This is a genomic window from Plectonema cf. radiosum LEGE 06105, assembly GCF_015207665.1.
In the GTDB taxonomy this organism is placed as follows: Bacteria; Cyanobacteriota; Cyanobacteriia; order Cyanobacteriales; family Nostocaceae; genus Rivularia; species Rivularia radiosa_A.
The window spans coordinates 1-57671 of the sequence record NZ_JADEWL010000012.1; the positions used below are offsets into that span (position 1 = coordinate 1).

Annotated in this window: 62 protein-coding genes and 1 tRNA gene; 43 read left to right on the plus strand and 20 right to left on the minus strand. The window is 38.1% G+C overall.

Annotation, left to right across the window (positions count from 1 at the left end; all coding sequences use genetic code 11):
- Together IQ247_RS05740 and IQ247_RS05745 are read left to right on the plus strand one after the other, a co-directional pair.
- A partial coding sequence (locus tag IQ247_RS05740; protein WP_375341216.1) for a phosphate-starvation-inducible PsiE family protein occupies positions 1–519 on the plus strand: 519 nt, incomplete at its 5' end.
- Positions 520–616: 97 nt separating this feature from the next.
- Positions 617–2353: a diflavin flavoprotein gene (locus IQ247_RS05745; RefSeq protein ID WP_193917948.1), complete on the plus strand. Its 1737-nt coding sequence runs from the start codon at positions 617–619 to the stop codon at positions 2351–2353.
- Between the two features lie 429 nt (positions 2354–2782).
- On the opposite strand, the gene IQ247_RS05750 is transcribed toward IQ247_RS05745, so the two are convergent.
- The 4 genes from IQ247_RS05750 to IQ247_RS05765 form a co-directional block, all read right to left on the minus strand.
- Positions 2783–3160: a clan AA aspartic protease gene (locus IQ247_RS05750; RefSeq protein WP_193917949.1), complete on the minus strand. Its 378-nt coding sequence runs from the start codon at positions 3158–3160 to the stop codon at positions 2783–2785.
- Entirely contained in the window at positions 3157–3429 is a 273-nt protein-coding gene (locus tag IQ247_RS05755) for a hypothetical protein (RefSeq protein ID WP_193917950.1), read from the minus strand. The genes IQ247_RS05750 and IQ247_RS05755 overlap by 4 nt, the downstream gene beginning before the upstream one ends.
- 32 nt (positions 3430–3461) lie before the next feature.
- A complete protein-coding gene (locus IQ247_RS05760) occupies positions 3462–3602 on the minus strand; it encodes a hypothetical protein (protein ID WP_193918102.1) in 141 nt (46 codons plus the stop codon).
- A 299-nt stretch (positions 3603–3901) separates the two neighbouring features.
- Complete coding sequence (locus tag IQ247_RS05765; protein ID WP_228059504.1) at positions 3902–4948, minus strand: alpha/beta fold hydrolase; 1047 nt, start codon at positions 4946–4948, stop codon at positions 3902–3904.
- Between the two features lie 356 nt (positions 4949–5304).
- On the opposite strand from IQ247_RS05765, the gene IQ247_RS05770 reads away from it, so the two are divergent.
- Positions 5305–5448, plus strand: a complete 144-nt coding sequence (locus IQ247_RS05770) for a hypothetical protein (protein ID WP_193917951.1) — start codon at positions 5305–5307, stop codon at positions 5446–5448.
- Positions 5449–5626: 178 nt separating this feature from the next.
- Here IQ247_RS05770 and IQ247_RS05775 read toward each other — a convergent pair whose 3' ends face one another.
- Complete coding sequence (locus tag IQ247_RS05775) at positions 5627–6298, minus strand: DUF7003 family protein (protein WP_193917952.1); 672 nt, start codon at positions 6296–6298, stop codon at positions 5627–5629.
- Positions 6299–6413: 115 nt separating this feature from the next.
- On the opposite strand from IQ247_RS05775, the gene IQ247_RS05780 reads away from it, so the two are divergent.
- The 3 genes from IQ247_RS05780 (at position 6414) to IQ247_RS05790 (ending at position 8282) form a co-directional block, all read left to right on the plus strand.
- Positions 6414–7163: a DUF364 domain-containing protein gene (locus tag IQ247_RS05780; protein ID WP_193917954.1), complete on the plus strand. Its 750-nt coding sequence runs from the start codon at positions 6414–6416 to the stop codon at positions 7161–7163.
- Positions 7164–7207: 44 nt separating this feature from the next.
- On the plus strand, positions 7208–7516 hold the full coding sequence (locus tag IQ247_RS05785) for a DUF2887 domain-containing protein (protein WP_228059505.1): 309 nt from the start codon (positions 7208–7210) through the stop codon (positions 7514–7516).
- 271 nt (positions 7517–7787) lie between these two features.
- Positions 7788–8282: a DUF2887 domain-containing protein gene (locus IQ247_RS05790; protein ID WP_322745445.1), complete on the plus strand. Its 495-nt coding sequence runs from the start codon at positions 7788–7790 to the stop codon at positions 8280–8282.
- 105 nt (positions 8283–8387) lie between these two features.
- Here IQ247_RS05790 and IQ247_RS05795 read toward each other — a convergent pair whose 3' ends face one another.
- Complete coding sequence (locus tag IQ247_RS05795) at positions 8388–8831, minus strand: nucleoside deaminase (RefSeq protein ID WP_193917955.1); 444 nt, start codon at positions 8829–8831, stop codon at positions 8388–8390.
- A gap of 166 nt (positions 8832–8997) precedes the next feature.
- Between IQ247_RS05795 and IQ247_RS05800 the strand changes: the two genes are divergently transcribed.
- Positions 8998–10392, plus strand: coding sequence for a DUF2157 domain-containing protein (locus IQ247_RS05800; RefSeq protein WP_193917957.1), 1395 nt, complete (start codon positions 8998–9000; stop codon positions 10390–10392).
- Positions 10393–10605: 213 nt separating this feature from the next.
- Positions 10606–11262 carry a GDYXXLXY domain-containing protein gene (locus IQ247_RS05805; protein ID WP_193917960.1) on the plus strand — a complete coding sequence of 219 codons (657 nt, stop codon included), beginning with the start codon at positions 10606–10608 and terminating at the stop codon, positions 11260–11262.
- On the opposite strand, the gene IQ247_RS05810 is transcribed toward IQ247_RS05805, so the two are convergent.
- The 3 genes from IQ247_RS05810 to fni all read right to left on the minus strand — a co-directional run bounded on the left by IQ247_RS05810 (position 11259) and on the right by fni (position 14982).
- Entirely contained in the window at positions 11259–11498 is a 240-nt protein-coding gene (locus IQ247_RS05810) for a hypothetical protein (RefSeq protein ID WP_193917962.1), read from the minus strand. The two genes, IQ247_RS05805 and IQ247_RS05810, sit on opposite strands and share 4 nt — an antisense overlap.
- A gap of 363 nt (positions 11499–11861) precedes the next feature.
- On the minus strand, positions 11862–13712 hold the full coding sequence (gene sppA, locus IQ247_RS05815) for a signal peptide peptidase SppA (RefSeq protein WP_193917964.1): 1851 nt from the start codon (positions 13710–13712) through the stop codon (positions 11862–11864).
- Positions 13713–13932: 220 nt separating this feature from the next.
- Positions 13933–14982 (minus strand): type 2 isopentenyl-diphosphate Delta-isomerase, encoded by a 1050-nt coding sequence (gene fni / locus IQ247_RS05820; protein ID WP_193917966.1) that lies wholly within the window; start codon positions 14980–14982, stop codon positions 13933–13935.
- 80 nt (positions 14983–15062) lie between these two features.
- Between fni and IQ247_RS05825 the strand changes: the two genes are divergently transcribed.
- Positions 15063–15359, plus strand: coding sequence for a hypothetical protein (locus tag IQ247_RS05825; RefSeq protein WP_193917969.1), 297 nt, complete (start codon positions 15063–15065; stop codon positions 15357–15359).
- Here the strand turns inward: IQ247_RS05825 and IQ247_RS05830 are convergent.
- Both IQ247_RS05830 and IQ247_RS05835 read right to left on the minus strand, forming a co-directional pair.
- Positions 15356–16216: a class I SAM-dependent methyltransferase gene (locus IQ247_RS05830; protein WP_193917971.1), complete on the minus strand. Its 861-nt coding sequence runs from the start codon at positions 16214–16216 to the stop codon at positions 15356–15358. The genes IQ247_RS05825 and IQ247_RS05830 overlap by 4 nt on opposite strands.
- A gap of 599 nt (positions 16217–16815) precedes the next feature.
- A tRNA-Arg gene (locus tag IQ247_RS05835) sits at positions 16816–16889 on the minus strand.
- 264 nt (positions 16890–17153) lie between these two features.
- Here IQ247_RS05835 and IQ247_RS05840 point away from each other — a divergent pair.
- The 8 genes from IQ247_RS05840 (at position 17154) to IQ247_RS05875 (ending at position 24481) form a co-directional block, all read left to right on the plus strand.
- Positions 17154–17813, plus strand: coding sequence for an Npun_F0813 family protein (locus tag IQ247_RS05840; protein ID WP_193917973.1), 660 nt, complete (start codon positions 17154–17156; stop codon positions 17811–17813).
- Positions 17814–17949: 136 nt separating this feature from the next.
- Positions 17950–18837, plus strand: a complete 888-nt coding sequence (locus IQ247_RS05845) for a hypothetical protein (RefSeq protein WP_193917975.1) — start codon at positions 17950–17952, stop codon at positions 18835–18837.
- Positions 18838–18863: 26 nt separating this feature from the next.
- The gene (locus IQ247_RS05850) at positions 18864–19910 is read left to right on the plus strand and encodes a helix-turn-helix domain-containing protein (protein ID WP_193917977.1); all 1047 of its coding nucleotides are present in this window, start codon (positions 18864–18866) and stop codon (positions 19908–19910) included.
- 155 nt (positions 19911–20065) lie between these two features.
- The gene (cutA, locus tag IQ247_RS05855; RefSeq protein ID WP_193917979.1) at positions 20066–20389 is read left to right on the plus strand and encodes a divalent-cation tolerance protein CutA; all 324 of its coding nucleotides are present in this window, start codon (positions 20066–20068) and stop codon (positions 20387–20389) included.
- 326 nt (positions 20390–20715) lie between these two features.
- Positions 20716–22074, plus strand: a complete 1359-nt coding sequence (locus IQ247_RS05860; protein ID WP_193917981.1) for an O-antigen ligase family protein — start codon at positions 20716–20718, stop codon at positions 22072–22074.
- Between the two features lie 213 nt (positions 22075–22287).
- On the plus strand, positions 22288–22683 hold the full coding sequence (locus IQ247_RS05865; protein ID WP_193917983.1) for a hypothetical protein: 396 nt from the start codon (positions 22288–22290) through the stop codon (positions 22681–22683).
- A 301-nt stretch (positions 22684–22984) separates the two neighbouring features.
- Positions 22985–23497: a hypothetical protein gene (locus IQ247_RS05870; protein ID WP_193917985.1), complete on the plus strand. Its 513-nt coding sequence runs from the start codon at positions 22985–22987 to the stop codon at positions 23495–23497.
- Between the two features lie 531 nt (positions 23498–24028).
- Complete coding sequence (locus IQ247_RS05875) at positions 24029–24481, plus strand: rhodanese-like domain-containing protein (protein WP_193917987.1); 453 nt, start codon at positions 24029–24031, stop codon at positions 24479–24481.
- 249 nt (positions 24482–24730) lie between these two features.
- On the opposite strand, the gene IQ247_RS05880 is transcribed toward IQ247_RS05875, so the two are convergent.
- A complete protein-coding gene (locus tag IQ247_RS05880) occupies positions 24731–25363 on the minus strand; it encodes a ribonuclease H-like domain-containing protein (RefSeq protein WP_193917989.1) in 633 nt (210 codons plus the stop codon).
- Between the two features lie 82 nt (positions 25364–25445).
- Positions 25446–25991, minus strand: a complete 546-nt coding sequence (locus IQ247_RS05885; RefSeq protein WP_193917991.1) for a CAP domain-containing protein — start codon at positions 25989–25991, stop codon at positions 25446–25448.
- Positions 25992–26601: 610 nt separating this feature from the next.
- On the opposite strand from IQ247_RS05885, the gene IQ247_RS05890 reads away from it, so the two are divergent.
- The 9 genes from IQ247_RS05890 to IQ247_RS05930 all read left to right on the plus strand — a co-directional run bounded on the left by IQ247_RS05890 (position 26602) and on the right by IQ247_RS05930 (position 35372).
- The gene (locus tag IQ247_RS05890; RefSeq protein WP_193917992.1) at positions 26602–27360 is read left to right on the plus strand and encodes a hypothetical protein; all 759 of its coding nucleotides are present in this window, start codon (positions 26602–26604) and stop codon (positions 27358–27360) included.
- A gap of 350 nt (positions 27361–27710) precedes the next feature.
- Positions 27711–28340 (plus strand): hypothetical protein, encoded by a 630-nt coding sequence (locus tag IQ247_RS05895; RefSeq protein WP_193917994.1) that lies wholly within the window; start codon positions 27711–27713, stop codon positions 28338–28340.
- Positions 28341–28387: 47 nt separating this feature from the next.
- The gene (locus tag IQ247_RS05900; RefSeq protein WP_228059506.1) at positions 28388–29230 is read left to right on the plus strand and encodes a hypothetical protein; all 843 of its coding nucleotides are present in this window, start codon (positions 28388–28390) and stop codon (positions 29228–29230) included.
- Positions 29231–29382: 152 nt separating this feature from the next.
- Positions 29383–29685, plus strand: a complete 303-nt coding sequence (locus IQ247_RS05905; protein WP_193917996.1) for a hypothetical protein — start codon at positions 29383–29385, stop codon at positions 29683–29685.
- 48 nt (positions 29686–29733) lie between these two features.
- Complete coding sequence (locus IQ247_RS05910) at positions 29734–32184, plus strand: glycoside hydrolase family 31 protein (RefSeq protein WP_193917998.1); 2451 nt, start codon at positions 29734–29736, stop codon at positions 32182–32184.
- Between the two features lie 765 nt (positions 32185–32949).
- Positions 32950–33282 (plus strand): hypothetical protein, encoded by a 333-nt coding sequence (locus tag IQ247_RS05915; RefSeq protein ID WP_193918000.1) that lies wholly within the window; start codon positions 32950–32952, stop codon positions 33280–33282.
- Between the two features lie 231 nt (positions 33283–33513).
- Positions 33514–34083: a general stress protein gene (locus IQ247_RS05920; protein ID WP_193918003.1), complete on the plus strand. Its 570-nt coding sequence runs from the start codon at positions 33514–33516 to the stop codon at positions 34081–34083.
- An 84-nt stretch (positions 34084–34167) separates the two neighbouring features.
- A complete protein-coding gene (locus IQ247_RS05925; protein ID WP_193918005.1) occupies positions 34168–34998 on the plus strand; it encodes a bacteriorhodopsin in 831 nt (276 codons plus the stop codon).
- Complete coding sequence (locus IQ247_RS05930; RefSeq protein WP_193918007.1) at positions 34998–35372, plus strand: sensory rhodopsin transducer; 375 nt, start codon at positions 34998–35000, stop codon at positions 35370–35372. Before IQ247_RS05925 ends, IQ247_RS05930 begins: the two co-directional genes overlap by 1 nt.
- A 382-nt stretch (positions 35373–35754) precedes the next feature.
- Here IQ247_RS05930 and IQ247_RS05935 read toward each other — a convergent pair whose 3' ends face one another.
- The 3 genes from IQ247_RS05935 to IQ247_RS05945 form a co-directional block, all read right to left on the minus strand.
- Positions 35755–35979 carry a KGG domain-containing protein gene (locus IQ247_RS05935; protein ID WP_193918010.1) on the minus strand — a complete coding sequence of 75 codons (225 nt, stop codon included), beginning with the start codon at positions 35977–35979 and terminating at the stop codon, positions 35755–35757.
- 524 nt (positions 35980–36503) lie between these two features.
- The gene (locus IQ247_RS05940; RefSeq protein WP_193918012.1) at positions 36504–37370 is read right to left on the minus strand and encodes an MBL fold metallo-hydrolase; all 867 of its coding nucleotides are present in this window, start codon (positions 37368–37370) and stop codon (positions 36504–36506) included.
- Positions 37367–38392: an SDR family oxidoreductase gene (locus IQ247_RS05945; protein WP_193918014.1), complete on the minus strand. Its 1026-nt coding sequence runs from the start codon at positions 38390–38392 to the stop codon at positions 37367–37369. The genes IQ247_RS05940 and IQ247_RS05945 overlap by 4 nt, the downstream gene beginning before the upstream one ends.
- Before the next feature lie 363 nt (positions 38393–38755).
- Between IQ247_RS05945 and IQ247_RS05950 the strand changes: the two genes are divergently transcribed.
- From IQ247_RS05950 to IQ247_RS05995, 10 genes are all read left to right on the plus strand, one after another.
- The gene (locus IQ247_RS05950; RefSeq protein ID WP_193918016.1) at positions 38756–40039 is read left to right on the plus strand and encodes a cation:proton antiporter domain-containing protein; all 1284 of its coding nucleotides are present in this window, start codon (positions 38756–38758) and stop codon (positions 40037–40039) included.
- 278 nt (positions 40040–40317) lie between these two features.
- Positions 40318–40743, plus strand: coding sequence for a DUF4383 domain-containing protein (locus tag IQ247_RS05955; RefSeq protein ID WP_193918018.1), 426 nt, complete (start codon positions 40318–40320; stop codon positions 40741–40743).
- Positions 40744–40815: 72 nt separating this feature from the next.
- Entirely contained in the window at positions 40816–42039 is a 1224-nt protein-coding gene (locus IQ247_RS05960) for a zinc-dependent alcohol dehydrogenase (RefSeq protein WP_193918021.1), read from the plus strand.
- A 435-nt stretch (positions 42040–42474) separates the two neighbouring features.
- Positions 42475–43065 (plus strand): peroxiredoxin-like family protein, encoded by a 591-nt coding sequence (locus tag IQ247_RS05965; protein ID WP_228059507.1) that lies wholly within the window; start codon positions 42475–42477, stop codon positions 43063–43065.
- Between the two features lie 6 nt (positions 43066–43071).
- On the plus strand, positions 43072–43917 hold the full coding sequence (locus tag IQ247_RS05970; protein ID WP_228059508.1) for an SDR family NAD(P)-dependent oxidoreductase: 846 nt from the start codon (positions 43072–43074) through the stop codon (positions 43915–43917).
- Between the two features lie 4 nt (positions 43918–43921).
- Entirely contained in the window at positions 43922–44953 is a 1032-nt protein-coding gene (locus IQ247_RS05975) for a dihydrodipicolinate synthase family protein (protein ID WP_193918023.1), read from the plus strand.
- Between the two features lie 104 nt (positions 44954–45057).
- Entirely contained in the window at positions 45058–45594 is a 537-nt protein-coding gene (locus IQ247_RS05980; protein WP_228059509.1) for an LLM class flavin-dependent oxidoreductase, read from the plus strand.
- Positions 45595–45719: 125 nt separating this feature from the next.
- On the plus strand, positions 45720–46286 hold the full coding sequence (locus IQ247_RS05985) for an LLM class flavin-dependent oxidoreductase (protein WP_228059510.1): 567 nt from the start codon (positions 45720–45722) through the stop codon (positions 46284–46286).
- Positions 46287–46402: 116 nt separating this feature from the next.
- Positions 46403–47209 (plus strand): sterol desaturase family protein, encoded by an 807-nt coding sequence (locus tag IQ247_RS05990; RefSeq protein ID WP_228059511.1) that lies wholly within the window; start codon positions 46403–46405, stop codon positions 47207–47209.
- A gap of 100 nt (positions 47210–47309) precedes the next feature.
- Positions 47310–47837 carry a vitamin K epoxide reductase family protein gene (locus IQ247_RS05995; RefSeq protein ID WP_193918026.1) on the plus strand — a complete coding sequence of 176 codons (528 nt, stop codon included), beginning with the start codon at positions 47310–47312 and terminating at the stop codon, positions 47835–47837.
- An 86-nt stretch (positions 47838–47923) separates the two neighbouring features.
- Here IQ247_RS05995 and IQ247_RS06000 read toward each other — a convergent pair whose 3' ends face one another.
- Positions 47924–48109 (minus strand): hypothetical protein, encoded by a 186-nt coding sequence (locus IQ247_RS06000; RefSeq protein ID WP_228059512.1) that lies wholly within the window; start codon positions 48107–48109, stop codon positions 47924–47926.
- Positions 48110–48883: 774 nt separating this feature from the next.
- On the opposite strand from IQ247_RS06000, the gene IQ247_RS06005 reads away from it, so the two are divergent.
- The 5 genes from IQ247_RS06005 to IQ247_RS06025 all read left to right on the plus strand — a co-directional run bounded on the left by IQ247_RS06005 (position 48884) and on the right by IQ247_RS06025 (position 53270).
- Entirely contained in the window at positions 48884–49840 is a 957-nt protein-coding gene (locus IQ247_RS06005) for a CHAD domain-containing protein (protein ID WP_193918030.1), read from the plus strand.
- A gap of 95 nt (positions 49841–49935) precedes the next feature.
- Positions 49936–51936: a hypothetical protein gene (locus IQ247_RS06010; protein ID WP_193918033.1), complete on the plus strand. Its 2001-nt coding sequence runs from the start codon at positions 49936–49938 to the stop codon at positions 51934–51936.
- A 23-nt stretch (positions 51937–51959) separates the two neighbouring features.
- Entirely contained in the window at positions 51960–52193 is a 234-nt protein-coding gene (locus IQ247_RS06015) for a L,D-transpeptidase (RefSeq protein WP_375341217.1), read from the plus strand.
- 233 nt (positions 52194–52426) lie between these two features.
- Entirely contained in the window at positions 52427–52882 is a 456-nt protein-coding gene (locus IQ247_RS06020; protein WP_228059513.1) for an MgtC/SapB family protein, read from the plus strand.
- A gap of 172 nt (positions 52883–53054) precedes the next feature.
- Positions 53055–53270, plus strand: a complete 216-nt coding sequence (locus tag IQ247_RS06025) for a hypothetical protein (RefSeq protein WP_193918037.1) — start codon at positions 53055–53057, stop codon at positions 53268–53270.
- Positions 53271–53345: 75 nt separating this feature from the next.
- Here the strand turns inward: IQ247_RS06025 and IQ247_RS06030 are convergent, their stop codons facing one another.
- Both IQ247_RS06030 and IQ247_RS06035 read right to left on the minus strand, forming a co-directional pair.
- Positions 53346–54380, minus strand: a complete 1035-nt coding sequence (locus tag IQ247_RS06030; protein ID WP_193918039.1) for an AI-2E family transporter — start codon at positions 54378–54380, stop codon at positions 53346–53348.
- Positions 54381–54448: 68 nt separating this feature from the next.
- Positions 54449–54964: a hypothetical protein gene (locus IQ247_RS06035; RefSeq protein ID WP_193918040.1), complete on the minus strand. Its 516-nt coding sequence runs from the start codon at positions 54962–54964 to the stop codon at positions 54449–54451.
- A gap of 703 nt (positions 54965–55667) precedes the next feature.
- On the opposite strand from IQ247_RS06035, the gene IQ247_RS06040 reads away from it, so the two are divergent.
- Together IQ247_RS06040 and IQ247_RS06045 are read left to right on the plus strand one after the other, a co-directional pair.
- Positions 55668–56048 carry a hypothetical protein gene (locus IQ247_RS06040; protein WP_193918041.1) on the plus strand — a complete coding sequence of 127 codons (381 nt, stop codon included), beginning with the start codon at positions 55668–55670 and terminating at the stop codon, positions 56046–56048.
- Positions 56026–56406 (plus strand): Uma2 family endonuclease, encoded by a 381-nt coding sequence (locus tag IQ247_RS06045; RefSeq protein ID WP_228059514.1) that lies wholly within the window; start codon positions 56026–56028, stop codon positions 56404–56406. The genes IQ247_RS06040 and IQ247_RS06045 overlap by 23 nt, the downstream gene beginning before the upstream one ends.
- Positions 56407–56449: 43 nt before the next feature.
- On the opposite strand, the gene metK is transcribed toward IQ247_RS06045, so the two are convergent.
- Positions 56450–57661, minus strand: a complete 1212-nt coding sequence (gene metK / locus IQ247_RS06050) for a methionine adenosyltransferase (RefSeq protein ID WP_193918043.1) — start codon at positions 57659–57661, stop codon at positions 56450–56452.
- Between the last annotated feature and the right edge of the window lie 10 nt (positions 57662–57671).

The window sequence follows — 57671 nt, forward strand, 5'->3', positions numbered from 1 at the left end:
CCCATGTATAAACCTGCTGAAAATACCTCGAATTCCATGTATTACATCAATAGGGAGCGCGTTGTCCGAAGTTTGGAATTTATCCAAGACGCGATTGTAATTTGTTTGTGTATCGGTTTATTTAGCTTTATGGTGCTGCAAGTGAGAGATATGTTTCTCTCTTTGCTTCCACCTCTACAGTTTCATGCCGTTACCGCCGATATTCTGTTTTTGCTGATTTTAGTTGAGCTATTCCGGCTGCTAATTATTTATCTCCAGGAACATCGTGTATCTATCGGAGTAGCCGTTGAAGTTTCCATAGTTTCTGCTTTGCGAGAAGTTATCGTTCAGGGTGTTCTAGAAACCAATTGGATTCAAATTCTAGCAACTTGTGTCTTCTTATTAGTTCTAGGAGTATTACTTGTCCTCCGAGTTTGGCTACCTCCCACTTTTGAAGGTATCGATCCAGAGCAAGCAGTATCTAAACGCTACCGAAATCGAGTTAAACCTGAATTTGTAGAAACCAATGGACATTATTAGAAATTAAAGTAATGGATAATAGGGAATTGATTGAAAATTTTACTTTGTTGCCAATTACCAATTACCAATCACCAATTAGCAATTACCAAAATTAATTATGTCTATTACCTTAACCCCCAATCGAAAAAGAGATGTCCAGGTTGTTGAAATTGGTCAAGATACAATAATTTTGCGATCGCGAACTTGGGAACGACTCAAGTTTGAGGTTGAGTATTCTCGTCAAAAGGGAACTACGGCAAATTCTTATCTGATTCAAGCTGATAAAAAAGCTTTAATTGACCCTCCTGGTGAGTCTTTTACGGAAATTTACCTTCAGGAATTAAGACAACATCTAGATTTAACTAGTCTAAATTATATTATTCTGGGTCATGTCAACCCGAACCGCAGAGCGACTTTAGAAGTATTAATTTCTCAAGCTCCTCAAGCTATTATAATTTGTTCTCGTCCGGCTGCAAATGCGCTTAAAACGGCTGTTCCTGAATGGGAATCGCGCCTGCAAGTGGTGCGTTCGGAAGATACTCTAGATTTAGGAAGAGGACATCAATTAAAATTTGCTACCGTACCAACTGTTCGTTGGGCTGATGGACTTTGTACTTATGATGCTGCGACAAAGATTCTTTATACAGATAAGTTTTTTGGCGCTCATATTTGCGAAGATACCTTATTTGATCGAGATTGGAAAAGTTTAGATGCGGAACGTCGTTATTATTTTGACTGTCTCCACGCACCCCAAACGAAACAAGTTGAAGCTGCTTTAGAAAAATTTGCGCTGTTCCCGGCTAAGTCTTATGCTCCCGCTCATGGACCAGTTGTTAGTTACAGTCTCAGTAGATTTACTTACGATTACCGTCAATGGTGTCAAGAACAAAATCAAGAGCTAAGTGTTGCTTTGCTTTATGCTTCCGCTTATGGAAATACAGCAGTTTTAGCAAGTGCGATCGCTAATGGTTTAATTGAAAATGAAGTCAAGGTAGAATCGATTAACTGCGAACTTGCAGACACTGAGGAAATTACCAGCGTTGTCGAAGCTTGCGATGGCTTGATTATCGGTTCTCCTACATTAGGAGGTCATGCACCTACTCAAATTCAAACTGCTTTAGGAATAATTCTCTCAACAGCAGCTAAAACCAAATTAGCAGGGGTGTTTGGTTCCTATGGATGGAGCGGAGAAGCGATCGATTTACTAGAAAGCAAGCTCAAAGATGCTAATTACCGTTTGGGGTTTGAATCAATTCGAGTCCGTTTTGCTCCTACACCCTCGATTCTTCAAGAATGCCAAGAGAAAGGTGCATTATTTGCCCAAAATTTAAAGAAAGCCAAGAAACTGCGGACTCCCCGACAAGTTGTAACCGAAGCTCATGTAGATCGAACCGAACAAGCAGTAGGAAGGATTGTAGGTTCGTTGTGTGTCGTCACAACTCGCGATCGCGAAGCAGATACTCACAAAGGGGTTTTAACTTCTTGGGTATCTCAAGCAACATTTAGTCCACCAGGAATTATGATTGCTATTGCTGAAGAACAGAATGCCGATTTGATGCGTCATTCCGGCGATAAATTTGTGCTAAATATTCTCAAAGAAGGTAGAAATGTCCGTCGCTATTTTTCCCGTCATAGCACTTTAGGAGATAATCCATTTATCAATCTTTCCAGTAAAAATGCTGAAAATGGCTGTCTGATTCTTGACGAAGCATTATCTTATTTAGAATGCACTGTACAAAATCAAACTAAATGCGGTGACAGGTGGTTAATTTATGCCGTAGTAGATAACGGTGAAGTCTTAGAAAATGAAGGATTAACGGCTATCGAACATCGTAAATCTGGTAGTCATTGTTAACTAATATAATTAATAGTGCTTCCCCGATTGCATCGCTCTGAGCAATTCTATATGAGGTTGCGCTATGTTTACCCATGTCCTTCTTGGACGGGAAATAGACGGAATTTTCCGGACTATCATCCTAATTTTGTACGTAATTACAAGCTTTTCAGTAGATTTATCGCGGATATTCAGAAATTTCCTGCATAACATCCGAAGCGCGGATATTTACGCAGAATTTTCAAGATGCTTTTACCGCGATCGCCTAATTTTTTTTGCGATATGGCAGTAAGCCAGGAGATTTACGTTGCGTGTATCGCAATTTTAGTGTCGGGAAATTGGTGTGCGATCAGTTTTCTAGTAATATTGTTAACGACCCCGTTCACCCGCCGCTAATCACCTCTTGAACTCAATAAAGAAACTCTGTGTGGTCGGTGTGCAACGGGATTGTTAGTCCGTAGTGACTTTGCGAATTTCGACACAACCGCCCTCAAATATCTGCATTTTTAGTTCATAACCTTCCATCAAGGACATCCCAACAAGGGGTTCTGCATCCGCTTCATCTACTGGAATGGTTAGCAAGGTATCATCCCAAACGACAACCGCTTCGTGAATGTTGAAGACACACTCACTGCCATCTCCAAGAACCGCACGACCTCGCCTTTTCCATTTCAGGTTTAACTCAGCAATTAAGTCAGGAGGCAAGGAAAGCCAGCCATTGAATCCTGTATCGACGATCGCATCTTGCTTAAAGACCTTGCCATCAGCGCGACGAATTGACAGTGGAATAATCGGCTCAAACTCAACGTTAACAAATCCAGTGATCATGCAGTTCTCCGTCTGCGTCCGCCAAATCGACGAACGTGACGAGAGCCAATGCGAACAATCCAAATTTGAGTATCTGGGTGACGGGCTTCGAGGCGATCGCAAGCTGCTATTTCACTCCTATCAACCTCAAAGTCTCCGGTCTCAATGTCGATTGCCACAATTTTGCCATGATTGCCTTGCTCAACGTGGGAGCGTACTTGAGTCTCATAAATCTCATCGCCACGTCGAGCAAACTCTTCCTTGCTGTAGCGGGGTTGTCGAACTGCCATCGGCTTGATCTCCTTTCAATGACTCATTAATTCTAACTTGCCTGATGATGCGTCTGAATCATCAATTTTTCTGATGGTTTGACTTCTCCATAATCTTTGAGCAATTCTTCCCTGCGGGACGCTACGCGAACGAGGTAGTCTTTGGCAAATTGGTCATGTATAAATCGAGTCATTTACTGCTGGTTGTGTAGATGCAAATGCTATTATCCTATGATTTTATGGAGTAATTTAAGAGGAATTTTTAAGGATTTGATGGGGAGCGTAAATGTAGGGCTTGTTAGAGCTGATTGCACTTGATAAAAATAAAAAATCAAGGCTGTATTTTGATATTCTTTCGTGACAATCGCAATTTTAGTGTCGGGAAATTGGTGTGCGATCGGTTTTCTAGTAATATTGTTAATGGTGGCGCTCGCCGGACGCAGAAACCCATAACTCAACCAATCACTTGATACGTTCCGGTGCAGCGCGGTTGTTAGGCTGTTTCTTGTTGTGATCCAGTATGCTTTTCTATCGCGTCAAGAATAACAGCCCAGTCGTCGCGATGCAGTTCGTGTCCTGTTCTGGGCAATGGTAGTAATACAGCATCCGGTATCTCTGCTTGTAATGCCAAGCTATGGGCATAGGGTAAAACACGATCTTCTGTGCCATGAATAACCAGAGTTGGTACAGCGATTTCGTGGAGGCGGTTACACCATTTTTCTCCACCTTGAAGCAAGGCATGATTGAAGCTCGTCATGAGATTGGGAGTGCGATCGAAGTCAACCCCAGCTAATTCGCGAATAGCTGATTCATCAAACGGATGGGCTGAACCGGACATCAATCGCCACGCACCAACTTGATATTCAATCACTGCCTCACGGTTTGCCCAATCCAGTTCACTGGCTTTCGCATGATATTCAAGAACAGATGGATCGATACTTGGTATAGTCGGATCGGTGTCAGCCAAGGGTTCCGAGGCGATTAAGGTCAGACTTTTGACCCGTTGAGAATGCTTGAGTGCCATGAGTTGAGCTAGAAATCCTCCGAGCGATATCCCCACTAAATGAGCGCTCTCAATTCCATAGCCATCGAGAACACAAAAAGCATCATCTGCTAGGTCTTCAACGGAATAGCGAATGTGACCAGGCTCATAACTTGTTGAGCGCCCTGTGTCCCGGTGATCGTAGCGAATCACATAGCGTCCCAGAGCAGCCAATTGGTAGCAGAAACCTTCTGTCCAGCACACACCTGAAGCCATCGCTCCCATGATTAATAAAATGGGCAGATTGTCTGGAACACCGAAAGATTCGGAGAAAAGGCGAACTCCGTTATGGCTAATCCATTTACTTTCCATATATCGGTTTTCTGATTGTATCCCCTCTGCTGTAGAAATATCTGCTTGAATCCACGCTCCTGCGATTGGCTGATTTCTTGAAACAGAGAGTACATTCTCACCTTTTAAAGCAAAATGTTGAGCAACAGCCGCACCAATACCTCGACTAGCTCCTACAACAAGAATTTGTTTTTTCTCTGATCGCATTTCGATCTTTCGTGATGATGTTTTTATTGAAATCTAACTATTTATTAACCCGAAAGTTTCCGCATATCATCCCAAACATTCCAGTCAAATAAAGTATTACAGGTAATTTAGTCATAATATCGAGAATTGTTCTGGATAATCACACTACCGTGTCACGCTTCGCTAACGTCAATATCTACATATTATACCGAATTTTTCTAGATATACTAAAAACGCTTTAAAACTGTCATTCTGAGCGAAGCGTTCACGTAGTATGCCCGAAGGGCTTAGAATCTCCGAGATACTTCGCTGCACTACGTTACGCTCAGTATGACATAAGTTCATATTTTACCCGTTTGCAGTATAACTACCTAAATATGGGTGAATATCCAGAACTTTCCCGCATAACATCCGAAGCGTGGATATTTACGCAGAATTTTCAAGATGCTTTTACCGCGATCGCCAAAATTTCCGGTAGTTTGTCAGTTATTATTGGTAACAAATACCTACCCAAAATCTGATTCTTACTGAAGCATTATCTTATTTAGAATGCACTGTACAAAATCAAACTAAATGCGGTGACAGGTGGTTAATTTATGCCGTAGTAGATAACGGTGAAGTCTTAGAAAATGAAGGATTAACGGCTATCGAACATCGTAAATCTGGTAGTCACTAACTAATTGCATCGCTTTGAGTATTTTACTTAATAATCCATTTTTCCCAATCAACATTATCATCTTCAGATGATTTATATAATTCTGAGTTCCCAGATGCAAGTACTTGAGCAATCATTTGCATCGATTTAGTTCGACTCGGCACAGAAAACTCAGAATTAGGATTATAAACATCGGGATGGTGCCAATTATCTAATTGAATAATTTGCGATAATTCAGCCGGTACTATTTCTCTAAATTCTGTTTCAGTTGCTAAAAGATTGCCACGATATTTGTTTACAAGATGAAGCATTAAATCAAAATCAATATAATCTGATAAATGAAGATTTCTCGGAACTTGATTTGAGTTAACAATAAATTTTGCTTCACGAATCATTACCGATATAAATTCTGAGATTTCTTCATCATCAATTTTTAATTCATCTAATGGATATTTGACCGGAAAATAAGTAACAAAAGGTTCGTTTATTAAAATATGGCTGCCAAATGCATGAATCATTAGCACTGGTTCAACGCCATTAAAACTATACCAACTAACTATTTGTTCTATCGTCAAAGCCCAATCTTCATCGTTTCTAAATCCGGTGAGACGAGCCGTCACCATATCATAATTTATATGATCAAAACCTGGAAAATCCAAGTTATTTGCTGCTTTGTCTAGGCAATTGAGGATATCTTCTGTAGTAAAACTTGTCATATAAGATTAAGTATTTCTTCCTAAGATAGCATTTTGCTCCAATAACTACATTAATGTTTTATTAAAAGTGTTATTCAAGAAAATAAATTACCATTTACTCCGACTATTTATAACTATGATTAACCCGCGTAAAATATACGATTTATTGTTAGATAATGGCACTAATCATACTCAAATAAAAGAACTAATCATCGGTTTAACTTGGACTTTATGTACAGCAGAAGGTACTGGTTTATGTATGAGTCCAGGAACAGTTACTCGGACGTTACCTTGGTCAGGAACCTTGGTAAATAAATCAATTTCTGAGTTAGCACCTTGGTTACTTTCTTGGGATAATTATCAAGCAACTGTAGCGATGGCTGCGATTAATTCTGTAGTCAATTCATCTTCTTCTTTACCCGAAAATGGTACCGTTTTATCTCCTAGTGGTTCCGCAAACTTAGCTGTATTTGAACATTTTCTACCTCAAATTCGTAACAAAAATGTTTGTATAATTGGACGATATCCAGGATTAAATAAATATTCTACACAAATGCAAATGAAAGTAATAGAACTTCAACCCGGAGCGGAAGATTTTCCTGCACCAGCTTCAGAATATTTATTACCAGAAGCCGAATGGGTATTCCTAACAGCAACTTCTATTGTGAATAAAACCTTTCCTCGTTTAGTTGAATTAGCGAAGAATTCTAAATTAGTTTTAATGGGACCAACTGTTCCTTGGTTGCCAGATTTAAAACATATGGGAATCGATTATTTAGCGGGAATTAAAGTTACTAATTTACCAAGTTTAAGACAAACAGTTGCAGAAGGTGGTGGAATTAGAATCTTTGAAACTGGTATTGAATATTGTGTAGTTGAATTGTGAATCAAAACGTTTATACTTAGTCATATAATGCATCTACTTAAAACATGAAAACAGATAATATTTTTTACAAACTGTTTGGTGAATTCCCGGAAATATTTTTTGAATTGATTGGAAAACCACCTACCACATCAAATTTATATGAATTCAAAAGTCAAGAAATTAAAGAAACCAGTTTTCGGCTTGACGGTATATTCATCACATTAAATTCATTAAATACAACTACCAATGAACCGATTTACTTTGTAGAAGTTCAATGTTACAAAGACAAACTCTTTTACGATAGATTCTTAACCAGCATTCTTCTTTATTTTTACCAGTATCAACCATCAAATCCACATTGGTATGCTATATAGCAATCCGAATTGAGATGTGAGAAAATACGTAGATTAAAAGTGAGGAATAGAGGTTACATTTAAATCACTCCTGGCGACTATAAGTCGCACGGCAGTCGCTCATGGGGGAGACCCCCCCTTCTGCGCGCTGCCTTGGCTACACAGGCAAAACCCGGATGGTGCGAGGGTTATTCATAGAGTCCACGCAGGTGGACTTACGAAGGTGTAGTAGCGGTTTTAACCGCCAAATTATACATAAATTTCTCACAAGTCATTTAGGATTGCTATAGTTATTTTCGATACTCGTAAAAACGATGTAGATTATCCCCAGCGTCTAGATTCACTGAAAAAACCCCATTTGCGCTGCTTTTATCTGGATGAGATGGAAAGCGTATCATCTAATTCATTAGGATTAGGAATTATCAAATTAATTGTTGAAGAAAACCAAAAAGCTAAAATATCAGTACAACAGCTAGTTGATAAAGCAAAACTTGAAGTCGAAGATGCAGCTATCCAGAGAAAAGTTTTAGAATTGATAGAGGCTATTCTAGTTAATAAATTTCCTAATTTAAATCGGGAGGAGATAAAAGAAATGTTAAGTTTGGAATTAATCAAAGGTACGAGATATTATGAGGAGTTAAAAGAGGAAGTCAGGGGAGAAGTTAAGGAAGAAGTCAAAGTAGGAATGATAACAAAACTTCTACAACGTGGAATGACTGTGGAAGAAATAGCCGATATTTTAGAGTTAGATGTAGAATTTGTGAGAAAAGTAGTAGAAGATAATTAAATAGTTTCAGAAGTCGGGTTTTTAAGATAATTGTCTTGTAAGAGAGATATTTAAGATAAAAACCCGACTTCTCTACCCTTATTTATTACTTTGTTAAATTCAAGTTTACAACGGATAGGTACTATGAAGTTGCTTGCATTCTGCTTTTAATATCCCCGATTTTATTTTGATAGAAGTCGGAGATTTCGCAATAATTTCTTCACATCCCAGGTTAATCATATTGGGGTTGTAATCATCTTCAAAATCCGCAACACCGGCACCATAAACGATTTCGGAAATACCAGCCCAAAAGCAAGTAGCTGCACACATTGCACAAGGTTCGCAGGTAGTATATAATATATAACCCGATTCTAAAGAAGCAGTTTTGAGACGAGTAGTTAATTTACGCAAAACATTAACTTCAGCATGACAAGTTGGGTCTGCATCAGATTCTACTGTATTTCCGGCTCGTTCAACAATTTCGTTATCCTTAACAATTACCGCACCAAAAGGAGTTTTGCTCTTCTCGGCTTCGATAATAGCCATTTGCATTATTTCTTCAGGAGTCATAATCAATTAACAATTAATTTAATCATCAATAAAAATCAATAAAGGTTTAGAATTTTTATTGCTTTTTCACAAATATACGGGATAAAAATTCAGTAAACTACGACTATATTATTGTAGGGCTAACTAACAATTACGGCTCGCGACAAGCGAGAGCAGATTAAATACTATGATAATAGACAATTTTCGCGTAAAATTACGCAACGAAGCCAAAATTTGGCGAGATGAAGGGCTGATACAGGATTCTCAATACGAACAATTATCCCAAAAATATCAATTTGATAGTTTGGACAATGTTGCACAAGACCGTTTTATTTTTATTTTAATCGGAGTTGGTTGTATACTCGTAGGTTTAGGTGCAATTACTTTCGTTGCAGCTAATTGGCAAGCTTGGTCTCGTGAAGTAAAATTAATCTTATTACTAAGTTTATTTTTCGCTACAAATATTGTCGGTTTTTTCCTTTGGAGGGAACCAGTATTCGATAATGCAGGAAAGAAACGACGACAACGGAAGCGAATTTTCGGACACGGATTACTACTTTTAGGTGCTTTACTCTTAGGCGCAAATATGGCTTTTATGGCGCAGACATTCCATATTAGCGGTGCCGATTATGAGTTATTTTTATACTGGGGAATTGGTGTTTTAGTAATGGCTTATGGCTTACGCTTGGCTTCTTTGGGAGTATTTGCGTTTGTTTTATTTAATATTGGATATTTCATGGGTTTAGGAGAATTATGGACTGTTAATAATGAATTTTCTTTGACACGATTGATGATAGAACATATGCCAATTCTGTGGTTGGTATTATTTGTACCCTTAGCTTATATTTGTAAATCACGATGGATTTTTGCATTATCTACAATTGCTTTTGCTATTTCATTACAATTCAATCTAAATCGATACTATAGATATTCACAATCTTGGGTTAATCATTTTACTTTTGCACTTCCACCAGCGTTATTGTGGAGTTATGATGATTTACTATTTCCTAAAGTTAATCAAAGATGGTTTCAACCTGTTGCGCGTAATTTAGCACTGTTATTTTTCAGCATTCTATTTTATATCCTTTCCTTCCGGGAATATTGGCGATTGTCTGACTATCCTCCTAATTTTAACGAATTCAAACCCGACTTATTTTTATTAATAGATTTGGGAATTCTCACTGCTTTAGCTATTTATCAATGGTTTAATTTACTGTTTGCAAATCGCAACCGTCAGCGTCAAGGAATAGATATTACTAATATTAGTATTGGTATTTTAGTTGTAATGGCAGCTTTTGCACCAATAGCTCGTCAAAATATTGGTGGAATGGCATTTATAGCAATTTTTGTCTTCAATTTACTCTTAGCATTATTAGCTTGTGGAATGATTCGTCAAGGATTGCAATCAAATCAAAGACGTGCATTTTGGGGAGGAATGATTTTGTTAACGCTGCAAATTATTACCCGGATGCTTGAATACAACACAGATTTATTATTTAAGTCTTTGGTTTTCATATTGTGCGGAGTCGCTGTTATCACCGCAGGATTATGGTTTGAACGTCATTTATCAGTTAACAGTTAACAGTTATCAGTTAACAGTTAACAGTTAACAGTTAACAGTTATCTATTTAACAACTAACCACTATCAACCATCAACCATCAACTAACCACCATCAACCATCAACCATCAACCATCAACTAACCACCATCAACCATCAACTAACCACCATCAACCATCAACCATCAACCATCAACCATCAACTAACCACTATCAACTATCAACCATCAACTAATTATGAAATCTCAACCTTTCCCCGATGAATCCTCTGAAAAACAACTTATTCCTGAATTTGAAATAAATTCACCATTAAATAATAAGCCAATACCAATTCTAAGATTTTTAATTCCATTAATAATCCAAGCTGGGTTTCTTTTAGCGATACCAGCCCAATCGGTTCAAACTTACCTTACGGGAAAAACAGTCATTTTACAAACCGTACCCGTAGACCCTTACAATATATTGACAGGTTACTATCAAATCCTCAGCTATGATATTTCTGTAAAAAGTACTTTAGAAAAACTTCCCGGTAGTAAAGATGCATTAAAAGATGGAAACAGTTTTTATGTAATTCTCCAGGAAGAAAAAACTACTGACGAGAAAATTCCTAAGCCTTGGAAACCAATACGATTAAGTGAAAAACTTCCCGATTCCCTAGCCGATAATCAAGTAGCCTTAAAAGGTAAATATCAATATGGTTCGATTAAATACGGCTTAGAAAAATATAATATCCCCGAAGACCAACGTAACCAAATTAATGATAATATATCTCAAGCAACACAAAGTGCCACCCAAAATCAGCCACAACCCATTGTAGTAGAAGTCAAAATTGACAGACAAGGTAAAGCCGTGCCTATAAGTATGTGGGTAAAACAGCGTAATTATCGCTTTTAGTCTTCATGACGTAATTGCCAAGCTGCACCAAAAGCCGCACCCGCACCAGCAAGCAATCCGGTACTCATTCCCTGGATAGTTTTACTAACAGGGTTTTGAGTCAAACACTCATTTGTCACCTGAGCAGCTTTGATACACATAGTACTTTCAGCCCAACTCGAAGTACCTCCCAACACCACACCAGTAATGCTACAGGAAACGACTAACAGTAAAAGACGTTTATTTTTTCTATCCATAGATAGGTTTTTGAATATCTGAGGGATGATTTTCTTTTAACTAATGTACATAAAAATTGGTGCATTGTCAGCACGATTTGTATAAAACAACAGATAAACTAGAAAATTTATTACTCACCTGGGACTATTCGTTTAGAATTAACTACTGATAGTGCTAAGAAAATTGTCGCAGACTCTCAAGGTTCTTGGCGAAAAGCAGCTAATTACCTGCATATTTAGGCTGCTGAGACAGCAAATAATGTTAATAGTTGACAGTTGACAGTTGACAGTTGATATTTTTTATCTACTAACCACCAACCAGCAACTACTAACCACCAATTACTAACCACTATCTACTAACCACTATCTACTAACCACTAACCACTACTCAATGATTAAATTAAAAGGCAAACGAGCATACACACCTAATGGATCATTCATATTTTGTAAAAGTGCTATTTCTGCTTGTAATTTCTCAAATTCAACGGTTAAAGGATGATTTGCTTTGAGTGGGTTATTACTAGTTTTAAAATTAGTTTTAAAATTAGCTTGAAAAATAGTTTGGGTATCTTCAGCTACTTTACCAAAAAAGCGTTCGCTAAAAGTACTGCGTCTAGGATACTCTTGCAATTCCCATTTATCTCCTAACTTTGCTTGTGTTGCAGCATATTCAATCGCTGCATCTAAACCGCCGATTTCATCAACTAAACCAATATCTCTTGCTGCTTTACCAGACCAAACTCTTCCTTGAGCAATTTCTGCTACTTTTGCTTGGGGTAAATTTCTACCTTTGGCTACTTTATCTAAGAATACATTATAAACACGGTTGACACTACGTTGAAAAATCGCTAATTCTTCGGGAGATTGGGGACGAGTTACTGTTCCGATATCGGCATAACGTCCGGTTTTCACACTATCCCAGGTAATACCGTTGTCATTGGCTAACTTTTGAAAATTAGGTATGCTGCCAAATACACCGATAGAACCCGTAATTGTATTAGGTTCGGCAAAAATACGGTTAGAATCCACAGCAATCCAATAACCACCGGATGCTGCAATATCCCCCATTGATACTACAACTGGTTTAACATCGCGAGTCAAGCGAATTTCTCGCTGAATTATCTCGGATGCAGTAGCGCTACCACCCGGAGAATTTATCCGTAAAACCACCGCTTTCACATCTTTATCTTGACGAAGACGATGGAAAATATTCGCAAAACGTGTTCCTCCTACTTCTTGAGTCTCCCCATCACCATCAACAATACCGCCTTCAGCATAAACTACAGCAATTTTATTTTCGGAGTTGTTATTTTCACCTACATTAGCAATTTGAGCGTATTCCCTTAAATCAATTTGTGTAAAAGATTTTTCTTTACTATCAGTCTTGGTAAACTCTTTAAGTTCGGTAACTACTTGGTCATAATACGCAACCTGATCTACTAAACGGTTGGCTTTTGCTTCCGAGGGTTCTAAAAGACCTTTAGTATCAGCAATTACTTGCAACTGTTGTGGAGTCATTTTACGACTTTTACCTACAGTACCGCGCCATTCACCCCATAAATCATCAAGTAACTTCTGAATTTGTTCGCGGTTTTCCGGACTCAATTGTTTTAAAATTAGTGGTTCAACAGCACCTTTAAACTTCCCAACCCGAACAATTTGCACTCCCACACCAAACTTTTCCAAAGCTCCAGCCAGAAACATCGGTTGGGAACTCAAACCGTTAATTTCCATTCCTCCAAAAGGATTTACCACAACAGTATCCGCTACCGAACTGAGATAATATTCTTTTTCACCCCATCCGACACCGTAAGCGACAACTTTTTTACCCGTATCGCGAAATTGTGTTAATGCTTGACGAATTTCTTTGAGAGTTGCAAAACCAGTACTTCCACTTCCTGAAGTATCTCTAGCATCTAAATAAACACCAACAATTCTTTCATCGGTACGGGCTTTTTCCAAAGCATCCAAAACTGAACGGAGCGTCATTTGTTTTTGCAAATTACCTGATAGTGCTTGCTGCAAAATTAAACTCGAATCTGGCTCCGCATCGGTAATTTGGGTTGATAAATCAAACACCAACATCGAAGAATCTTTGACTTTCGGCCCCGAATCCGTGGAAGCAGCAGCAAAAATTAGCAAAATCAATCCCGTGCCACTTAAACCAACAAAAACAAATAGTCCTAACAAACTTCCAATTAAACTTGCAAAAGTTTGCTTGATAAAATTACCCATATTATTCCCTATTATCCTCAGTTTTATTCATATATTCATAATATTTACGCTTATTCTAGTTATTTTAGTTAGTAGTTGCCCTTTAGCGCTAAAGCACAACTACCAATCAAAATCGATCTATCCTTCGGGTTTCATTTCAGTTTTCATCTATTTCTAATTTCTCCTAAAAACATTGTTACTAACACCGAAAAAAAATGCTCAATAATTAAGAAATAAAATTTTATTGTGCTTTTTGTAAACTGCCAGAATGTTTTAGCTGTTCTAGTGTAGCGTTACCAGTACAGAATAGTACGGTGCTAATTTCGGCAATTAACACTTTTGCTAAATCGTAAAGGGTAGCTTCCGATGATGTCGCAGCTTGTAAAAACGGCATTGCTAACCCTGCGATATCCGCCCCCAAAGCAATCGCCTTTGCAACATCTACACCATCACGCAAACCTCCCGAAGCAATCAAAGGTACATCAGGTACAACTTGACGAATCCCTGTAATGCATTCTGCTGTCGGTACCCCCCAATCGGCAAAAGTCCTACCCAAACGTCGCTGTAGAACATTATCAGCACGTTCACTTTCTACTAAAGCCCAAGAAGTTCCCCCCGCACCAGCCACGTCAATCGCTGTAACTCCAGCACTAATCAACTTTTCAGCCATTTTAGCCGAGATTCCATTCCCGACTTCTTTAACGATTACCGGCACTGGCAACTTTGAACATAAATTTGATATTTTGTCAAGGATTCCCCGAAAATTAGTATCTCCCTTGGGCTGAATGCATTCTTGTAAAGGATTGAGATGCAAAATCAATGCATCGGCTTCCAGAATATCAACAACTCGCAGACATTCATCCAAACCGTAATTGTAATTGAGTTGAATTGCACCCAAATTAGCAAGCAATAAAATATCGGGAGCATACTTGCGAACCGCAAAAGTATCGGAAACCTGGGGATTCTCTACCGCTACTCGTTGAGAACCGACACCCATAGCTAATCGGTAATGTTGAGCAACTTTTGCTAAACGACAATTGATAGTCTTCGCTTCTGGGGTTCCCCCAGTCATGGAAGAAATCAACAACGGTGCGTTCATCACTTTGCCTAAAAATGTAGTACTAATATCAATTTCATCCCGGTCAATTTCCGGTAGACAACAATGGTCAAAATGATATCGTTCTAATCCAGATGTGGTTTGACGACATTGAACATCTTCCTCTAGACAGATGCGGATGTGGTCAGCTTTACGAGATTCAGTTGCTGTTGAGTAATTTGTAGAAATCTTCACGGTGGAGACTGGAATTAATATTGACTGCTATTTTCTCAGTCTCTGGTATTTTGGGATTTTTTGGAGTGATACAATAACTTTTGATTACTTTATTAACATTTCCCATTTTAAAGGTTGAAGGTCAAAGCTTAGAGAATGTTTTAAAAATATCCGGCGCTTTATTAGCCCACGCCAGTTGCTACAACGGAGGGAGCCGACTTAATTTAAAACCCGCGTTCAGCGAAGCTGCGGCTCAGACGGGTTTTGTTTGTGTCGCAGCGGTAAAAAAGCGCCAGATAAAGTATCACTTAATGAATTTAAAACCCGCGTTCAGCGAAGCTGCGGCTCAGACGGGTTTTGTTTGTGTCGCAGCGGTAACAAAACGCCGGATAAATTAAACTCCTGTTGATAGCTGCCATAATTGAATTTCGTAGCACAGATGACTTTCAAAAATTTTTCTGGCTGCTAATCCTTCTATTATTGGTTTATCTAACCAGCGCTTAAATGCCCAATTCAACAGTGCGTATAATGGTGGAACTGCGATTTTTATAACATCAGCAATATATTTACCTGTAGTTATCCCAAAAGTACGAAAATTACTCACACATAAATCAAGTGTCGGTACAATCGATTGAGAAATATCTTCAGCTTTAATTAACGTAAACCCTACTTTTTCTAAACCTATTTTGAGTTCTTCTCGGATGTGACAATTAGAAAAAATACCTTCTTGATATTTAGCATCAAAACGCATCATATCCGCTATTAACAGATAACCTCCGTTACTTAGTAAACGAGCCGCACCTTGCGCTAAATCATCAACTGCAATATATTGACTGCTTTCGCTAAATAGAATTAAATCATACAATTTATCTTGTTGAAAATCTTCAAATCTAGTTAAGTGAAAAGGTACTTTACCTTGGGTATTCTTAATAAATCTTTCTTCTTGGAGTGCATCTGGTGCTAGTCCCTCAATCGCAAAACCGCGATCGCGCAAATATTTAGTATTCCCACCGATACCGCAACCAACATCCAGTAAAGTTTTTGTTCCTTCTGGAATAAAACTAAATAGCTTCACAGCATAAGCTTCTTGAGCTAAACGTAACTTAGTTAGAGTCAATTCTTCTTCTGGTGCGGGTGGTTCTTCCCAATACCCATAATGTAAGTAGGAAGATTTTGTCAGCCCCATGTAATAATCGATTGCTGCATTCTGGTAGCGAGTCGCTTTAGGAATCCGAATTGACTTTGATTTTTGCATTTCAGTTAACCTAAATATAGAGAGTTTAGCATCATTAATAAATACGTTTTAATTAATTGGACGATAATGATTTTCATCCAATTGATTGAATTAATCATACTTAGCACATTTTGGGCTTTTCGACAATTCAACAATGATATATTTTTCTAGACAAAATATCATCGGAAACTCAACAAGATTGCCGACACAGTTATTGATGGCATGATTAACTTTTGATTAATAAAATTATCCCTTTAAGAAAACTTTAGCTATCAATTATTTACACAATATTAGAAATAGTCTGCAATCAATCAAATAATTTATGGCTGTAAATAAGCTTAAATATCTTTTTCTCAGCAAAAATTATTCGTCGTGACGATTAAATTAGCAGATTGATATTTTTTACGAATACTTTCGCCGTTTGGGTACTGAAAAGACGGTTTTTCCTTTAAGATCAATAAACTAAAACTATTAGACATCTGGTGGAAATTAATTATGCGTCATCCAGAAACCTTGTAGAGACGCGAAATTTCGCGTCTCTACATTCTTTTTCGGAGATATCTATTGGAGACCGGGGAAGCATTTTTAAAAGGCTCCGATCAAGATATTCATCATTAAAACGGGCGCGACAGGACTCGAACCTGTGACCGACTGCTTAGAAGGCAGTTGCTCTATCCATCTGAGCTACGCGCCCAAACAAAACAATATACTTTTATTGTAAAGCTTATACATTATATCAGTAGTTTAAACAAAAAGCAATGAAAAGAGTGATTTTTTAAATAAATAAAGATAAAATATAGCTTGATGAACTATAAAGTTAGATAAAAATTCGGACATATAGGGTATTCAAAAGGTATATTGTGTTGAAAAAAGGTAAAAGCGTCAAATATTACCAAGACGTTATTATATCTCCCATATATTAAATAAATGCCTCGGTGAGGAGTTATCTGAAAAATTCATGTTTATTTTGAAACGGCAGGACGTTGAAATATCAAGCATTGTACATCCGTCTCGCGACCAACAGGTACCTGTCCTTAATTATCAAGGACAAACTTTTCGGTTGATTAGTTTATTTAAAGCGAGTCAAGAAGAAGAAGCTAGGGCTTTGTGGCGAGAATTGACAGATAACCGGGGTAAAGCCTGCGTGTTATTGGAAGAAGAAGATCGCTTCAGTGTTTGGGGAAAAATTCGTTTAGACAAGCTTGACAGTGAAGCAAGCGAACAAGGTAATAATAAAATTTTAACAGTTGCGAGTATTTTGCTATTGCAAGCCGTATATATGGATATTGAAGAGTTTCTAGGTGCAAAACAAGGGAATTTATTTAAAAAAGAAATTTCACATATCTTGAATCGATGGCAATTCCCCGCAGCATCTTCACCCCAGGCAATTGATTACTTACTGAGTATAAACCCTCTAGAACCGATTAAAATTCCTTTTTGGGAGGAAGATTACGTAGTAGTATTTCTTGAAGAATTGCATAGACTGGGTAAAGCATATTTTGGTAATTCCGATTTTGCTCATCAAACATTGGATACTTTACAAGATATGCCAATCCCGGAACGAAGGCTATTTATGACTTGGCTAAATAATTCAACTCTGAGTAAACTGTGGCATTAACATATAGTGATTTTTATGCAGTTAAGATTGTGTAGGTTTGTCAAGTTCAATAGGCTCTGGTTCAAGGAGAATTTATCTTGCGTACACAATCTATAAGCAAAATCTCTGTGAAGTGCATAAACATGGTGAAGTAGAAATGAGTAGCATTTATAACAAGTCCTCCGCTTTCAAGTCATTGTTTACCACTCAAAACATTATCCTGGCTAATATTTGTTGGGGTGTTTTGGCATTGCTATACTTTTTACTTTTTAGTGCTAAGGTTCCGGATGCAAATGGTTTAGTGAGTCGTGCCGAATGGTATGTAATTGGAACAAATCTTTTTGAAGCGCTAGCTTACCTGATGGCAGGGATTTTATGCTTGAGAAATTGGCGCAGTCGTCAAATTGTCAGCGGTAGAAACGTTTGGCTGCTATTTGGTATAGGTATGCTTTCTTATTTCTTAGGAGGGATATTCTTTGGTTATACCGAAATAGTCTTAAATGAGGAACCATTTCCTTCAGTTGGCGATATATTTTTTGTGGTGACTTATTTGTTGGTTGGTATCGGCATGATTTTAGCGGTAGCTTCAAGACGAATTAATTTGGAGGTCTGGCAGTGGATAATTGTATTGGCGATCGCGGCTTTTGGTAGTGCTTTGGCATGGCTAATTAGTCAGCAAGATGCGGCTACCGTTGCTATAGCAACAGAAGTTGGTTCTGGATGGAAGGAGCAAGCTGGGACATTTTTAAATTGGTTTTATGTAGTCAGCGATGTATTACTATTAATTATTGCTACCAGTCTGCTATTAGCTTTTTGGGGTGGAAGAGCTTCTTTGCCTTGGCGAATGATTGCAGTGGCAACTTTTTCGCTTTACATTGCAGATATATGGTTTAAATGGGCTACTAGAGACCCCAATTATCAAAGTGGAGATGTATTAGAAGTGTGTTGGGTATTAAGTGGAGTTTTATTCAGTATGGCTGCTGCGCTGGAGTTTGAGGCTTCATCAAATCGTCCGCGTTCTCTTCGCGGACGCAAACGAATTTAGGAAAACAACGTTTGGGGTCTACTACCATGAGAAAACTAACGGAATCCGATAAAAAAGAAATTCTCAAGCTGTATCGAGAAAGTGCCGAAACTACTTCTACTTTGGCAGAACGCTATGGAGTAAGTAATTCAACTATTAGTCGCTTACTCAAAAGTACTTTGCCAGAAGATGAGTACGAGTATTTAGTCTCTTTAAAGCGTGCTGCTAGAACCCCTGAAGGTAGAGCGCAAGTCAGCTATGATGATATTCCTTCTTTTAGCAATATTGAGGTTCAAAGCCAAGAGAAGGAGATTTCTCAGCCCAAAATTGCACAAACAATTATCCAGTTGGAGCAAGAGGAGGAAGAAGATCAACCAGTTGAAGAAGTTGTCATCAAAAAACAGCCCATACTGAGGAAGGTTAATAAGACAACTGAAGCACCTAGAAGAGTAAAACGCCGTTCTTCGGCACCATTATCTCCAGAAGTTTCCCCGGTTGCGGAACAATTGGAGCTATTGCAAGAAAACCAAACAGAAGTTTCAAAGCTTCCCAGTCGTCCCCAACTCAAGAACATCCCCAGTCCGCTATTAGATAACGAGCTTACAGAAGCCAAAGTCATCGCGGAAATGTTTGGTGAGGAACTTGATGATACCGATGATTTGGAAGATTTAGACGATTTACTCGAAGACGACGATGATTTTGATGATGAAGACGACGATGATGATTTGGACGAGGAACCCACACGTTTTGTTCCCAGAAGAAGGTTAAACGAGCCTTTGGTTCGAGTTTTACCACTAACTGAGGCTCATTTGCCTAGAACCTGCTATCTAGTCATAGACAGAGCCGCAGAACTGATTACTCGTCCGCTCAGGGATTTTAGCGACTTAGGAGAAATCCCCAGTCCCGAAACCCAGGAAACAACTTTACCCATCTTCGATAACCATCGAGTCGCTAAACGTTTTTCTTCAAAGCGCGATCGCGTGATTAAGGTACCCGATAGCAAAGTACTGCACAAGGCTCGTTATCAATTGCAAGCCAAGGGTATTACTCGATTGTTAATTGATGGGCAGGTATACTCCCTATCGACCGTTTAATTAACTGTCACTAATTATCGGGACAAAACCTAGATTGTGTGTTATTTATTTTCCCTTGCCGGGGCAATAAGATAATTTGTAATTAGTCAGCGCCAAATTAGTGCTACCGACTACTAATTATTTTCACTAGTGTCCATCTACTTTTTTGGTTAATTATGGATAACTTTACCAACTACGGTATAGTATTGGTCACAACTGGTTCTCAACAAGAAGCAGAGAAAATTGCCAATGCTTTAGTAGAAGCAAAACTTGCTGCTTGCGTTAGTTTTACCTCCATTAATTCAATTTACACTTGGCAAGGGAAAGTCAATAAAGACCAAGAATGGCAACTTTTGATTAAAACCGATTTAACCCGATTTTCCACGGTAGAAGCCAAAATACTCGAACTTCACTCCTACGAAGTACCCGAAATTATTGCTTTACCCATTCTTAAAGGTCATCAACCTTATTTACAATGGATTGCACAACAAGTTGATTGATTTTATTAAGTATTTCCAATGTAAACGATAAAAATATCAAATTATTATTTTATTAATATTGTTTATTTTTAGTATTTTTAGTTGCATTTTAAGGTACAAAGATAGGTTTTAGATTAATTTTTATGCAAATTATTAATCATAAATTTAATGGATATTTAAATAATTTTGATTGTAATAAATAAATAAAAATTATTTAATTAAAAAATAATCATTTAATCAATTAATTGTCAAAAAATCGCTTGATTCAATCATCTTTGATCGGTTTTCATATATCGAAATGATGACTTGATGATTTCCGTAGCTTATGACTACTGAAGGAGCGATAAATGACAAAAAATCAATTTTTCTGGCAGCCGCATCCCAACCCAAAGTTACAACTTCCTTGGTATTTGACTCAATTAGGGCTATTAATTTTTCCCTTAATTCCGGCTTTAGGGGCTATAAGCTTTATTATTGCGTCAGTAGGAACTTGGCGGCTACAGTACCGTACAATCAATAATCGTCCATTAAACTGGGGATTTGCTGTTTTAAGTGTATTGCTTATCGCTACCACTGGTTTAGCTGATGATAAATTAGCAGCATTTCTTGGTTTATTTAATTTTTTACCTTTTTTTTTATTGTTTGCTGCTTTGAGCGCTTTAATTCAAACAATAACGCAACTGCGGCAATTATCTTGGATTTTAGTGATCGGTTCAATCCCAGTGGTATTTATTGGTGTAGGACATATGTTCTGGGGATGGAGTCTGTCGCCGTTTTGGGAAATCATATTTGGTTGGAAATTGCCACAAGGAATAAATCCAACAACTCGTATGGCTTCAGTGATGATGAATTCCAATATTTTAGCTGCTTATTTACTAACAGTTTTTATTGTCGGATTGGGTTTATGGATAGAAAACTGGCAACAAATTAACACAATTAAGAAACAAGTAAATAATACCAATACAAAATTTAGGATTTCCTCTTTTTGTAATCCCTTCGTATTTTTAACTCTTACACTAATAGGTGATTTTGTTGCATTGATTTTGACTCATTCACGAAACGGATGGGGTAGTGTAATTTTTGCCTGTATTGCTTATGCTTTTTATCAAAGTTGGTATTGGATGATAGCTGGAATAACTGCTGTCGTTGTTAGTGTGATGGCAGCTGCACGCGCTCCTTTACCAATCGCTGAATTATTCCGCAAAGTTATTCCCCAATTCTTCTGGATACGTCTTCATAACGAAGTCTATTCAAATGCACCATTACCAATACACCGTAAAAGTCTATGGGAATTTGCTTGGTCTTTAATGGTACAGCGTCCTTGGAGTGGTTGGGGTTTACGCAACTTTAGTTTACTTTATCAAGCTCAAACGCAATATTGGTTAGGTCATCCTCATAATTTATTTTTAATGTTATCTGCCGAAACTGGACTACCCACAACGATATTCTTTTTTGGTTTATTGACTTGGCTATTCATTATGGGTATTCGATTACTGCAAAATGCAAAATCTCTACCAAATCAAGATAAATTGATATTTTTTAGCTATCTTTTAGCTTTTGTAGTCTGGATGATATTCAATACTGTAGATGTAACCATTTTTGATTTTCGTCTAAATACATTATTGTGGTTAACACTAGCTGCAATTTGTGGTGTGATATATAACTACAGTCACAACTTAAAAAGCAACAAAGTTGATAATTTCTAAGTGCATATTCTGATGCCTATACTTTAAAAAGTTAATAATATAACAATACACGCCTGTGACTGCGAATGTGGTTTGTCCCGCATTTGTCACTGTTGCTGATTGTTGGGAAGATGTAAACACCTCGGAAGGGGTGTTTTTTTTATCATTCTTTTTGAATGTTTATTTAAGAAAATTTCAAAATTTCTATCCTTGTAAAAATAAGAATTTTAACAAATGAAATATTTCAATCGTAAGTTAACAAAAGTTGCTTCTTTTCTCAGTTTTTCTGCGCTAAACTTAGTTTTTTCTCAACCTGCGATTTCAGCAGTTTCATGTGAAGCAGGTACTATTAGTCGGCATTCTAACGGTTCCTTAGCATATTGCGTGCTAGCGAGAGATACTAAAGTTACCGTCAGCAATTCTCAAATAGGCACTTCTATTTTTCCATGTAAAGCTAAAAATTACATAATTTTTGCAGAAAAATCAGAGTTTCAAAGATGTACACTTTCTGAGGACATCAAAATCATCAACATTAATTCCGTGCAAACTTGTGCGGAAGATTTTATTGTGTCGATTTCAACTTCAAGTGATAATAAGAACCTATCTATAAACTGCGAGCGTTATGAATAAAATTATTTAAAAATTATTTAAAAATTATTTGTATATTTGGAAACTATTTATCTAATTTTGGCACGTCTAAGGTGATTTGAAATCAGTTAGTTTCTAAATAATTGTATAACAGCTGTCTTTTTGCTGTGGTACAAATAGGGAACAGTTAAATAAATAGCGGTATTTACTGATAAAAATCAACTTATCTTAATCAAAATTTTACCTCTATTACTTATGAAATATATAAGAAAAACCAATTAGTAAATAATAAGTCTCTCTTAGTGATAGGATGTTACCTCGATGTTTATTCCTTGAGTAAATCATGGCTAATAATACTCTGCGTAATGTGCTAATTGGTGCAGGAGTCGCTGCTGTTGGTGCAATTGGAACTAAGAAAGCTGTAGATTATTTCCGCAACCGTGGAAAAGAGGAAGCACCACCTGAAACTGAACCTGATGCTGAAGCACCCGCAGCAGATGAAGTTGCTTATGCTGCTGTAGAAGAAAGTTCTGTTCAAGGCTTTTTAGATTCAAGCTTTGGTGAAGCTGGACGTTATGTTCCCAATCGTCCACCGAAGATTTTTGAATATCAAGGTGAACAGTATATGGTGATTTGGGCTCACGACAACAAGCAAAACAAAAATCAGATGTTGGCTTTCAAGTATACTGATGCAGGTCGTAAGATGGTTGCGAGTGTTGGATATACGAATGAAAAAACTGATTACAATCTCAGTTTAGATTCAACACCTTTTGCTGTTGAAGTTAATGGTAGCAAGTTACAATCTGGTAAGTCGGAAACTGCTGGTACGAATGATGTAGATTTTGTTCTAGCTTAAGTCAATTGGTCAAAAGTTAGATTTTTTGAGAATATTTTTTTGAGAATAAAGGGTTGCAGTGATTGCGCCCTTTTTATTTGATTAAAAATTAAGGGATTATCGGTTAGGAAATAGGGAGTAACTTATTTAATTGGAGTAATATCAAATCTGTTGGCATCGAAATGATATTTCTTTAACGCAAAGGTACGCAAAGTTACACGCTAAGGGACGCTGAGTTTTATAATGATTTTTATAATTTATTTTCTCATCCTCTCGTTAGAGAAATATTTTAAATATTCATTCTAGAGAAGGAGCAATTTTTATTGTTTCTAAAGTTATATTTTAATAAGTGAATAAAATTCTTGTAAAAGTGTCAAAGGCTGACGGTATCAAGGCTTAATTGATACTAGTTAATTGATTGCCGTCTTTGAGTTAAATAAAAGATAGACTTTGGTTCGTTAATAACACAATTTAAAAGTGTTTGAGTGCTTATGTGTTATTAAGCCTTAACGCTTTTACCGTTCATGTAAATTTAGAAAGAGAGGAAAACACATGGCTAACAATCCGTTGGAAAATATCATCCCATCACAACCTCCTGTAGACCAAAGAAAATCCGATGTTCACACATTGAAGTCTCGTTTGGAATGGGGAGAACCGGCATTTACCATTCTTGACGTGCGCGATCGCCAAACCTACAATGAAGGTCACATCATGGGCGCGTTATCAATGAGTATGGGCGGTTTAGGGGACACAGCAGCCCAAAGTTTAGCTAAAAGCCGCGATATCTATGTTTATGGTGCTAACGATGCGGATTCGGCTCAAGCTGCACAAGCTTTAAGAAGTAAAGGTTTTGAAAACGTATCGGAACTCAAAGGTGGACTCAGCGCATGGAAAGCAATCGGTGGTCCTACTGAGGGTATTCTAGAATCAATGACTCCTGCTGGTAAGGATGATTATAATGTGATCGATCGAATGAAAGACCAAGCGGCAAATATGGATAAATAAATTGTACTTATTATTTATCTGGGAGATTTTCCCCGAAGCCCACAAAGGTGGGCTTTGTTTTTGTAGCCTCAGATTTCTAGTACTTCATTTGATTAATTTTGGGGAATTAAGGTAGTGCGAGCTTCTAGCTCGCTATTGGCCAGCGAGCTAGAAGCTCGCACTACAACCTCGCACTAGAAGCTGGTACTACAAGTTACGAATTTATGATGTATGCATCAAAACGAATCAAACGCACCACTAGTCTGAGGGTTAATTATGCTCAAACAAATCCTTGAATTGTAATAAATCCAAACTTACTATTGTTGGTAAGCACTTAAAACAATCCTCGGCTAATTCTAATCTCTCTTCACGTTTAAGCATTTCCGCTAACTTCCGCTGTATGCTAACCAAATAACGCACATCGTTAGCGGCGTAATTTAGTTGCTCGTCGGATAAATTAGCCGCGTCTCCCCAATCAGAAGATTGAGCGCTTTTATCGAGTTCTACTTTTTCTAATTCTTGCACCACTTCCTTGAGTCCGTGTCTTGGAGTATAGGTACGAACTAATTTACTCGCAATCTTGGTACAGAAAACGGGATTTACCATTATACCCAGATGATGACGCAATGTTGCCAAGTCAAAGCGAGCAAAGTGAAATATTTTCAGGACATTAGTTGCTTCTAAGAGCTTTTTCAAATTTGGGGCTTGAGTTTGTCCCTTTGCAATCCGGACAACTGTAACCCTACCTTTATTGTCGGCTATCTGCACCAAACATAAACGGTCGCGTAGAGGCAATAATCCCATAGTTTCGGTATCTACAGCAATTGTCTCGCTCTTTAAATATTCTGAAAGAGTTGTTTGGTCAAAATCGCGATCGCAAACCTGAAAATCTTGTAATTCCATGAATCTTAAAAAATCAATGTAGTGTTGAAGGCTATAAAAAAGCAAACACTACTTTATAGCTCAAAAAAATCATAAATCAAACTCATCTACTAAGAATAAAAATTTGTGTCAGAAAAAACTCGCCTTCACTATTAGCAGCGACACCAACGCCAGTCAGGTTATACTTACCATGAATATTTTTGAGATGTCCCGGACTCTTGATCCAACCCGTTACCGCTTCCGCAACAGGATCATCATATCCAGAATTGAAAGCAACGTTTTCAGCCGCATTGTTATAGCTAATAGAGATACTATCAACTCGCTTGGCAAATCCATTATGACTGAAGGGTACTTGATGCTTTGCCATATTTTGGCTATGAATCCTCGCTTGCTTAGAAATTTTCTCATCTAGCTTTAGTTTTGGCAATTTTTTAGAAACCCGATACTGATTTATTTGGTCAAATATTGCCATTTCTAAATCAGTAGTTTTTATATTAGTAGATAGTTTTATCGGACGTGATGGAATTGACAGTGGCTTGTTTACCGTCGGTTCGCTTGTAGACGTATGACCAGGTACAGGTTTTGTCGTCATTGCGCTACCCAGAACAAGTGTAGTAAAAGCAATACCAAGAATAGTTTTTCCGCTCATGGACAATTACATGGTTTATACGGTCTTGAGACGCTAATTGATAATTATTAGTTTCTTTATATACCCGTATTAGAATAAGTATTTTATTAGTCTCCAGATTTTTGCATATCCTCATCTAGCCGTCAAGACTAGCTAATTAAAGGAACTTTTACATTAAGCGATTCCAAATTATCAATGAAGACTTCAAAAAGTTGAAACACAATTTAAGCAAATATTCGGACTCAGTATCAAAACTATCAATTTGAATAAAAATTAAGTATTGATGACTACAGTATACTTAATTAAGTAATAAATACTACTTTTAGTTAGAAGCAAAAATTTATTTAATATAATAATTTAATATTAATAACTTCATGAAGTAACGATATATTAAAACTTGCTATGCCAATCGTGAATGATCCGTGAGAAATTATATTCTCATTGTTGCTATGAGTGTGGTAACAGCAAGTTATTTAACAGGGCGTTGCTTGTATAGCCCCAGACTAGAAGTCTGGGGGTAAATTGTACTTTCGTGGATAAGTCGCGATCAAAATAAATTTACTTTCGAGTATTAAATAAATTAAATTAAAAAAATATAGAGAAAAATGTTGTAGCTATAGCTTGCTAATTAATGAATGAATCATTGTCATCCACATCCGCGAGTCTGATTTTAACTGCATTAATTGCCGTTGGATTAGCGTTAACCCATTTATTTTGTGGAAAACTACGCTTTGCTAAAATTCCTCGTAGTCGCTGGTTGAGCGGTGCAGGTGGGGTATCTGTTGCTTACGTTTTTGTACATATTTTGCCGGAATTAAGCGAACATCAAGCAGTTTTAAATCAAACACAACAAGAGTTGACATCTTATTTAGAAAATCACGTTTACCTACTAGCATTATTAGGACTAAGCATATTTTACGGGTTAGAAAAAATGGCGAGTAAATCTCGTGAAAATCAAGAAAAAGCAGGTAAAAGAGACGCAACAACTCAAGGAGTATTTTGGGTACATATTGCTTCTTTTACATTTTATAATGCTTTAATTGGCTATTTATTGACGCATCGAGAAGAGCAAAATACCCAAGGTTTATTGTTATATAGTTTAGCAATGGCGCTGCACTTTGTTGTCAACGACTTCGGATTGCGAGAAAATCACAAAGGTATTTACGACCATATTGGACGTTGGATATTAGCAGCAGCAATTATTGTAGGATGGGTAATAGGTAGTGCGACTCAAATTGGAGAAACAACAATAGCCGTTCTTTTTGCTTTTTTAGCAGGAGGAATTGTTCTTAATGTACTTAAAGAAGAACTTCCCGAAGAACGAGAAAGCTGTTTTTGGGCTTTTGCATTGGGTGCAGCAATTTATAGCGTGTTACTTTTAGCTTTGTAATCGAGCTTAATATTTTTTATTATATTTTCTGCAAATTTATGCAAAGTTAATTTTGTTGAAATTAAAATACTGGAAAAATTGTCTTCTACTATCTCTAAGGATATTCAACCTTCTTTCTAAAGATAGATTATGAAAACAATCATAAATATTGCCTTAGCTAGAAGAGTTTATTATGAAAAAATTATAAATTAAAATTAAATTCAATAAATCAATTCAATAAATGATTTAATAATTTAATTAATTGATAATAATTAGTTTATATTTATTTATAAAAATAGATAATTTTCATTTATTACCTATCACCTATTGCCTATTACCAAAAAACTAATGTGAATATTGAAGAGGTTTTTATGCTTAAAGAACAAAGAAAAATCAAAAACTGGAAAAAACTTTTAAGCGGATTAGCAATTGTAATTCCATTCCTTCCATTAACAGCATTTGCGATTCCTGCTCGTCCCAATCCGAAGCGTAATCCCTGCCCGAAAATCTATTACGAGGAACCTTACAATAGTAAGTTAATAGTACCAGCAGAATGTACACCTAATGCTGCTACTATCCGTTGGAATCAAACCGGACAAGCTGTAGACCAATCAATTAACGTAGTACCAAGAGCTACCAATGTAAGACCGATACAGCCACCTGCACCGGAAGCTCGTCAGTCTGCTATTGCTACCGTCAAGCCAATGATGGATGGTAAAGTCAGCGTCACATTAAAAAATGACACTAACGCTCGCATATCCTATCAAGTCATTACTCATACTCAGACTAGAATCTTACCGGCAACAGAAGAAGTAGTTTTACGGGAAATTCCTACTCCTGCGACCATTACTTTAGTACGGGAAGATGCAGGATGGTTGAAGGTAATGCCAATATCTACTGAAGACGGTATGCTAACAGTTTCTTTGGATGAAGAAACGACATTGGATGATAACCAAGGTGTTATTAGGATTCAGAAGGATGGACAAGTCTTCTTGAATTAATTATTAAGAAATAGTGCAATCTATCTAATTTCACAGAGTGAAGAAAAATGAATCGAATTCGTCAACAAAGAATCAAATTTAATTTAGGTCAAAATAAGGGTAAATTTATGAAAAAATTTGGGAAATTTCAGGGTGCAATCGCTTTGTCTTTAATGGCTCTAGTACTTCCCGCTTGTGCTAATAACGAAGAAGCAAATATTCCTGGTACGGGTAACGTTACTACTGAGGATGTTGTAGATAATACTGCTGCATTAGCTGGTAAAACTGTAACTGTAAGAAGCGAACCAGTAGATAAAGTTGGTCCTGCTTCCTTTACTGTTAGCGACCAAAAATTCTTTGGTAGCGAACCTATTTTAGTTATAAACGCTTCGGGAGAACCTTTTACTCTACCTGCTGATGATATAGAGGTTCAGGTAACGGGTATAGTTCGCAATTTGGTAGTAGCAGATATCGAACGCGAGTATGATTTAGACTTAGACACAGAATACTACACAGACTACGAAAATAAACCTGCAATTATCGCTCAGTCTATTGCATTAGCACCCGATCCTGGTGATATTACCAAAAATCCTCAGAAATACTATAATCAACGACTTGCAGTAACAGGTGAAGTTGAAGATATTCAAGATGCTAACACCTTTACCCTGGATGAAGAAAAGTTATTTGGTGCTACAGATTTATTAGTTGTCAACCCTAATCCAAAAGTAGCGATTCAAGATGATCAAGTAGTAGCAGTTACCGGGGTACTTCGTCCCTTTGTACTTGCTGATTTTGAACGCGAATATGATTTAGGTTGGGATTTACAACTTAAACAGAGTATAGAAGCTGAATACAGTACTAAACCTGTATTTGTCGCTGATAGTGTATATCCTTCTGCAATTTCCGAGTAAGTTAAATTTGTTTTTTGAACTCAGGCTGGGATTAGAAATTTTATTATCTTATCTCAGTCTTTTCAATGTTTTCAGGAATGGCCGCAAGTGTCACAATCGGTAATTGGTGGGTGACACACAGGTTCCTTATTGTTACGTTCATAATTTGAAGATTGGCGCTGACTGGAGAAATAGAAAATATTAAAAATCCGAAAATGTTCACCTTGGATGAAGACGATTTGCTTGGTGAAGAAGATTTATTAGTTTTGAATCCGATTCCTGCAATGGCTGTAAATAATCAACAAACAGTAGCTTTAACAGGTGTTCTGCGCCCATTTATAGTTACAGAATTAGAAAAAGATTATAAATTAACTTGGGATGCACAATTAAAAGAAGAATTAGAATTAGAGTACAAAGAAAAACCCGTATTGATTGCCGATACTGTTTATCCTTCTAGAGTTTCAATTTTAGATTGATGATAAACATGACCTTTATATTTACTAAATTTATAATGGGTAAAGCTCATGAATCTGCTTAAAAAAGTATCTCTAAATTTGCGGTTAATTAAATTAAAACGGTTCTTTGGTTCGCTCTTTTATTCCATGCAAAGGGATAAACTAGAACGCAAATTTAAGGATGTCAAACTTTTAAAAGCGACTAAATTACCAACTAATATTATCCGTACCGAAAAAATAGCAAATGGAGGAATATTTTATTTTCAAGAAGAAGTCGAATTAGAAATTTATTTTATAACTACCAATTTAGTCAGAATTAATTGGAAACCAGGTAAACTTCCGGTTCCTTATGCAATATCTCATCATAATTGGGAAAAAGTTGAAGTTGATTTTCAATCAAAAGATGATAACTGGTTAATTTCTACTGATGATTTGCAAATAATTATCGCTTCCGATGGTAGCCTTAAATTTCAAGATGCTAAGGGAGTTACACTACGTGAAGAACTACCTCCACAGCGCAAAATTAAAGCTAACCTAACAAACCATGGTTGGGTACATCAAGCAAAACTACGTCCTGATGAATGCATTTACGGTTTAGGAGAAAGAGCTGCACCCTTTAATCTTCGCACTTCACCAGATAACATTAATCAACCTAAAACTTACCGGATGTGGAACTTTGATGCAGGTGGTATATATACGAATGGTACCGACCCTCTGTATCTTTGTATTCCTCTATACATGGGTTTGCACAGTCATGGTAGCTATTTAATTTTTTACGAAAATACTTTCCCGGCTAATTTTAGTTTCCAAGACTTTGCAGTTGCAGATTTTGAAGACGGCGCATTACGCTATTACTTTACCATAGGTTCACCCCCTCAATTAATCCAACGCTACACCCAATTAACCGGACACCCACCGTTACCACCACGGTGGGCTTTTGGCTATCATCAGTCTCGCTGGGGATATGAAAAGGAAGAAGTATTACGAAAAGTAGCCCAAGGATTTGAACAGTATAATTTACCTGTAAGTGCAATCCATCTTGATATTGATTGTATGGATGATTTTCGTGCCTTTACTATCGACCCTGACCGTTTTCCTAGCCTGCGTGAATTTACGCAAGAAATGGCAGAGAAAGATATTAAATTAATCACTATTATTAATCCAGGAGTGAAGAGCGATCGCCATAATAAATTATTTGAAGAAGGACGCGCTCAAGGTGTATTTTGCAAGCAACCGAACGGTCAACTAATTTTAGCACCAGTCTGGGGAGGAATGTGTGCTTTTCCCGATTTTACAGACTCCCAAGCTCGTCATTGGTGGAGTCGTCAGTATGAATATCTGCTCGATTTAGGTATTGCAGGCTTTTGGCACGATATGAACGAACCGGGGGTATTTACCCTTTGGGGTGACTCGACTTTACCTGCTTATTCTACACAACATTCAATGGAAGGTAGAGGTGGTGACCACCGAGAAGCACATAACGTTTACGGATTACTTCAAGCACAAGCTGCCTATGAAGCTTTATGTGAATATCAACCAGAAAAACGTCCATTTATTGTTTCGCGCTCCGGATGGGCGGGACTGCAACGTTATGCTTGGACATGGACGGGAGATATAGAAACCTCTTGGGCTGGTTTGCAACAGACTATTCCGACTCTGTTGAATTTGGGACTGTCGGGAATACCTTACAGCGGACCAGATATCGGTGGATTCAAGGGTAATCCGAGTCCAGAACTTTACGTGCGTTGGTTCCAGATGGCTAGTTTTTTACCATTTTTCCGTACCCATTCGGCAAATAATGCCAAGCCTCGCACCCCTTGGGGTTTTGGTGAATCAACTTTAAATATTGTTAGTAAATATTTGAGACTGCGCTATCAACTAATACCGTATTTTTACACCTTAGCGTGGCAAGCAACTCAAACCGGATATCCTCCAATTCGTCCTTTATTTTGGGCTGATTTACAAGATACTCGACTTTGGAATATAGAAGATGCCTTTTTATTAGGTGAAGCACTGCTAGTGTATCCAATTATTCAAGAAGGAAAACGCAATCGCAATATAATTCTACCCAAAGGAAGATGGTATGACTTTTGGAACGATACCTCCTTAGCAGGAGGACAAGAAATCACAATTAACGCACCCTTAGAAACAATACCGTTATTAGTTAAAGCAGGCAGTATTTTGCCTTTAGAAGTGGAAAATAAGTTAATTCTCCATATTTATCCACCACTAGAAGCAAGTAGCGGAGGTGAAATTTATAGTGATGCAGGAGATGGTTACGGTGATTGGCGTTTAGATAAATTCTATCTCAAGTGGGACGAAAAAAACTTGAAATTAACACATCAACAACAAGGAAATTATCCTTTGACTTATGAAAGAATCCAACTTCATCTCCACGGGTTTGAATTACACAAAGCTATTGTTGATGGTAAGCAGGTTAATTGTGAAAAAAATTGCTTAGAAATTGAGGAATTTGAAGAAGTATTGTTTGAAGGAGAATTAATTAGTGAATATGAATAATCCGCTTTTGCCAAAATTTAATTTCTTGCATTGAATTCAATAATCTTTTAGGAATAGCCGCAACTGGCACATTTTTCTTGTAGGGTGTGTAGTTTAGAGTTAATTTGAGCGTAGCAATAAGGTTTGTAGCGTCACGCACCATCCGAGTTTTGTGACACTTGCGGCTATTCCTGTCTTTATCCAACTTTATCCAATAAATATAAGATTTATATATAAAATTTAGGTAACGATAGAGTATAACTAATATTAATAGCTCAAGTAGTTGTTTATCGTTGTTGCAGCTAGGGCAATTACTTGAAAAAGCGGGTTATTAATATAAGAAATTATTATAATTTAAGTACAATATTGCTATAAAGATTTATATTTACTTCAAGAAAATTAACAAAAATATTTTTTGATAAACAAAATCGTGATTTTACATACTTCTACCGATTAAAAAAAACTATCTTATGACATAGCACTGGTCAATATTTTAACCTAACCATAGATAGGTGTATGAATCTGACTTTTTGAGATATCACTTTAATAAAAGTTCTTAATCTATTCAATTTATGTAAAGTTCTTGTTGTCACTAGATTGTAGATGTAGATTGAGAATTAACGAGCAAAACCTCACAATGTTTAAGAAGAGACGACGACCTTTCTGTTTCGATATTCTTAATCAAAAAATTACTAAAACATTCTCCTTTAGCGACAGATAAATAAATTAATATTTCATAAACTAGATTCACAATTGTCAACCTTTGAAATTAAAGAAAATGGTCAAATGGCACCCAGGACAGAAATTATAACTCAACCAAGCACTCGCGAAATATCGCCAAATATTCCGCCTTCTGGCGAAGTCACGAGCATCCAAACTGGACTAGCAATCATTCCTGTGGCTTTTGTCATCACTTTGGCATTTGTTTTTATTAAGCAAATTAAATATCGCAAAAATTTATATACCCAAGTTGTTAGTCTCAAACATTTTTATTCTATTCCTTGTCGTAAATGTCAGTTTTTTGATAATAACCAACACCTTCCCTGTGCGGTACAACCTGCGCTGGTTTTGAGTGTAGAAGCCGTAAATTGTAGTGATTATGCACCAAAAAGGAGATAATAAATGTAAAACTGCTTCGAGAAAACTTAAATTCTAAATAGTTGTGTAGTTTTTGGAAAGCTGTTAACTTATACAACTAATAGCAATTTTGAAAAAAATCTGAATTTATAATATTAGGCATCTCCGAAATTAAGCTTAAACCCATTGTAATGACTGGAAGAAAACTTATTTACCAGAGATATCTATTAATTTTAAATCAGACAACAAATTACTTAACTTAAGGAGAAAATCATGTATACGAATGAAATGCAACGTGCAGTTGGTACTTTTGCTTCTCGTCCAGAAGCAGAAAGAGCGCTTCATGAATTAAGAGACGCTGGCTTCAATATGGATAAAATTTCCATAGTTGTCAAAAATGCTGAAGGTCAGGAGCAGGTAAGCGGTACGGATTATGAAAAATCCAACGATGAACAAGTTAAAGGAGGAGCCAAAGCCGGAGCAACCGCTGGAGGAGTCACGGGGGGAATAATTGGTTTAATACCCAGTTTAGGAGTCTTAGCAATTCCTGGTGTCGGTCCAGCAGCGGAAATAGGGATAATCCTGGCAAATACTCTGATTGGTGGTGGTATCGGTGCGGCTAGCGGTGGATTACTTGGTGCTTTGATTGGTTGGGGAGTACCCGAAGAACGAGCAAATTATTATAACGATCAACTTTCCCAAGGATATTATGTCGTGCTGGTTGAAGGAACCCCAACAGAAATTAACACCGCTGAATCGATTCTGAGAAATCAAGGAGTGCGAGATTGGGAAATTTATAACTCACCAATGACTGGAAATGTTCGCAATCGCGCTGGATTGTAATATTTGGTAATAAATACCAGTCTACAGACGCTTCTTATTTATCAGACCATTGTTGTTTTACGTAGAATTATAATGAGGTAGTTTGTGGATTCGCAGGATTTGTGGCATTGGCTATACATTGCAGGGATGGCAACGGGAGCGTTCTACTTTATAATACTCGGTAGAAAGCCTCGTGGTGTCCCTAAATATGAGTATTTAGTTGCTGCTTTTATTCCCATCTGGTCAGGACTCGCTTATTTATCGATGGTTTTACCAGGTGCGGAGTTAGAACAAGGAAAAATTGAAGTAGCGGGACAGGTGACTCATTTTGCTCGCTACATCGACTGGATTGTGACCACACCTTTGCTACTCTTAGCCTTGTCTTGGACAGCAATGCATCGTCATCACAAAAAAGATTGGACGTTAATTGCCTCTTTGATGATGACTCAAGTGATTGTAGTTGTTTGTGGTTTGATTGCCGATCTTTCAGTTGTGCCTTGGGTGAGATATTTGTGGTATGTCAACGGTGTCGTCGCCTTCTTGATTATTTTAGCCGGAATTTGGGGTCCGTTGCGTGCTAAGGCTAGTAGTCAAGACTCAGCGCTGTCCGGTTTTTACAATAAGATAGCTACCTATTTCACAGTGCTATGGATCTGCTATCCGACTGTATGGATTCTTGGTCCTTCGGGTTTTCGAGTTTTCGATCAATCAGTTGATACATTTCTATTTTGTCTGATTCCCTTCTTCTCCAAAGTGGGCTTTAGTTTCTTAGATTTGCATGGTTTACGCAATCTAGGTAGTTCTGACACCCAAACTCGTCTGGATCAAAGTGTAGATGGTGTAATGCGGATGATGGGATTTGCAACTTTTGTCGCACAACCAAGGCGATCGCACTCACGTAGAAAAACACGATATTTACCAGGAGACATCCAATAATGCAAGCAATTGGACATAAAAGATGGGCGATCGCAGAGGGTTATATACCAGCTTATAGCAATGGACCAGAACCGCAATTCACCAGCCATGAAACAGTTTGTATTCTCAATGCTGGTGACGAAGATGCCCACGTGGAAATCACCATCTTTTACAGCGATAAAGAACCTGTAGGACCTTATAAAGAAACTGTTATGGCCCGACGTACAAAGCATATTCGCTTCAACAATCTCAAAGAGCCCAAACCAATCCCCCTCGATACCGACTTTGCCAGTGTTATTGAATCGAATGTGCCAATTGTTGTGCAGCACACCCGTCTCGATTCCCGTCAAGCAGAGAATGCCTTACTTAGCACCATAGCCTATGGCAGCAATTAGCGAGTACAAAGCCATAGAAATTTTCTACCTCTGGACTGGAAGCCATTCAGAACAAGAAGTATGCCATGCCATTCGATTTAAGAACCCCTGTCACTTCTAAATCCAAATTTTAGTGCAGATTTCTGGCAAATATCCCTTGCTTCTTACTCACATACTTATTATTCTCATCCAGTTCGGGCGCGTGCGAAAATTCTTTCTTTTATTAGTAATAATGGAGACATTTTTCTTGTGAAATAAAAGCGATAAAACTAGAGAAAATACATCAAGATAGGCGCTATCATCTTAATTCTGATGAATTAAAATAAATGCGCCTTTTTTACTTGTCTGACAGTTAATTAATCCAGCTTTTTATATATATGCCGAAGCTTTAACTGTGGTTAAATTAGTGGCTATTTTGACCACCTTTACGACCAATTTCGGACATATGTTCTTTATCTTGGCTGGTGACTTCACCGCCTTTTTTGCCAGCTTCTCTAGCTTCTTCAGAAGAGAACTCATGGGCATTTCCTTTCTCATGAGCAGCTTTTCCACCTTTACTAGCGATTTCGCGTTGCTTTTCTTCATCCATAGATGCGAATCCGCGTTGGTCTTTATTATTATCTGCCATTTTGGTTTTCTCCTAAATTAATGCTTCATTAAAAATCTAGTTTTAGTTTATTTATCTTGGAAAGCTTATTAACCCCTCTAAAGGCATAACCAAAATGCTAAATTTTTATCAAAATTATCTTACTAAAGTATGAGATAAAAATCATAAATTTGAAATAATTAAAACTGCTATTGAAGTCGGGTTTTTATTACTATCTATTTTTTGATGTGAGCAATATTTATTTATCGTAAAAACCCGACTTATGTGATTTTTCTCCAACTCACGTTATCTTACTAAAGTATGAGATAAAAATCATAAATTTGAAATAACTAAAACTACTCTTCTCTAAAAACTATGGCTAATCAGTAGTTAGTATGCTAATTAAATAGTCGTAAGAAGGCAGAAGGCAGGAGGCAGAAGGCAGAAGGAAAGAAAAGAAAGATATTAGTAATAAATGAATTGAGTAAGACTCGAAATCTTTGCACAGCAAATACTACAGCCATTTTTTACTCATATTTAGCATACTATGTACTGAAGAACCAAAACTATTTACCTGACACATCGAATGTATAAGTCTCGCCGTGGCTCAGATACTTTACTCGTTCATCAAGTCCAGCTTCTGTAACTGCTTGCATAAATTCCTCAAGAGATGACTTCATAACAGTGTAATCATTGTAGTGAATCGGAATACTTAAATCTGGTGCAATAATCTCAATCGCCTGCACACCTTGTTTAGCATCCATAGTTAACAGAATTCCTAAGATTTTTGTTCCTCCGAGGTGAAGCAAAGCTAAGTCAATATCGGGATATTTTTGCGGAATTGCTTTTATGTCCTCATACATCAAAGTATCTCCACTAATGTAGAGGCGAAACAATGTTTTATCTATATCTATTGTTGACCCAAACTCTAACATATTTCCGTTTACTGACGGTAGTAATGCACTGAGTATTTGCGGTCCATGTCTTCCCGGCATCGCTGTAATACGCACCCAGGCATCATTTTTAGTAACAGTCATTGTTTCCCAAGTATTTAAGGCTTGGCTAGCACTAAACCCTTTACTTTCTAAACTACTAGCCGCTTGATGGGTAGTAATGATAGGCAAATTTTTATTTAGTTTTGCCTCTGCCACACGGTCAAAATGATCCTCATGCATATGAGACAGCACAACCATATCTAGAGCAGGCAAATCCTCTATTTCCATTGCCGGATTAGTTCGGCGTGCAGAGCGTATTCCATAACCTAGATGTACGTGGTTACCCTGATGCAAAAAATTCGGATCGGTCAAAATTGTCAATCCAGCATAGCGCAGCAGCACGGTGGCGTTACCGATAAAAAACAGCGAACCACTATTAAAGTCTGCTTCTTGACTATTTCCATTGCTCGGTAGGGCTAATTGTCTTATTTGGTTCATAATTCTAACCCTTGATTCCTATTACCTAAAGCTATCGCAGCCAATGAAGCGACGGCTCCTACAGCAGCTAATGCTCCCCACTTCAGCGCCGGATTTTTCACCAGCCAATCGGAAATACTCGGTATTACTAGCTCGTTAAAATCTCCCTCAACCTGGTTGTATCCCTCCATTGGTGTAAACAAATTGTTAGGTCCGTCTGCTGATTTGAGTTCATTCGTTTTCTGTCCTGAGAAACCAATTGCCGTTAATAATCCATCGACTAATTCCGGCGAAAGCCGCTCTAAAGCATCTAGAATTCGTCCCACATCTCCCACAATATATTCACGGGTAGGATGTTCTGCCACGTAAAGAATAGCATCAGCTACTAACTTAGGTGAGTAATAGGGCGGTATTCCCGTGGGTTTGACTCCTAATTTAGTCAGAACATGGTTATAATAAGGAGTATTGATTACTGCTGGTAAAATGCTAGTAACACTAATAGGGATGCCCTTGTGTTGCAACTCTACTCGCAGGGATTCTAAAAAGCCTTCAAGAGCGTGTTTGGCAGCAGAATAAGGGCTTTGCAGTGGCAAAGCACGTCTACCTTCCATTGAGGAAATATGAATCAAAGCTCCTTGTTTTTGCTGCTTTAAATAGGGTAATGCTGCCTTTACTCCATACACTTGTCCCATAAAAGTAACGTCAATCACTCGCTCAAACTCTTCTAGAGTAATTTCTTCAAAGGGTGCAAGCACACCAGTCGCAGCAGCATGAACCCAAGTGTCAATTCGTCCATATTGCTCAACTGTATAATCAGCAATTGCTTTTACCTGGTCAAAATCGGCTACATCGGCAGTAATTGCCTTTGCTTTACCCCCATTCGATTCGATTTCGTCTACCAAAGACTTTAGTCCTAGTTCGTTTCGCGCTGAAACTATTACCTTAGCTCCTCGTTTAGCAAAATCAAGAGCGGTTTGTCTTCCGATACCACTCGAAGCTCCGACGATAGAGACTACTTGTTGAGGAATTGGCTTTAATTGCATAATGAAATTGTTCCTTATTTTGATTTATTACACTTGGAAGCTGAAGCAAACGGCGAATAATATCTCATAATTACAAAAATAATTACAAAAATTAAATAATCATATTTGCATGATTGATAATTCATTTTTTCTGATTAAAAATATTTTCGCAGCTTAACTATTAACTTAATTTTTGTAAAAATAAAATCTTAGTTAAGCACAATCTTTAATATAGTAATATTAATAATATTTGTTTTTTTTAACAGAAGATTAATCTATCTATAGGGTGAAAATCAAAATATAACTTTATACATCACAAGGATGATTTGCAAGTAATCGGTACTGAACGAAATTTAAGATAGTGTAGTTCATCTCCATAATCAAATGCCTGTTACTACTCTTGCCGATTTAGATCCGACGCACTTTAATATCGCTTTACTTGCCTTGGGTGGTTTGATCTATATTTATGCCTTGCTCTCTCGCTTTATCAAAGAACGACTTTATCTTTCTGCTCCGATTTTGTCGGTTTTACTAGGTGTAATTTTTGGACCAATTGGTCTTAACATTTTTGATGTCAAAGCTTGGGGAACCCAGGATATCATTGTTGAACAAATAGCGCGTCTGACGATTTCTATTCAACTGATTTCAACCGCTTTACGGTTACGTTCGGCTTATCCGTTTTCTCACTTACGAAGTCTCGCAATTTTCCTCGGACCTTTGATGTTAGCGATGTGGATTGTTAATAGCGCACTTATTTATTGGATTTTGGATATTGACTTTTGGGTCGCTGTTTTAATTGGCGCAGTGGTTACACCTACTGACCCGGTGTTAGCAGCTACTATAGCTACGGGTAAATTTGCCGAAGATAAATTACCGTCTCGCGTTCGCAACCTGCTATCGGCTGAGTCTGGACTCAATGATGGTTTAGCTTATCCATTTGTGTTTTTACCGCTTTTACTATTGATGCGACCTCCTCAAGAAGCGCTATCTCATTGGTTCTCCGTCATTTGGTTATGGGATGTAGGAGTAGCGATTCTTTTTGGTTTACTATCTGGCTATCTTGCTGGAAAACTGCTCAAATTGGCGCAAAGAAAAAAATTAATTGATAGACAGTCATTTTTTACTTATGTACTTGCTCTTGCTTTTATGGTACTCGGCGGCGTTAAGCTAATTGGTAGCGATGGCATTTTATCAGTGTTTATGGCTGGAATTGGTTATGACATGGTAGTAGAAGAGAACGATCGCATCAATGAAGAAAATGTTACTGAAGCGTTGGATTTAATTGTCACTGTTTTGATTTTTACTCTCTTTGGTTTAGTGATTCCTTGGAGCGAATGGTTAACTTTAGGATGGAATGGTTTGTTCTTGGTAATTGCTATTTTAGTTTTTCGTCGCTTACCTGCTTTGTTATTATTGAATCGCTTTATACCTCATACTAATGGTTTAAAAGATGCTCTATTTATCGGCTGGTTTGGTCCGATTGGTGTTGCAGCTATCTACTATGCTAATTTGACCGTCCATAAGACGGGTATTGATCAAATCTGGTATATTGCGAGCCTTTGTATTGCTGGCTCGGTCTTAGTTCATGGTGTCACGGCTGTTCCTTTGAGTCTTTTATATAGCCAGTCGAGTAAAAACAAACAACAAAATCAAGAGCCGGAAACTTAAGAAAAAGAAGAAAATTAACTATCCCAAAAAATAATCATGCAAACATTAAGTATTATTACGCAAAAAAATATTTAACCGTAGCTAACGAATCAAATGGCGTTTATCCCAGAAAAATCTATCTATAGGTAATTTCTAAATTTTATATGGCACTGAATATGTCTAAAGGAATACAAAGATTTTTATTCCTTTAGGAGAAGTAAAAATAAATCTAAAGTGAATAGTCTTGAAATTAATACAGTTAATTGTTGATAAGCAAATCGAAATCAAGGAGTTGAATTATGGGAACTCGTAACTTTGCTCTAATTATGGGTATTGTTTTTTTAAGTATTGGAATCATGGGATTTATCCCTTTTTTCGTGACCAAACCTGCAACGACATCGCCAGAGTTAATCATCGATACGGGATACGGCTACCTGATGGGTTTGTTTCCCATCAATATTTTGCATAATATCGTACACCTGGTCTTCGGTGCTTGGGGAATTGGGATCAATGGCAATCTTGTGTTGGCGCGTCTGTATTCTCGCAGTTTAGCTGTAATTTATGGTTTACTTGCGATTATGGGCTTAATTCCGTTTGCTAATATATCATTCGGCTTAATTCCTATTTTCGGGAATGATGTCTGGCTTCATGCGCTGATAGCAGTTGCAGGTGCTTACTTTGGCTTTATTGTTCCCAGTCAAGAAAAAACCGGAACAGTTCAATAATAGTTCGTATTTTTTGACTGATTTGATAAAGACAAAACTTGAATATAAACACCTAAATTAAGAGAATTAACGATGAAAGCAGTTGTTTTTCATGGAATCGGAGATATTCGGCTTGATGATGTTCCAGAACCGGAAATTCAAGACCCGACAGATGCAATTATCCGTCTCACTTCCAGCGCAATTTGCGGTACCGATTTACATATGATTCGGGGAACGTTTACGGGAATGAAACCCGGAACGATTTTGGGACATGAAGGCATTGGGATTGTAGAAGAGATTGGCGCTAATGTGCGGAATCTCAAAAAAGGCGATCGCGTTGTGATTCCTTCTACTATCGCTTGCGGTTCCTGTTCTTACTGTCGTAGCGGGTATCAAGCTCAATGCGATAATGCCAACCCCAACGGAAGTGATGCTGGGACAGCGTTTTTCGGTGGTCCAGAAAGCACGGGTCCTTTTAATGGATTGCAAGCGGAATATGCTCGGATTCCTTATGCAAATGTGGGATTGGTGAAGTTACCTAACGAGGTAACAGACGACCAAGCCATCCTGATTTCTGACATTTTTCCTACAGGCTATTTTGGCGCTGACATTGCGGAAATTCAACCAGGAGATACAGTAGCCGTTTTTGGCTGCGGTCCGGTAGGAATGTTTGCTATAGTCAGCGCCAAATTATTTGGTGCAGGACGTGTAATTGCAGTGGATACAATCCCTTCACGGTTGGAAATGGCACGAGAACTGGGTGCAGAAGTCATTGACTTTAATGCTGAAGACCCGATTGAAATGATTCGCGAACTTACCGGCGGAATTGGTGTAGATAGAGTCATTGATGCTGTTGGTGTCGATGCTAATGCTCCCGATAGTGGACCTGCTGCCGAAAAAGCACAACAAAAAGCGCAACAGTTTCAGCAGCAATTAGAGCAAATTGCCCCTCAAACCAATCCTCAAAACGGAAATTGGCATCCGGGTAACGCTCCTTCTCAAGTATTAGAGTGGGGAGTTCAAGCGTTAGCAAAAGCCGGTACACTCTCAATTATCGGCGTGTATCCACCAAGCCATAATTTCTTCCCCATCGGTATGGCAATGAATAAGAATCTAACTCTCAACATGGGTAACTGCAATCACCGCAAATATATTCCTACGTTGGTAGATATGGTTCGCAATGGAACAGTAGACCCTGCAAAAATCTTGACTAAAATCGAGCCGCTGATGTCTGTAATTGATGCATATAAAGCATTTGATCAAAGGCAAGCTGGTTGGATGAAGGTAGAGTTGGTACCACAAAAAGTGGCAATTTAACAAATCTCTGTATTGGATTCTGTATTAAATTAACGTCAATTCGACGGTGAAAAAACGACCTCACATAATAAGTACTCAGACAAAATTAATTATATATTTGTCATTGCGAGTGGAGCGTAGCGTAACGTAGCAATCGCAATACTTTGAGATTGCTTCACTACCGTTCGCAATGACACAAACTATTTTGTCCACTCACTTATATATAACAATATAAGAAGTCGGGTTTTTATGAGATTTGTAAGTGTGTTACAGATATTTATACTCAAAAAGCCGACTTCTGTTATGTACAAACCGAAGCGATGGTTGTCATCCAATTGACGTTAAATTAGGTAAAAGCGAATAAGTGGGGAATTATTACCCCCACCTAAATTATTTGATCTAATAATCTAATAAATAGATATTTTATGATATCAACAAAATATCGCATAAATATAAATGCAAATAATATCAGGTTCGTTTGATACAATCATTTTCCGAAGAATAGGTATGACAACTACACAAGTAACCTCAACTAAACTGCAAACCGGAGTTCTGGCTCCGTCTTTAGAAGTTCAAACGGTGGATGGTGATGTTTGGAAACTAGCCGATCAACACCCTCAAAACTACACAATGATTCTATTTTATCGGGGATTGCATTGCCCGATTTGCAAAGAGCAACTGGGTGAATTGGAGCAACGGTTAGAGGAATTTAAAGAATTGGGCGTGGAAACGATCGCCATCAGTGGAGACAACCAAGACTGCGCCCAAACAACTAAACAAGAGTGGAATGTAGCACAGGTTCCCATCGGCTATGGTTTGAGTATTGAATCAATGCGGCAGTGGGGGCTTTATATCTCCAAAGGAGCCTCAGAGAAAGAACCGCCTCTGTTTAATGAACCCGCTCTATTTCTGATTAAACCCGATTGCACGGTCGCTTATGCCGTCATCAACAGCGGTCCTTTTGCTCGTCCCCATTTGAGTGATATTGCATCGGGCATCGATTTTATATTGAAAAATCAATATCCCTTACGTGGCACTGAAGCATAGGGACATATGACTGGTTGGCTCAATAAGTCGCCTTATTTAAGTAATCTCGAATCGGTAAACCATTACATCATGAAAGAACAAAGTTTGAAAGGAGAAATTGCTGTCGTCACAGGTTCTGACTCTGGAATTGGTCAGGCAACTGCGATCGCCTTTGCCAGAGAGGGTGCCGATGTTGCTATTACATATCTCGATGATCGCAACGGGGCAGAGCATACCCGTAAACTCGTTGAAGAAGCGGGTAGCAAAGCGGTAGTTGTGCCGTTAGATCAAGCTCAACCCGATCAGATCGATCGCTTATTTCAAAAAACGCAGCAGCAGTTAGGTACACCTACTATTCTGGTAAATAATGCTGGGATAGATTCAGCCGGAATTCCAGTAAAAGATATGCCCTATGAGCGCTTTGACAAAGCATTGAAGACCAATCTCTATGGTCCGTTTCTGTGCTGTCAACACTTCATTCGTGGGTTAGAGGGCAAAGATAAGCGGGGTGTAATCATCAACATCACCAGCGTCCATCAGGAAATTCCTAGAGCCGGAGCGGCGGACTATGACATTGCCAAAGGTGGTCTGCGGAACCTGACTCGCACATTAGCGTTAGAGGTTGCAGAAAAAGGCATCAACGTCAATAACATTGCACCAGGAATGGTGCTGACTCCCTTTAATGAACCTGCCAAAGATGATCCAGAGGTTTGGCAAAAGCAGGTGCAGTCCATTCCCATGAAGCGGGCAGCTGAACCTCAAGAAATTGCCCATGCCGCTGTATTCCTCGCTTCAAGTGATGCTAAGTATATTCACGGCACCACGTTGGTCATAGATGGCGGACTGATGCAGTTTATGGGACAAGGAGCGTAAAAAAGTGGTATCTAAAACAGATTTACGACAGCACGCAAGGGAAACAATGATTGGAGTTGAAAATACGATTATACCGTCGTTTACTCCAGACTTGGCACAACTTGACGAGCAGGGAATTCGTCATGATGTTCGACAGTCGATTAAACATGGGTTTTTCTCTTGCTTAGCTGCAACGGAAAGCGGATTGAGTTTTGCAGAAGCTAAAGAGTTTGTTTCCATTGTTTGTGATGAAGCGGGCGATAAAATCAAGGTGACAACAACTTTACTTTTTGACTCATGGAATCAGCAGTTTGCGATGCTTGAACACGCTCAAAAAGTCGGAGTGGATGCTGTTCTACTCGGTTATCCGACAGCTTGGTATCCTAACACTCCAGAGCAAATTTATGAAAAGTCGCGCAACATTTGTGAATCAACGAATATGGGCATCATTCTCTACCCAAGCCCTCACTTCAATTATTTACGCTTTCATCCCTCTGGTTTTCCCATCGATGTTTTACATCGTCTTGTTGATAACTGTGAAAATGTGATTGCTGTAAAGTTGGGTGAAATGGGACTGATTGCAGAATGTCTACATCGCTTTGGTGATCAGGTACTTATCGGATGTCCCATTGAAAGTTATCAACCTACTTGCTTACTACACTTGGGTTTACAGTGGATGGGAGCAGGAATTTACGAGGTGTTTCAGTCACCCGATAAACCTTACCTGGTTGAATACTTCAACTTACTTTTACAAGCTCGACGGGAGAATGATTCCAATAAAGCCGAGCATGGGATGGAATTGTACTGGAGGCTGACACCAGCACGCAGAACCTTTGAGTCAATGTACAATCCGATGCTAGGAACTTATCATTGGACGCGCCAAAAATTTTACCAATGGTGTGTCGGTGGAAATGGTGGAGTTACGCGCCAACCATCAATGAAACTCCACCAACATGAAATGGAACAGATTCGCCAGAGCTATCGGATGATTGGCATACAACCCGATGGCAATGATGAGGCTTTTTACCTGGGGCGGAGTAATTATGAGGGCGTTTAATTGAATTGTTGTGTAACGAGCAGTACGAACTTGTTAATGATGAATCCTTCTCTATTCCGTTATCAGCTTTCCCCATAACAAATTATTTTCTCAAAAAAATAATTATGCCGACTATTGGATATCACGCTTCCCACGAACAATTTAAGCCCAGCGAACTACTTAAGTGGGTGCAAATGGCAGAACAAGCAGGCTTTACCCTCGCTTTGTCTTCCGACCATTTCTATCCTTGGAGCGAACAACAAGGACAAAGTGGTTTTGCTTGGTCATGGTTGGGTGCAGCGATGCAAGCTACTCCAACAGTTTCCTATCGTGTAGTTTGCGCTCCCGGTCAGCGGTACCATCCAGCGATTATCGCTCAAGCTGCGGCTACTTTAGCAGAGATGTTTCCTAATCGCTTCTGGCTAACTGTAGGTAGCGGTCAAGCGCTTAATGAACATATTACCGGCGAACACTGGCCGTGTAAATCTCAACGTAATGCCCGTCTGAAAGAATGTGTCGATATTATCCGCGCTCTTTGGGGGGGAGCTTTGACTAGTAACCTTTTTTGTAGACAAGCAATGTCAATTCGGGACAATTGTCTATATTTTTTTGATGTATTTTATGCTTCGTTTTTTGCTAAAATCTTAGAAAAGCTTTCTTGATTGATATGCAAAAACCGTAGCTACATCAAGATGTTTAACAATCACGCGGATGGCTTAACCGTGTAAGCTTGTTGAGGGTTAACCGCTCCCATGCCCCCGTTGAAACAAGAAATAAAAGTCTAGACTTGTCTAGTTTTTATATAGCAGAGACAGTAACTCATCACGGTTTAGTTTGCGTTGAAGAAGCAAAACTTTATACTCGTCCGCAAACTCTTCCCCTGATTTTTGGAGCCGCTATCACCACTGAAACCGCAAAATGGCTTGGTAGTTGGGCTGATGGATTGATTACGATTTCTCATCCACTTCCTAAACTAAGAGAAGTTGTTGATGCTTTTCGTGAAGGTGGTGGAGAAGGTAAACCGATGATTTTAAAAGTGCAGCTTTCTTACGATCGCGATGAAGAAAGTGCGTTACAAAAAGCTCATCAGCAATGGCGAAATAATATTTTTAAGAACATTGTGATGGCAGAATTACGAACTCCTCAGCAGTTTGATGCTGCCGGGGAGTTTGTTCAACCAAAGGAATTATACGATTTAGTAAAGATTTCTTCAGATACTCAGCAATTTGTCAACTGGCTCCAGGAATATATTGATTTAGGATTTGATGAACTGATTTTACACAATGTAAACCGAGAACAAGAGTTGTTTATTAGGGTATTTGGTGAAAAGGTTTTACCAGCATTCGCAAAATAATATATTTAATAACCGCCATGTTGTTGATCTTGTTACCAATCATCGTAAGCGGGGTTTTCCTGGTTCTGTTTTTGTTAGAGCGACTTAACCCATTGCGGGAACCCACACGTTCGCTCATGGAACGTATTAAGGTCAATGCTGGTGTCAGTGCGATCGCCGCTGCGATCAATTTGGTGATGGTGCAAACAACTGCTTTATTCACAATTGAATGGGCAGAGCGACAATCGTTTGGACTGGTTCGTCAGATGCCTCTTCAACCTCTAGTGCAAGGGGCGATCGCCTTTTTGTTGTTAGACTTAACGTTCTATTATTGGCACCGAGCAAACCACCAGATTCCTTTTCTCTGGCGCTTTCATAATGCTCATCACATCGACCCAGATTTAGATGTTTCGACGGGCTTCCGGTTTCACTTTGTCGAGATGATACTATCTATCGGAGTGCGTGGGATACAAGTGGTTCTCATTGGTGCTTCTGTTTGGGCTTATGTCATCTACGAGTTGGTTTACCAAACCAATACCCTTTTTCACCACAGTAACGTATACCTGCCCCTGCCGTTGGAGCGTTGGCTGAATCGATTGTTGGTAACACCTCGGATGCACGGCATTCACCACTCCTGGGTACAAGAAGAAACCAATTCTAATTATTCGGTCATTTTCCCTTGGTGGGACAGGCTGCATCATACTCTACATTTGAACGTGCCTCAATCAGAAATTACAATCGGGGTTCCGGCTTATTCAGAGCCAAACGATAATATGCTATTAAATGTTCTGCTCATCCCCTTTCGTCATCAAAGGAATTACTGGCTCAAAGCAGACCAAACTTCTGTTAAAAGAAATCCGGAGGTCTTAGGTGAAGACCCCACCCACATGGTCAGTCTTGAAGAGGTAGATCAATCGAGCGATCGCCAGGAAAGTTATAGCTGAAATAAAGTGTAACCTAGGACATCTGACTTAAGGATGAGGATGAGGAGTTGCCAGTTCCCTAAAATGAACCGAAAGGCAATACCAAAGAGGACTACAGCTTATGAATCCACAACAACTAAGCCACGAGCTACGGGAAGGCAACAGCCCCGACCTAAATAGACGTCGCCAAATTGTTAGCTTATCTATGCTCGGTGCGTCGATGGGGCAAATCGTCTCGCTCTACCAAACTGGAGTGATTGATCACTTACCAGATCCGCCGATATCGATTTTTGATGCAGACCGTGTTGATGCATCTGAATATGCTTACAGTCGTTTCAATAGTCCGGATGGACCAATAATGTTGGTCAACTATGGCATTACAGCATGGTTGGCTGCCGCAGGTGGACAGGATCGGGCAGAGAAAAATCCACTCCTGCCGCTTGCAATGGGTACAAAAATCCTGGTTGATGCAGTCATATCTGCCGAGCTAGCGCGTGAGGAATGGAGAGAGAATAAAGCGTTCTGTGAATACTGCCAAATTGCGACGCTTTGCTCCTTTGCCTCTCTGGCCCTCGCGATACCTGAAATGACCAGTGCCGCCCGCACCCTACTCGGTCAAAGCAAGGACAACTCTGGCACGAGTGCGTAAGGTGTGGGGAACCCTTGAGCTAATGATTGATAGAGGCAATATAAATCACCTCTATCTTTTACCTAATATTCTCTAAATACCCTAACTTACTTCGTTTTCTCCTCTAAATTTCGGGGACTAGTAAGTTTTTGTTGAGGATAGCTCGACCATTGATTTGAACCTATGCCAATTGCAGATTTCACCTCTTGGCTACGTTGACGACTAAGAGTACGATTCATTGACTCTATTTCTTCAGGAGTGTGGCTGTTTCCCTTGATAGGATGGTCTACCATTCCCTTGGTTTGCACTACGTGGGAGTGTGGGTTTTCGACGTACTCCCAATTTTCCCCGGCTTCCCATTGTCCTTAACCCTCGTTCCATGGTCTACGCGCACTCGCTCCATCTGACATATTCATGTAAACAGTAGATAGGCGATACTACAAACATTTTTACAACCTAATTTTTAATTTTGATATCAACAAATACCAAAATTAGAGTAAATTTATGCCTTTAGTTATACAAAAATTTCGAGGTTTTATATCTATCGAACGAAGAATTAGTTAATTTTTATTTTTATGCTTGAATCATAAGCTTTAATGGAGTAATTATATTATTGTTTACTAAATACAAATAAAAATTGAAGCCATAGATAAAATAATTAATTATATTAATTAATATGAATTTATCTCAGTTTCTAAGAGGGTGTTGATTAATTCGGCAAAAATCGCGATTTGTCATGCTGTAGCTTGCTTCCCATCCGGGGAAGCAAGCTACAGCATCTCTCAATTATGCCGCAAAACCTAGATTCTGAACGTTCCTCAGAATGACAGAATTTTATTTATAAACACGCTCTAAGTTATTTGTTGTGTAATATTTGTTCCATACAAGTATTTATTGGATATTTACGATAATGTAGAGACGCGGTACACAAGTTTATTTATTCACGAGGATTATAGCTAGAATAAATTTCATTTTCGGATAGGTCTATTGAGGTTTTATTAAAGAAATTTTGCTATTTGGATAAAACCTTGTTTTGAAAAAATAAATCAAGAAAATATTTGTTTTTTATGGCATATCGACTTGAAAATAAAGAATCTATAGGCAGAGAAATTAAACGAATTGCTTGCGAACAAACTGATAAAGCAATCGAAAAATTAACTGAAGAAATTATAAACAATAATATTGATACGACGCAAAGTGCGGTAGATGTAAATGAGCGCACAGAGGCAATCCACGATGTACGAAAACGAATCAAAAAAATACGAGCAGTTATTAGATTAGTTAGAGACGAGCTAGGACAAGAGGTCTATAAAAGAGAAAACAGTTGCTTTCGAGATGCTGGCCGTCGTTTGTCTGAAGTGCGAGATGCTCAAGTATTATTAGAAACTTTTAACAAATTAGAAAATAATTTTGCAGAATTTATTAATCCAGAAGGATTCATAGATTTACAACAAATATTAGTAGAGCATCATCAAAATACTTGTAAACAAGTTTTAGAAACAGGAAATACAGCTTTAGAAGTGCTTGCCGAGATTAAAAATGCAGGAGAGCGAATTCTTAATTGGTCGTTAGAATCAAGCAATGGTCAATCAATATTAAATAATGGTTTACACAGAGTTTATAAAGGCGGTTATCAAAATTGTCAAATCATATTAGAAGAACCATCGACAGTAGAAAAGCTTCACGATTGGCGGAAACAGGTTAAATATCTTTGGTATCACCTGCGGATTTTCCGTCCAGTTTGGCCAGATTTAATTAAAGAATGGAGTAAGCAAACCGAACAATTAGCTGAATATTTGGGAGATGACCATGATTTAGCCGTACTGCATCAGTTTATTAATAATCCGCAAGAAGTATTGATAAATCAAGCAGAATTAGAAGTCGTCAACTCATTAATAAATCGTCGTAGAAAACAATTACAAGCATCTGCTAAATCTTTAGGACAAAGAATTTATGTAGAATCACCAGAACTTTTCAGCAGTCGTATCAAAGCTTATTGGCAAATATGGCAAAAAGAAAGTTAGCAGACAACTTGAATTCGATGATGTTCAACTCAAAAATTTGGGAGAAATTATCAATTCGGATTACTTGAGCATAAACAAATAATACTGAGGAAATCATGCGATTACGTGCCATAGTTATTCTTAGTTCTTTACTGGTCTTTGTTGGCTTTTTAGGTTTTCAATTAGAATTGACCTTGCCAGGAAGACCACCGAATATTAATAACACTTACACACCTTTAACACAATCTCCACCAAAAGGAATTGGTTCTTATGATGTGTTAGGTTATGCCGTTTCTAAGCCAGAAGCGGATAAACTCTTGCAAACTGAAGCCGGACAGGAAGCACTTTCTCCTGATAATGGTGCAGTTAAAGTTACCGAAGAATTGATCGACCTTGGGCGTGATGCTTTTTACCGAGAAACTTTTGGTAATGAAACCTTATTTACAGATGTTGTAGGAATTCTAGATGGTCCGATCAATTTAGGTAGTATTACTAAAGCAGTCTTAGGTTTGAAAGGAAAACCAACTACTAATTTACAAGTCTCCATAGACGAGGATATTACCGTTGGTAAACGCACTTTCAAAGCCGGTACAGTTTTGAATACAGGTATAGATGTACCCGGAGGTTCCTTACTTCCCTTGGGGTTAATGACTCATCTTGATAAAGGTAAAATCCGCGTAGGAGTTAGCTGTGCTTTGTGCCATGCAACAGTCAGTGAAGAAACCGGACGTGTTTTAGAAGGTGCAATTAACACAAACATCAATTTGGGTGCGTTATTGGCAATGGCAAGTAATTCTGCTGCACTCTTCCGTCAGACAGATGTCAATCCAAATCAAATACCACAGGGTGAACATACTTTTATCAATAACAAAGGGGAAACAGCAAAACTTCCCGATCAAAAAATCATCGAAGATGAAGTTGATGCTGCGATACTTTCATGGCCGCCCGGTAACTTTGTTTCTAATGGAGATTTGAAGAATAACTCAGCCCAAATTCCTACTTCCTACACCCACGAAACTTTTCCCTATGCTTGGAGTGGAGTTGCCTCTATCGGTTGGTTCCACGGACTGACTACATTAAATAATGCTGTATTTGGATTAAATGCTGACCCCACAACTACAGCAGATGCAAGTCAATCAGTATTCGGAATCGACAAAGAAGTTTATTTAGGCACTATACTGCAAAATTCATCTAATCGAAAATTTCGATTACCAGAAGGTGCAAAACCTTCAGAATTCTTCGATAAAATAGACCCCACTCCAGGGGAACCCGGCATAAACAGTGTAATTAAGATGCCAGAATATCCCAAAGGTAGTTTGTTTATGCAAGACGGGTTAATGGCAAACACTCCTGGATTACCCGTTGCGGCACAATTGAATGGAATGTCTACATTTCAAAACTCTTTAGCACCACCTCCCCATGAAGCTGCTGATATCGATACTTTAAAACGGGGTGCTGCTATTTTCACGCAAGCTAATTGTGCTGAATGTCACAGTGGAAGATACTTTACTAATCATCAAGTAATTCCAGTCAGAGAAATAGCAACTCAACCCAAACGCGCACCAGCTTCGCGTAAATTTGCTGAGGAATTTGTACCACCAGATACTTATCCTCCAAATGTACCTGTTCCCTTACCTCCTAACCCACCTGTATTACCAGTACCAACTGACATCACCCCACAGGAAGATATTGAACTTGCTTATGCTCTGAGCGACCCAGATGGGGGTTACAAGGTACAGAATTTAATCGGACTATATCTGAGCGCACCTTATCTTCATGATGGTGGTGTAGCTGCTAGTAATGAGTCAATTAAACAAGATAAAAATGGATATTTTACTATTGCGATAAAGGATGAGTTGGGAATGGCTGGAACTTTGATGCGTGGTATTGCACCCGACCCAGAAGCTAGTTTACGAGTATTACTTGACCGGAATTTGCGTCCAGATGTAGTCGCAGCCAACCGAGCCAATTCCGATTTGCAACGGTCAAATGTTGACGGTAGAGGACATGAATATTGGGTTGATAAAAAAGCCGGTTACAGCGCTCAAGAGCAAACAGATTTGATTAAATTCCTGCTTTCAATTGACGATCAACCAGCAGTACTGCTTGAGAGATAGCACAATTAAAAAGACCTAAATGGATTAATCCGATGACAGGGAAAGCAATAACAGGAGGAGCGCCTGAAAATCCTTTGGGTACCCATTGGATTGGTTTTTGGACAGATGGACAAAATTGGGTTGGATTTCATGGTACTCCTAATCCTGAAACAGTAGGTAAAGCAGTTTCTCACGGTTGTTTGCGTATGTACAACAGAGATATTAAAGAATTATTTCAGCTAGTGAATTTAGGAACACCTGTAACTGTGATTCAATAATTCAGGTCAAGATTATTTCTAGCTAAACACTTTACTAAATAAAAATAGTAAAGAATATCAATAATTTTAATAAAATACTTATTAAGTAGTAATATTATTACTACCTAATATAGCAATCTTATTTGTATGTATCGAAATCACGGTGTTCAGTTCTCCGACTTCTTGAAGAAGTCGGGGAACTAAATTCTCATATATGATTTAGGATTGCTATAACTATTTATAGATAAAAAAGTATGTCTAATGAATTGACATTACCACAAATGTCAACGTTTTCTCCTATAGGCTGGCAAGAACTGAGTTTTCGTTTAGCTATTGCTCTAATTATCGGCATTGTTATTGGTTTAGAAAGAGAAACACAAAGAAAAGCCGCAGGACTCAGAACTAATATGTTAGTATGCTTTGCTTCGGCTTTACTGGTAATCATTCCCATTGAAATCGGTGCAGCACAACATGATTTAAATGTTTTAGGACGAGTTATTGCCGGAGTAGTAAGCGGTGTTGGTTTTATCGGTGGAGGAACTATTTTACGTCAATCGGAAGTTAAAGGTTTAACTTCTGCTGCTACCATCTGGATGACATCTGCTCTCGGCATTGCAGTTGGTTGTGGTTTGTGGCAATTAGGTTTAGCAGGAGCATTAATAACTTGGATAATTTTGCGGGTGTTTGATAGGTTGGAAAATTATCTTTGATTATTGTTTATATTAATTCATAAAAATACAAACCTTTCCAAACAATATTTAATAAAAATTAAATGCATAAATATTTGATTTATAACTTTGGATAGAAACAAATAAAATCAGAATATATTAAGATAATCGAAAGTAATATAATGAAAAACAATGAAAAAACTTAGGCAAAATTATGACTATTAATTGTTTTGAGAAACCTAAATTTTATCAACAACAAAAAGTTAGCTTTATTGGCGGTATGGGGAAAGTAAAAAATCTGCAAAAAGAAGCTGATACCTGGATTTATATTGTTGAAATGAGTATGGGTCCGGAACCAGATTTTGGACGAATAGGTGCGGAGACAACTATTATTTTGGAAGAACAAGATATCTGTAAAGCAAAACCATAGAAGATTAATTAAAGTTATTAAAAGATTATTTGAATAACCTAGTTTTTTAAATATACAAAAAAATCTGTATATTTATTATTTTGGAGAGCTTTCTATCTTGCCTAAAACTATCGCAACTCCGCGAGTTGCATCAAACTCCTGGCAAAATAAGATAATTGATATTGTCATCGGCACACCTAATATTGCACCAGGAATTCCCCAAACCCATCCCCAAAATACAATAGAAACTAAAGCAATAAAAGGTGATAGTTGCAGACTTTTTCCTTCTACCCATGGATCGACAAAATTACCCATCACCACTTGGATAACAGCCAATCCGATTAAAGTAGCAACACCTCCACCGGCTCCTTGAAATATAAACGCGACAAGAGTTGGTGGGATAACAGCAATAATTGAACCTAATGTAGGAATATAGTTGAGAACAAATGCGATTAATCCCCAGACAAAGGCTAAATCCACTCCTAAAACAAAACACCAGATGCCAGTTAAAATACCCGTTAAAAAACTGGTAAGCGTCATAACTAAAATATAACGCCGTAATTTTTCGCTAGTATTTCCCACAGCATCAATAATGCGATCGCCAGTTCGAGAAGAAAAAGCTCTTTGCACCTTCTTCCGGTATTGACTGACTTCTAAAAGCAGCAATACGAGCAATGACACCACTAAAACAAACAAGCTTATTGTTGATAACAACGACTTAACCCCGCCAATAGCTTGCTGCGTAAATTGAGATAATGAGCCATTAAAATTAGAAGTGAACTGTCCAATTGGCAAACCACGAGAGCTAGCCCATGATTCCGCTGTTTCCACCATTTGTTGGAGTTGATTGAGATATTGAGGAACTTTAGGTTCAATAATCTCCGCACTCAATGACAAAATTCCTACCCCCAAACCTAATATTCCCAAAAGAAGTAGTAAAACTAAAATCAGACTCAACCAACGAGGTAAACGGTGTTCGAGATGACTTTGGACTGGATGCACTAAAATAACAATAAAAAATGCAAACGCTAAAGGCATAGAAATAGGTTGAGTCGCTTTCAGAGCCGCTACAATCAAAATGATGGCAATGATTGCCATTAAGATTTGGGTTGTTTTGTTCGACAACTGCATAGCATATAGAAGAATGTTTAATATTTCCGTTTACTTTGGTTGGGGAAATAAAATGAGTGTTAGTAATATCACGCGCTAACTGGTTCTTTATAGCCTTGAATATTCTCTGGTTCAAACTGACGTATTACCCTTGTCGCTTCTCTTATTTGAGCTTCAGTTCCCTTAAAAACAATCAAATATTTACCAGCATTCAAACGGTTACGGTAAGCCAACGCATCACCGCTACCTACAGTCCAACCGACCGCACCTCCAACTAATATTGCACCCAAGGCTCCAGAAGCGGCTCCTAAAATGCCTCCAATGATATGATTTCCAATAGCACCAGCCCAATTAAATATTTCAATTCCCGTAAGTAAATTAAAGGCATAGCCAGCCACAAATCCAAAAGGAATAACCCAGTAAATCAGTTTTTTTGACTGTTTTCCAGCTTGTTTATTTGGCTGAATCAATCCAAATTCATCTGCACTTTTGTAACCTTCTCCTAGAATGCTTATTTGCTCCTGAGAAAAGTTTTCTTTTTCAAGGGCAGTATAAGCGGCTTCAACTTGAAAACGATTGGATAATACAGCAATTAAAAAATTCATAAATCAAATTTAAACTTAATAAATTACAAAATGTTATATCTTACACCTCTCTGAAAAATAGATTTATTAAAAATTGTTAAACTAAAAAATATTTTTTCAGATGAAGTTGCCCGATTTGTTTTTGGTTATTGACTTTGGGGTACAAGATATGGTGTGAAATTTCAAAAATGGACTTCAAACTAATGAAAATCAATTTGGGGTTGGAGTAATAACAGTATTGTACCCACAATTACAAATGATAAAGTTATCCAAAACAGAACTAAATTAAGTCTCATTGTTTTTTCTGCTATTTCTAAGTTAACTAATAATTAATCAAAAAACTCAAAAAGCACTATCTACTGTGACTAAGCTAGATTCAAATTTAAACTTGAAAACTTATTTATTTATCCCTCACCCGATAGAATCTGTCTCAAATTAACTTATGTCAAAAGTCTAACTACAGCAAGTTGCAATTGTGCAAAATTAACGTATCTAACTTTTCTTCAAGCAAACTAATTAATAGTTTTGACGGTGATACCGCATTTTTTTGTCGAGACACCAAAATAATATTCAAAAAGATTCAGGTTGTTCGTTCGGGACTACCGAAAGAATTACTTCTTGAACGGGTGAGACGTGAGGCTTCTGCCCGATTCAGCTAAAATAAAGTTGAGCTTAATTTTGAGAAATTCAACTTTTATTTGAGTTAAGTGAAATCACTAGGAATATGAATAATTTAGGTAAAAAAAGATTGGATTCTGTATTGGCGATCGCTCGTTATGCTGTAGGTGGTGGAACTTTAGCTGCTGCTCCTCTTCCAGGTGGAGAAGTTCCTAAGCAAATTGTGCTAACTACCTCTGATATTTTTATGTATATTTCTATTTGGAAAATCTATTTTGAGGAGGAATTGTCCCATAAGCAAGTGTTGACAATGCTTTCCGAGTTGGGTTTGATTGCAGTTGCTGCTGCGGGAACAGCATATGTCGTAGCTAAAAGCAGTACCGCAATATTAGCAGAAATTGCCAATCGTTTTGGGCTAGTCGGCTGGGGTATTGCAACAGGGAATTCCTTCGTATCGATTGACCATGAAAACAGAGGTAGCAGTTAGTGGGGCTAGAATATCTGTGCGTTTACCAGATTTACTGGTATTATCTGAGGAATTAGCGACGGAAATGGAAGGGGCAAGCAGATCGATTATATTAATGGATATGCCACCACCTCTACTAGCTGTGGAAGTTGTCAGCCCCAATCAGGAAAAGCGAGATTATCGTTATAAGCGCAGTGAGTATGCAGCTAGAGGAATAGCCGAATATTGGATTATTGATCCGCTTCAACAACAGGTAATGATATTGGAATTGGTTGAAGGTTTGTACGAGGAAAAAGTTTATCGAGATAGCGATCGCGTTTTTTCACCTTTATTCCCCCAAATTAATTTAACAGTCGAGCAAGTGTTACAAGCAAGCTAATGCGGATGCTTCTCCCATGTCGCTTTTTAACATTAAAGGTAATTCAAAATATAGATACTTTATCAGTTTTTTCCCAAGGCAATTCTAAATCCATTCTGCCCATGTGTCCGTAACTCGCTAGCTGTTGATAAAATTTACCTTGATTGAGAGAGGGTAATAATCTCAGATTAAACTGGCGAATAATTCCTGCTAGACGGAAATCAAAATGCTGTTGAAGTTGCTCGATGATTTGTTCTTCAGCAATTTTACCCGTACCAAAAGTTTCTACTTCAATACTTACTGGTCTAGCTTGCCCAATGGTATAACTAAGCTGTACTTCACATTCATCTGCAATATTTGCTGCTACAATGTTTTTGGCTGCATAACGAGCAGCATATGCAGCTACTCTATCTATGCGGATTGGGTCTTTACCGCTAAGTGCTGCGCCACTATGTTTAGCATATTCGCCATAGGTATCGATCGCATTTTTTCTACCAGTTAAACCAGCATGACTTGCTGGGCCTCCAGGGGAGTCTATACCATCGGGGTTAATAAAAATATGGGTATTGGTATCGGGTTGAATACTCTCGTCGGTGAAAGCCGGTTTGATGACGGTTTCGTAAATTTCCTTTTCCAGTTGTTTCAAGTCGGGATAAGATGAATCTTTTTGACTAGCAACAATTGTAATACTATGGATTCGATAGGGACGGCGATATGCCGAAGGCATCACGCTTTGCGTATCGCGATATTCTACTCCTACCTGAGTTTTACCATCTGGGGCGAGATAGGGTAATATTTCTTCCTGTCTCACTTGATCTAATCGTCTTGCTAGTTTGTGTGCTAGCCAAATTGGTAAGGGAATCAAAGTCTCGGTTTGATTGCAAGCAAAGCCAAAGACCGTAACTTGGTTTTTCACGCCAATTTGCTCTATCTGTGCATCTGTAAGCTGTTTTTCGTCAAATTTCCCTTCTTTACTTACTGGTAATTCTTCTAAACTGGTTAAAATACTACAGGTTTTATCATTAAATGAAGGTTGGTCATAACCTACATCTTTAATGACTCGTCGCGCTACATTGGTGAAATCAACATTGGTATTGGGTTCAAAACGAGCGGAAAGAAAGACAATACCCGTTGAGACAGCGCATTCGGTAATTATACGTGAGTAGGGGTCTTGTTGCAGCATACGGTCTACAATAGCATCACTAATGCGATCGCACAGCTTATCTGGATGTCCTTGAGTAACTGATTCCGAGGTGAACATGAAGTCTTTTTTCATGGTTATTGCT

Excerpts from the sequence above, each read along its gene's own strand:
- IQ247_RS05745 (WP_193917948.1), top strand. The coding sequence starts at position 617 with ATGTCTATTACCTTAACCCCCAATCGAAAAAGAGATGTCCAGGTTGTT.
- IQ247_RS05750 (WP_193917949.1), bottom strand. The coding sequence starts at position 3,160 with ATGATCACTGGATTTGTTAACGTTGAGTTTGAGCCGATTATTCCACTG.
- IQ247_RS05755 (WP_193917950.1), bottom strand. The coding sequence starts at position 3,429 with ATGGCAGTTCGACAACCCCGCTACAGCAAGGAAGAGTTTGCTCGACGT.
- IQ247_RS05760 (WP_193918102.1), bottom strand. The coding sequence starts at position 3,602 with ATGACTCGATTTATACATGACCAATTTGCCAAAGACTACCTCGTTCGC.
- IQ247_RS05765 (WP_228059504.1), bottom strand. The coding sequence starts at position 4,948 with ATGCGATCAGAGAAAAAACAAATTCTTGTTGTAGGAGCTAGTCGAGGT.
- IQ247_RS05770 (WP_193917951.1), top strand. The coding sequence starts at position 5,305 with ATGGGTGAATATCCAGAACTTTCCCGCATAACATCCGAAGCGTGGATA.
- IQ247_RS05775 (WP_193917952.1), bottom strand. The coding sequence starts at position 6,298 with ATGACAAGTTTTACTACAGAAGATATCCTCAATTGCCTAGACAAAGCA.
- IQ247_RS05780 (WP_193917954.1), top strand. The coding sequence starts at position 6,414 with ATGATTAACCCGCGTAAAATATACGATTTATTGTTAGATAATGGCACT.
- IQ247_RS05785 (WP_228059505.1), top strand. The coding sequence starts at position 7,208 with ATGAAAACAGATAATATTTTTTACAAACTGTTTGGTGAATTCCCGGAA.
- IQ247_RS05795 (WP_193917955.1), bottom strand. The coding sequence starts at position 8,831 with ATGACTCCTGAAGAAATAATGCAAATGGCTATTATCGAAGCCGAGAAG.
- IQ247_RS05800 (WP_193917957.1), top strand. The coding sequence starts at position 8,998 with ATGATAATAGACAATTTTCGCGTAAAATTACGCAACGAAGCCAAAATT.
- IQ247_RS05805 (WP_193917960.1), top strand. The coding sequence starts at position 10,606 with ATGAAATCTCAACCTTTCCCCGATGAATCCTCTGAAAAACAACTTATT.
- IQ247_RS05810 (WP_193917962.1), bottom strand. The coding sequence starts at position 11,498 with ATGGATAGAAAAAATAAACGTCTTTTACTGTTAGTCGTTTCCTGTAGC.
- sppA (WP_193917964.1), bottom strand. The coding sequence starts at position 13,712 with ATGGGTAATTTTATCAAGCAAACTTTTGCAAGTTTAATTGGAAGTTTG.
- IQ247_RS05830 (WP_193917971.1), bottom strand. The coding sequence starts at position 16,216 with ATGCAAAAATCAAAGTCAATTCGGATTCCTAAAGCGACTCGCTACCAG.
- IQ247_RS05840 (WP_193917973.1), top strand. The coding sequence starts at position 17,154 with ATGTTTATTTTGAAACGGCAGGACGTTGAAATATCAAGCATTGTACAT.
- IQ247_RS05845 (WP_193917975.1), top strand. The coding sequence starts at position 17,950 with ATGAGTAGCATTTATAACAAGTCCTCCGCTTTCAAGTCATTGTTTACC.
- IQ247_RS05850 (WP_193917977.1), top strand. The coding sequence starts at position 18,864 with ATGAGAAAACTAACGGAATCCGATAAAAAAGAAATTCTCAAGCTGTAT.
- cutA (WP_193917979.1), top strand. The coding sequence starts at position 20,066 with ATGGATAACTTTACCAACTACGGTATAGTATTGGTCACAACTGGTTCT.
- IQ247_RS05860 (WP_193917981.1), top strand. The coding sequence starts at position 20,716 with ATGACAAAAAATCAATTTTTCTGGCAGCCGCATCCCAACCCAAAGTTA.
- IQ247_RS05865 (WP_193917983.1), top strand. The coding sequence starts at position 22,288 with ATGAAATATTTCAATCGTAAGTTAACAAAAGTTGCTTCTTTTCTCAGT.
- IQ247_RS05870 (WP_193917985.1), top strand. The coding sequence starts at position 22,985 with ATGGCTAATAATACTCTGCGTAATGTGCTAATTGGTGCAGGAGTCGCT.
- IQ247_RS05875 (WP_193917987.1), top strand. The coding sequence starts at position 24,029 with ATGGCTAACAATCCGTTGGAAAATATCATCCCATCACAACCTCCTGTA.
- IQ247_RS05880 (WP_193917989.1), bottom strand. The coding sequence starts at position 25,363 with ATGGAATTACAAGATTTTCAGGTTTGCGATCGCGATTTTGACCAAACA.
- IQ247_RS05885 (WP_193917991.1), bottom strand. The coding sequence starts at position 25,991 with ATGAGCGGAAAAACTATTCTTGGTATTGCTTTTACTACACTTGTTCTG.
- IQ247_RS05890 (WP_193917992.1), top strand. The coding sequence starts at position 26,602 with ATGAATGAATCATTGTCATCCACATCCGCGAGTCTGATTTTAACTGCA.
- IQ247_RS05895 (WP_193917994.1), top strand. The coding sequence starts at position 27,711 with ATGCTTAAAGAACAAAGAAAAATCAAAAACTGGAAAAAACTTTTAAGC.
- IQ247_RS05900 (WP_228059506.1), top strand. The coding sequence starts at position 28,388 with ATGAATCGAATTCGTCAACAAAGAATCAAATTTAATTTAGGTCAAAAT.
- IQ247_RS05910 (WP_193917998.1), top strand. The coding sequence starts at position 29,734 with ATGAATCTGCTTAAAAAAGTATCTCTAAATTTGCGGTTAATTAAATTA.
- IQ247_RS05915 (WP_193918000.1), top strand. The coding sequence starts at position 32,950 with ATGGCACCCAGGACAGAAATTATAACTCAACCAAGCACTCGCGAAATA.
- IQ247_RS05920 (WP_193918003.1), top strand. The coding sequence starts at position 33,514 with ATGTATACGAATGAAATGCAACGTGCAGTTGGTACTTTTGCTTCTCGT.
- IQ247_RS05930 (WP_193918007.1), top strand. The coding sequence starts at position 34,998 with ATGCAAGCAATTGGACATAAAAGATGGGCGATCGCAGAGGGTTATATA.
- IQ247_RS05935 (WP_193918010.1), bottom strand. The coding sequence starts at position 35,979 with ATGGCAGATAATAATAAAGACCAACGCGGATTCGCATCTATGGATGAA.
- IQ247_RS05940 (WP_193918012.1), bottom strand. The coding sequence starts at position 37,370 with ATGAACCAAATAAGACAATTAGCCCTACCGAGCAATGGAAATAGTCAA.
- IQ247_RS05945 (WP_193918014.1), bottom strand. The coding sequence starts at position 38,392 with ATGCAATTAAAGCCAATTCCTCAACAAGTAGTCTCTATCGTCGGAGCT.
- IQ247_RS05950 (WP_193918016.1), top strand. The coding sequence starts at position 38,756 with ATGCCTGTTACTACTCTTGCCGATTTAGATCCGACGCACTTTAATATC.
- IQ247_RS05955 (WP_193918018.1), top strand. The coding sequence starts at position 40,318 with ATGGGAACTCGTAACTTTGCTCTAATTATGGGTATTGTTTTTTTAAGT.
- IQ247_RS05960 (WP_193918021.1), top strand. The coding sequence starts at position 40,816 with ATGAAAGCAGTTGTTTTTCATGGAATCGGAGATATTCGGCTTGATGAT.
- IQ247_RS05965 (WP_228059507.1), top strand. The coding sequence starts at position 42,475 with ATGCAAATAATATCAGGTTCGTTTGATACAATCATTTTCCGAAGAATA.
- IQ247_RS05970 (WP_228059508.1), top strand. The coding sequence starts at position 43,072 with ATGACTGGTTGGCTCAATAAGTCGCCTTATTTAAGTAATCTCGAATCG.
- IQ247_RS05980 (WP_228059509.1), top strand. The coding sequence starts at position 45,058 with ATGCCGACTATTGGATATCACGCTTCCCACGAACAATTTAAGCCCAGC.
- IQ247_RS05990 (WP_228059511.1), top strand. The coding sequence starts at position 46,403 with ATGGAACGTATTAAGGTCAATGCTGGTGTCAGTGCGATCGCCGCTGCG.
- IQ247_RS05995 (WP_193918026.1), top strand. The coding sequence starts at position 47,310 with ATGAATCCACAACAACTAAGCCACGAGCTACGGGAAGGCAACAGCCCC.
- IQ247_RS06000 (WP_228059512.1), bottom strand. The coding sequence starts at position 48,109 with ATGGTAGACCATCCTATCAAGGGAAACAGCCACACTCCTGAAGAAATA.
- IQ247_RS06005 (WP_193918030.1), top strand. The coding sequence starts at position 48,884 with ATGGCATATCGACTTGAAAATAAAGAATCTATAGGCAGAGAAATTAAA.
- IQ247_RS06010 (WP_193918033.1), top strand. The coding sequence starts at position 49,936 with ATGCGATTACGTGCCATAGTTATTCTTAGTTCTTTACTGGTCTTTGTT.
- IQ247_RS06020 (WP_228059513.1), top strand. The coding sequence starts at position 52,427 with ATGTCTAATGAATTGACATTACCACAAATGTCAACGTTTTCTCCTATA.
- IQ247_RS06025 (WP_193918037.1), top strand. The coding sequence starts at position 53,055 with ATGACTATTAATTGTTTTGAGAAACCTAAATTTTATCAACAACAAAAA.
- IQ247_RS06030 (WP_193918039.1), bottom strand. The coding sequence starts at position 54,380 with ATGCAGTTGTCGAACAAAACAACCCAAATCTTAATGGCAATCATTGCC.
- IQ247_RS06035 (WP_193918040.1), bottom strand. The coding sequence starts at position 54,964 with ATGAATTTTTTAATTGCTGTATTATCCAATCGTTTTCAAGTTGAAGCC.
- IQ247_RS06040 (WP_193918041.1), top strand. The coding sequence starts at position 55,668 with ATGAATAATTTAGGTAAAAAAAGATTGGATTCTGTATTGGCGATCGCT.
- IQ247_RS06045 (WP_228059514.1), top strand. The coding sequence starts at position 56,026 with ATGAAAACAGAGGTAGCAGTTAGTGGGGCTAGAATATCTGTGCGTTTA.
- metK (WP_193918043.1), bottom strand. The coding sequence starts at position 57,661 with ATGAAAAAAGACTTCATGTTCACCTCGGAATCAGTTACTCAAGGACAT.